This window comes from Micromonospora sp. NPDC006431 (assembly GCF_042870725.1).
GTDB lineage: Bacteria > Actinomycetota > Actinomycetes > Mycobacteriales > Micromonosporaceae > Micromonospora.
The window spans coordinates 1-55423 of the sequence record NZ_JBIAHQ010000006.1; the positions used below are offsets into that span (position 1 = coordinate 1).

The 55423-nt window shown below is 72.4% G+C and carries 52 protein-coding genes, 3 tRNA genes and 1 other RNA gene (1 of these 56 cut by a window edge); 29 read left to right on the top strand and 27 right to left on the bottom strand.

What is annotated here, in order from left to right:
• Window positions 1–225: 225 nt before the first annotated feature.
• Entirely contained in the window at window positions 226–852 is a 627-nt protein-coding gene (locus tag ACFYM6_RS13215; RefSeq protein WP_387275099.1) for an NADPH-dependent F420 reductase, read from the top strand.
• A 72-nt stretch (window positions 853–924) separates the two neighbouring features.
• On the opposite strand, the gene ACFYM6_RS13220 is transcribed toward ACFYM6_RS13215, so the two are convergent.
• A complete protein-coding gene (locus tag ACFYM6_RS13220; RefSeq protein WP_387275556.1) occupies window positions 925–2745 on the bottom strand; it encodes a VanW family protein in 1821 nt (606 codons plus the stop codon).
• A 176-nt stretch (window positions 2746–2921) separates the two neighbouring features.
• Between ACFYM6_RS13220 and nudC the strand changes: the two genes are divergently transcribed.
• The 3 genes from nudC to ACFYM6_RS13235 all read left to right on the top strand — a co-directional run bounded on the left by nudC (window position 2922) and on the right by ACFYM6_RS13235 (window position 6556).
• Window positions 2922–3845 carry an NAD(+) diphosphatase gene (gene nudC, locus ACFYM6_RS13225; RefSeq protein ID WP_387275101.1) on the top strand — a complete coding sequence of 308 codons (924 nt, stop codon included), beginning with the start codon at window positions 2922–2924 and terminating at the stop codon, window positions 3843–3845.
• 394 nt (window positions 3846–4239) lie between these two features.
• The gene (locus ACFYM6_RS13230; RefSeq protein WP_387275103.1) at window positions 4240–4860 is read left to right on the top strand and encodes a DUF6230 family protein; all 621 of its coding nucleotides are present in this window, start codon (window positions 4240–4242) and stop codon (window positions 4858–4860) included.
• 94 nt (window positions 4861–4954) lie between these two features.
• Window positions 4955–6556, top strand: coding sequence for a DUF6114 domain-containing protein (locus ACFYM6_RS13235; protein ID WP_387275105.1), 1602 nt, complete (start codon window positions 4955–4957; stop codon window positions 6554–6556).
• Window positions 6557–6621: 65 nt separating this feature from the next.
• Here the strand turns inward: ACFYM6_RS13235 and ACFYM6_RS13240 are convergent, their stop codons facing one another.
• Window positions 6622–8292: a DUF885 domain-containing protein gene (locus tag ACFYM6_RS13240; protein ID WP_387275107.1), complete on the bottom strand. Its 1671-nt coding sequence runs from the start codon at window positions 8290–8292 to the stop codon at window positions 6622–6624.
• 156 nt (window positions 8293–8448) lie between these two features.
• Here ACFYM6_RS13240 and ACFYM6_RS13245 point away from each other — a divergent pair, with 156 nt between their 5' ends.
• Window positions 8449–9426 (top strand): DMT family transporter, encoded by a 978-nt coding sequence (locus ACFYM6_RS13245; protein WP_387275109.1) that lies wholly within the window; start codon window positions 8449–8451, stop codon window positions 9424–9426.
• 122 nt (window positions 9427–9548) lie between these two features.
• Here ACFYM6_RS13245 and ACFYM6_RS13250 read toward each other — a convergent pair whose 3' ends face one another.
• Window positions 9549–10619 (bottom strand): PHP domain-containing protein, encoded by a 1071-nt coding sequence (locus ACFYM6_RS13250; RefSeq protein WP_387275110.1) that lies wholly within the window; start codon window positions 10617–10619, stop codon window positions 9549–9551.
• A gap of 69 nt (window positions 10620–10688) precedes the next feature.
• Window positions 10689–11456, bottom strand: coding sequence for a M23 family metallopeptidase (locus ACFYM6_RS13255; RefSeq protein WP_387275112.1), 768 nt, complete (start codon window positions 11454–11456; stop codon window positions 10689–10691).
• Window positions 11457–11584: 128 nt separating this feature from the next.
• On the opposite strand from ACFYM6_RS13255, the gene ACFYM6_RS13260 reads away from it, so the two are divergent.
• The 4 genes from ACFYM6_RS13260 to ACFYM6_RS13275 all read left to right on the top strand — a co-directional run bounded on the left by ACFYM6_RS13260 (window position 11585) and on the right by ACFYM6_RS13275 (window position 13497).
• Window positions 11585–11977 (top strand): hypothetical protein, encoded by a 393-nt coding sequence (locus ACFYM6_RS13260; RefSeq protein ID WP_387275114.1) that lies wholly within the window; start codon window positions 11585–11587, stop codon window positions 11975–11977.
• A gap of 72 nt (window positions 11978–12049) precedes the next feature.
• Complete coding sequence (locus tag ACFYM6_RS13265) at window positions 12050–12220, top strand: hypothetical protein (RefSeq protein WP_357439310.1); 171 nt, start codon at window positions 12050–12052, stop codon at window positions 12218–12220.
• Between the two features lie 118 nt (window positions 12221–12338).
• Window positions 12339–12866, top strand: a complete 528-nt coding sequence (locus ACFYM6_RS13270; protein ID WP_357439312.1) for a tRNA adenosine deaminase-associated protein — start codon at window positions 12339–12341, stop codon at window positions 12864–12866.
• A 178-nt stretch (window positions 12867–13044) separates the two neighbouring features.
• Window positions 13045–13497 (top strand): nucleoside deaminase, encoded by a 453-nt coding sequence (locus ACFYM6_RS13275; RefSeq protein ID WP_387275558.1) that lies wholly within the window; start codon window positions 13045–13047, stop codon window positions 13495–13497.
• Window positions 13498–13544: 47 nt separating this feature from the next.
• Here ACFYM6_RS13275 and ACFYM6_RS13280 read toward each other — a convergent pair whose 3' ends face one another.
• The 3 genes from ACFYM6_RS13280 to deoD all read right to left on the bottom strand — a co-directional run bounded on the left by ACFYM6_RS13280 (window position 13545) and on the right by deoD (window position 15454).
• Entirely contained in the window at window positions 13545–14000 is a 456-nt protein-coding gene (locus ACFYM6_RS13280) for an acyl-CoA thioesterase (RefSeq protein WP_387275117.1), read from the bottom strand.
• The gene (locus ACFYM6_RS13285) at window positions 14000–14635 is read right to left on the bottom strand and encodes a TetR/AcrR family transcriptional regulator (RefSeq protein ID WP_387275119.1); all 636 of its coding nucleotides are present in this window, start codon (window positions 14633–14635) and stop codon (window positions 14000–14002) included. The genes ACFYM6_RS13280 and ACFYM6_RS13285 overlap by 1 nt, the downstream gene beginning before the upstream one ends.
• A gap of 111 nt (window positions 14636–14746) precedes the next feature.
• Complete coding sequence (gene deoD, locus ACFYM6_RS13290; RefSeq protein ID WP_357439319.1) at window positions 14747–15454, bottom strand: purine-nucleoside phosphorylase; 708 nt, start codon at window positions 15452–15454, stop codon at window positions 14747–14749.
• A gap of 75 nt (window positions 15455–15529) precedes the next feature.
• On the opposite strand from deoD, the gene ACFYM6_RS13295 reads away from it, so the two are divergent.
• Window positions 15530–15619, top strand: a tRNA-Ser gene (locus ACFYM6_RS13295).
• Window positions 15620–15675: 56 nt separating this feature from the next.
• Here the strand turns inward: ACFYM6_RS13295 and ACFYM6_RS13300 are convergent.
• From ACFYM6_RS13300 to ACFYM6_RS13310, 3 genes are read right to left on the bottom strand one after another with little or no spacing between them, the layout of a single operon-like run.
• On the bottom strand, window positions 15676–15867 hold the full coding sequence (locus tag ACFYM6_RS13300) for a hypothetical protein (protein ID WP_387275122.1): 192 nt from the start codon (window positions 15865–15867) through the stop codon (window positions 15676–15678).
• Entirely contained in the window at window positions 15864–16478 is a 615-nt protein-coding gene (locus tag ACFYM6_RS13305; protein WP_387275124.1) for a hypothetical protein, read from the bottom strand. Before ACFYM6_RS13305 ends, ACFYM6_RS13300 begins: the two co-directional genes overlap by 4 nt.
• Window positions 16479–16531: 53 nt before the next feature.
• Window positions 16532–17053: a helix-turn-helix domain-containing protein gene (locus tag ACFYM6_RS13310; RefSeq protein ID WP_387275125.1), complete on the bottom strand. Its 522-nt coding sequence runs from the start codon at window positions 17051–17053 to the stop codon at window positions 16532–16534.
• 176 nt (window positions 17054–17229) lie between these two features.
• Between ACFYM6_RS13310 and ACFYM6_RS13315 the strand changes: the two genes are divergently transcribed.
• A complete protein-coding gene (locus ACFYM6_RS13315) occupies window positions 17230–18468 on the top strand; it encodes an MFS transporter (protein WP_387275127.1) in 1239 nt (412 codons plus the stop codon).
• An 80-nt stretch (window positions 18469–18548) separates the two neighbouring features.
• On the opposite strand, the gene ACFYM6_RS13320 is transcribed toward ACFYM6_RS13315, so the two are convergent.
• A tRNA-Ser gene (locus ACFYM6_RS13320) sits at window positions 18549–18633 on the bottom strand.
• An 82-nt stretch (window positions 18634–18715) separates the two neighbouring features.
• Here ACFYM6_RS13320 and ffs point away from each other — a divergent pair.
• From ffs to ACFYM6_RS13365, 9 genes are all read left to right on the top strand, one after another.
• Window positions 18716–18805: signal recognition particle sRNA small type (gene ffs / locus ACFYM6_RS13325), an RNA gene on the top strand.
• Window positions 18806–18912: 107 nt separating this feature from the next.
• Window positions 18913–21576 (top strand): DNA polymerase III subunit gamma and tau, encoded by a 2664-nt coding sequence (locus ACFYM6_RS13330; protein WP_387275128.1) that lies wholly within the window; start codon window positions 18913–18915, stop codon window positions 21574–21576.
• Between the two features lie 108 nt (window positions 21577–21684).
• Window positions 21685–21993, top strand: coding sequence for a YbaB/EbfC family nucleoid-associated protein (locus ACFYM6_RS13335; RefSeq protein WP_387275560.1), 309 nt, complete (start codon window positions 21685–21687; stop codon window positions 21991–21993).
• 8 nt (window positions 21994–22001) lie between these two features.
• Window positions 22002–22595: a recombination mediator RecR gene (gene recR / locus ACFYM6_RS13340; RefSeq protein ID WP_089004880.1), complete on the top strand. Its 594-nt coding sequence runs from the start codon at window positions 22002–22004 to the stop codon at window positions 22593–22595.
• Window positions 22596–22968: 373 nt separating this feature from the next.
• Entirely contained in the window at window positions 22969–24639 is a 1671-nt protein-coding gene (locus ACFYM6_RS13345; RefSeq protein ID WP_387275130.1) for an ABC transporter substrate-binding protein, read from the top strand.
• A 90-nt stretch (window positions 24640–24729) separates the two neighbouring features.
• Entirely contained in the window at window positions 24730–25737 is a 1008-nt protein-coding gene (locus ACFYM6_RS13350) for an ABC transporter permease (RefSeq protein ID WP_387275132.1), read from the top strand.
• A 112-nt stretch (window positions 25738–25849) separates the two neighbouring features.
• Window positions 25850–26887 carry an ABC transporter permease gene (locus tag ACFYM6_RS13355; RefSeq protein WP_387275134.1) on the top strand — a complete coding sequence of 346 codons (1038 nt, stop codon included), beginning with the start codon at window positions 25850–25852 and terminating at the stop codon, window positions 26885–26887.
• Between the two features lie 55 nt (window positions 26888–26942).
• On the top strand, window positions 26943–27929 hold the full coding sequence (locus ACFYM6_RS13360) for an ABC transporter ATP-binding protein (RefSeq protein WP_387275136.1): 987 nt from the start codon (window positions 26943–26945) through the stop codon (window positions 27927–27929).
• A complete protein-coding gene (locus ACFYM6_RS13365) occupies window positions 27926–29023 on the top strand; it encodes an ABC transporter ATP-binding protein (RefSeq protein WP_387275138.1) in 1098 nt (365 codons plus the stop codon). The genes ACFYM6_RS13360 and ACFYM6_RS13365 overlap by 4 nt, the downstream gene beginning before the upstream one ends.
• 110 nt (window positions 29024–29133) lie before the next feature.
• On the opposite strand, the gene ACFYM6_RS13370 is transcribed toward ACFYM6_RS13365, so the two are convergent.
• The 3 genes from ACFYM6_RS13370 to ACFYM6_RS13380 are packed head-to-tail and all read right to left on the bottom strand — an operon-like array spanning window position 29134 to window position 30433.
• Window positions 29134–29481, bottom strand: coding sequence for an RNHCP domain-containing protein (locus tag ACFYM6_RS13370; RefSeq protein ID WP_387275140.1), 348 nt, complete (start codon window positions 29479–29481; stop codon window positions 29134–29136).
• Complete coding sequence (locus tag ACFYM6_RS13375) at window positions 29379–29792, bottom strand: hypothetical protein (protein ID WP_387275142.1); 414 nt, start codon at window positions 29790–29792, stop codon at window positions 29379–29381. Before ACFYM6_RS13375 ends, ACFYM6_RS13370 begins: the two co-directional genes overlap by 103 nt.
• On the bottom strand, window positions 29789–30433 hold the full coding sequence (locus ACFYM6_RS13380) for an HNH endonuclease family protein (RefSeq protein WP_387275144.1): 645 nt from the start codon (window positions 30431–30433) through the stop codon (window positions 29789–29791). Before ACFYM6_RS13380 ends, ACFYM6_RS13375 begins: the two co-directional genes overlap by 4 nt.
• Window positions 30434–30542: 109 nt before the next feature.
• On the opposite strand from ACFYM6_RS13380, the gene ACFYM6_RS13385 reads away from it, so the two are divergent.
• Window positions 30543–32024 carry an MFS transporter gene (locus ACFYM6_RS13385; RefSeq protein WP_387275146.1) on the top strand — a complete coding sequence of 494 codons (1482 nt, stop codon included), beginning with the start codon at window positions 30543–30545 and terminating at the stop codon, window positions 32022–32024.
• Between the two features lie 124 nt (window positions 32025–32148).
• Here ACFYM6_RS13385 and leuA read toward each other — a convergent pair whose 3' ends face one another.
• Both leuA and ACFYM6_RS13395 read right to left on the bottom strand, forming a co-directional pair.
• Entirely contained in the window at window positions 32149–33900 is a 1752-nt protein-coding gene (gene leuA / locus ACFYM6_RS13390; protein ID WP_387275148.1) for a 2-isopropylmalate synthase, read from the bottom strand.
• A gap of 351 nt (window positions 33901–34251) precedes the next feature.
• Window positions 34252–35562, bottom strand: coding sequence for an MFS transporter (locus tag ACFYM6_RS13395; RefSeq protein WP_387275150.1), 1311 nt, complete (start codon window positions 35560–35562; stop codon window positions 34252–34254).
• 76 nt (window positions 35563–35638) lie between these two features.
• Here ACFYM6_RS13395 and ACFYM6_RS13400 point away from each other — a divergent pair, with 76 nt between their 5' ends.
• A complete protein-coding gene (locus ACFYM6_RS13400; protein ID WP_387275152.1) occupies window positions 35639–36628 on the top strand; it encodes a helix-turn-helix domain-containing protein in 990 nt (329 codons plus the stop codon).
• A 118-nt stretch (window positions 36629–36746) separates the two neighbouring features.
• On the opposite strand, the gene ACFYM6_RS13405 is transcribed toward ACFYM6_RS13400, so the two are convergent.
• On the bottom strand, window positions 36747–37277 hold the full coding sequence (locus ACFYM6_RS13405; RefSeq protein ID WP_387275154.1) for a nitroreductase family protein: 531 nt from the start codon (window positions 37275–37277) through the stop codon (window positions 36747–36749).
• 85 nt (window positions 37278–37362) lie between these two features.
• Window positions 37363–38139, bottom strand: coding sequence for a hypothetical protein (locus ACFYM6_RS13410; RefSeq protein ID WP_387275156.1), 777 nt, complete (start codon window positions 38137–38139; stop codon window positions 37363–37365).
• A 248-nt stretch (window positions 38140–38387) separates the two neighbouring features.
• Here ACFYM6_RS13410 and ACFYM6_RS13415 point away from each other — a divergent pair, with 248 nt between their 5' ends.
• Together ACFYM6_RS13415 and ACFYM6_RS13420 are read left to right on the top strand one after the other, a co-directional pair.
• A complete protein-coding gene (locus tag ACFYM6_RS13415; protein ID WP_387275158.1) occupies window positions 38388–39653 on the top strand; it encodes an aspartate kinase in 1266 nt (421 codons plus the stop codon).
• A 6-nt stretch (window positions 39654–39659) separates the two neighbouring features.
• Entirely contained in the window at window positions 39660–40721 is a 1062-nt protein-coding gene (locus tag ACFYM6_RS13420) for an aspartate-semialdehyde dehydrogenase (protein ID WP_387275160.1), read from the top strand.
• 149 nt (window positions 40722–40870) lie between these two features.
• Here the strand turns inward: ACFYM6_RS13420 and ACFYM6_RS13425 are convergent, their stop codons facing one another.
• Entirely contained in the window at window positions 40871–42247 is a 1377-nt protein-coding gene (locus ACFYM6_RS13425; RefSeq protein ID WP_387275162.1) for a diguanylate cyclase, read from the bottom strand.
• 216 nt (window positions 42248–42463) lie between these two features.
• Between ACFYM6_RS13425 and ACFYM6_RS13430 the strand changes: the two genes are divergently transcribed.
• On the top strand, window positions 42464–43243 hold the full coding sequence (locus ACFYM6_RS13430; protein ID WP_387275164.1) for a metallophosphoesterase: 780 nt from the start codon (window positions 42464–42466) through the stop codon (window positions 43241–43243).
• A 43-nt stretch (window positions 43244–43286) separates the two neighbouring features.
• On the opposite strand, the gene ACFYM6_RS13435 is transcribed toward ACFYM6_RS13430, so the two are convergent.
• Window positions 43287–44090: an alpha/beta fold hydrolase gene (locus tag ACFYM6_RS13435; RefSeq protein WP_387275165.1), complete on the bottom strand. Its 804-nt coding sequence runs from the start codon at window positions 44088–44090 to the stop codon at window positions 43287–43289.
• 290 nt (window positions 44091–44380) lie between these two features.
• Between ACFYM6_RS13435 and ACFYM6_RS13440 the strand changes: the two genes are divergently transcribed.
• Window positions 44381–46120 (top strand): bifunctional metallophosphatase/5'-nucleotidase, encoded by a 1740-nt coding sequence (locus tag ACFYM6_RS13440; protein ID WP_387275167.1) that lies wholly within the window; start codon window positions 44381–44383, stop codon window positions 46118–46120.
• A gap of 151 nt (window positions 46121–46271) precedes the next feature.
• Here ACFYM6_RS13440 and ACFYM6_RS13445 read toward each other — a convergent pair whose 3' ends face one another.
• Complete coding sequence (locus ACFYM6_RS13445; protein ID WP_387275169.1) at window positions 46272–47552, bottom strand: MFS transporter; 1281 nt, start codon at window positions 47550–47552, stop codon at window positions 46272–46274.
• A 110-nt stretch (window positions 47553–47662) separates the two neighbouring features.
• Here ACFYM6_RS13445 and ACFYM6_RS13450 point away from each other — a divergent pair, with 110 nt between their 5' ends.
• Window positions 47663–48136, top strand: a complete 474-nt coding sequence (locus tag ACFYM6_RS13450; RefSeq protein WP_387275171.1) for a hypothetical protein — start codon at window positions 47663–47665, stop codon at window positions 48134–48136.
• A 19-nt stretch (window positions 48137–48155) separates the two neighbouring features.
• Here the strand turns inward: ACFYM6_RS13450 and ACFYM6_RS13455 are convergent, their stop codons facing one another.
• The 3 genes from ACFYM6_RS13455 to ACFYM6_RS13465 form a co-directional block, all read right to left on the bottom strand.
• Window positions 48156–49268, bottom strand: a complete 1113-nt coding sequence (locus ACFYM6_RS13455; RefSeq protein WP_387275173.1) for a calcium:proton antiporter — start codon at window positions 49266–49268, stop codon at window positions 48156–48158.
• Between the two features lie 123 nt (window positions 49269–49391).
• A tRNA-Pro gene (locus ACFYM6_RS13460) sits at window positions 49392–49468 on the bottom strand.
• 71 nt (window positions 49469–49539) lie between these two features.
• On the bottom strand, window positions 49540–50433 hold the full coding sequence (locus ACFYM6_RS13465; protein WP_387275175.1) for a metallophosphoesterase: 894 nt from the start codon (window positions 50431–50433) through the stop codon (window positions 49540–49542).
• A 25-nt stretch (window positions 50434–50458) separates the two neighbouring features.
• Here ACFYM6_RS13465 and ACFYM6_RS13470 point away from each other — a divergent pair, with 25 nt between their 5' ends.
• Complete coding sequence (locus ACFYM6_RS13470; RefSeq protein WP_387275177.1) at window positions 50459–50914, top strand: GatB/YqeY domain-containing protein; 456 nt, start codon at window positions 50459–50461, stop codon at window positions 50912–50914.
• 60 nt (window positions 50915–50974) lie between these two features.
• On the opposite strand, the gene ACFYM6_RS13475 is transcribed toward ACFYM6_RS13470, so the two are convergent.
• On the bottom strand, window positions 50975–53416 hold the full coding sequence (locus ACFYM6_RS13475) for a transglycosylase domain-containing protein (RefSeq protein ID WP_387275179.1): 2442 nt from the start codon (window positions 53414–53416) through the stop codon (window positions 50975–50977).
• A 400-nt stretch (window positions 53417–53816) separates the two neighbouring features.
• On the opposite strand from ACFYM6_RS13475, the gene ACFYM6_RS13480 reads away from it, so the two are divergent.
• On the top strand, window positions 53817–54137 hold the full coding sequence (locus ACFYM6_RS13480) for a WhiB family transcriptional regulator (protein ID WP_046564004.1): 321 nt from the start codon (window positions 53817–53819) through the stop codon (window positions 54135–54137).
• A 34-nt stretch (window positions 54138–54171) separates the two neighbouring features.
• Here ACFYM6_RS13480 and ACFYM6_RS13485 read toward each other — a convergent pair whose 3' ends face one another.
• Complete coding sequence (locus ACFYM6_RS13485; RefSeq protein ID WP_387275181.1) at window positions 54172–55323, bottom strand: ArsA family ATPase; 1152 nt, start codon at window positions 55321–55323, stop codon at window positions 54172–54174.
• 54 nt (window positions 55324–55377) lie between these two features.
• Window positions 55378–55423, bottom strand: partial view of an ArsA-related P-loop ATPase gene (locus ACFYM6_RS13490; protein WP_387275183.1) — the 3' portion only. It continues 932 nt past the right edge of the window; only the last 46 of its 978 coding nucleotides appear in the window; its start codon lies off the right edge, out of view; it ends in the stop codon at window positions 55378–55380.

Here is a 55423-nt window from a genome sequence, read left to right on the forward strand (position 1 = left end):
CAGCGCCGATGGTACTGCACTCGGGAGGGTGTGGGAGAGTAGGACACCGCCGGACAATCTTTCCAGTCAGGGTCACCCGAATTCGGGTGACCCTGGCTGCGTTTCCGGCCCTGCTCGCCACGTCTGAGCTTCGGTGAATCCACGCGTACCAGCGGTCGGGTCTCGTACCGTCGGAACGGGACCGGAAACTGACCGCCGGACGCCGGCGAAGGGGCAGGAGTGGTCATGCGGATCGGAATCGTCGGCTCGGGCCACATCGGTGGCACCCTCACCCGTCGCCTGCGCGCACTGGGGCACGACGTGGTCGTGACCAACTCGCGCGGGCCGCAGAGCCTGACCGACCTGGCGACGGAGACCGGTGCCATGGCGGGCACGCTGGAGGAGACCGTGCAAGGGGCGGACCTCGTCGTCATCGCCGTGCCGGTCAAGGTCGTACCGGACCTGCCGGCGGAACTCTTCGACGGCGCCCTGGTCGCCGACGCGAACAACTACTACCCCCAGCGGGACGGTGACATCGCGGAGCTGCTCGACCGGAGCCTCAGCTCCAGCCGATGGACCGCCGAGCACCTCAAGGGCGCCCGGGTAGTGAAGGTCTTCAACAACATCCAGGCCGCGCACCTGATGGACAACGGCCGGCCGGCCGGCTCGCCGGACCGGATCGGCCTGCCGGTGGCCGGGGACGACCCGGACGCCAAGCGGCTGGTCATGCAACTGGTGGACGAGTTGGGCTTCGAGCCGGTCGATGCCGGCTCGCTCGACGAGAGCTGGCGGCAGCAGCCCGGCTCCCCCGTCTACGGGACCGACCGGGACGCGGACGGCGTCCGGCAGGGGTTGGCCGAGGCACGGCCCTGACGCGTACTCAACAGAAATGCCCCGCCGGCGACCGAGCCGGCGGGGCATCTTCGTGCCTGACCTCGACGGGCGTCAGTCGGCCGGCTTCGGGGCGCAGATGAAGCGCGGCTCGGGGTCGTAGCGCCAGCTGAACTTCTCCCGCTTGATGACCTTGCCGTCCTTCTTGATGACCCGGTACGCGTCCTGGGCGAAGCCCACGCTGCCCGCGGCGGCGATGCACTTGGGGCCGGGGTCCAGGTAGACCGTCTTCGGCTGGGTGATGTCGCGGCGGGGGCCGTACTCGGTGGTGACGCTGTCGTAGATCTTGGTGCTCCAGATCGACACGGTGATCGTGCTCGCGGTGTAGGACGTGTCGATGAGGACGCCGTACTGGGTGTTGTTGCGGAACTTGAAGTCCAGCTGCGGCCAAAAGATGGTCGACTCGATCACCGCCGGGTACCGGCTGAAGTAGAACGAGTGCGGCTTGTGCTCGACGTCCTCCAGGCCGGCGTAGTAGGTCGCGTTGAACAGCGTCGTGGTGAACTGCGATACGCCGCCGCCGACGCCCGGCACCAGCTTGCCGTTCACGATGGTCGGCGCGTCCTGGTAGCCCTGGTCGTAGCCGCGCTCGCCGGTGTGGCCGTTGAGCGAGAACGTCTCGCCCGGCTTCACGATCGTGCCGTCGACGTCCTTGGCCGCCTGGACGATGTTCTGGCTGCGCGGCGAGGAGAGGCCGCCGGGGAACCGGGTGGTGAAGGTGGAGACCCGCTCCTTGATGCCCAGCTCGGCGAGCTTCGCCTCGGTCAGCTCCGGCTCGGCCGGCTTCAGCTCGGCGGTCACCGTCCGGCCGTCCGCCTTCGGTAGGACGGCGAGCAGCTCCCGGCCGAGCGTGGCCGAGTCGACCTGCTGCCCGGACCGGCCGGGGATCACCTTCGGCTTGCCGCCGCTGATGGTCAGGCCGGCGTCCTTCGGCTCGACCTCGATCTTCGCCAGCCGGTCGCCGAGGGCGGCACGCAGCCGCTTGACGTCCACCCGCGGGGTCAGCTTGCCCGCGTCGTCGGCCGAGAAGCGCAGGCCGCTGGCGATGGCAGCGGGCGGGATGGTGACCGAACCCCGGCCGGTGGTGAGCATGACGGGGGCCGCCACCGCGGGCTTGGCCAGCTCGGCGACGAGCCGGTCGACCTCCTCGCGGGTGGTCGCCGGCCACTTCTCGACCAGCGGCACGGTCACCGGCTTGCCGGCGAGCCAGCCCGCCTTCACCACGTCGACCGCGCCGGCCGAATCCACCGTGAGCGCCGGCTTCGGGTAGACGGGCTTCGGGGTGGTGCCGGTGAAGATGATGGCCGGCATGATCATCTCCCGGCCCTGGTCCCCCTTCGCCTTCTGCAGCGCGGCGTCCAGTCGAGCGGCGTCGACGGTGACCACCGGGTCGACCGTACGGGAGCCGACGAGGCGGCTCACCGGGTGCGCCTCGGCGGCGGCCGCCGCCGCCACGGTGGCGTCCACGTCGATCGCGAGCCCGACGTCGGCTGGCTTCACCTCGACGCTCTTCTCGCCGACCGTGACGGTGAGCGGGGCGTTCAGTGTCGCCGACCGGCGGTCCAGCTCGGCCCGCAGCGCCCGGACCGCCTCGGCGCGGCTCCGGCCACCCAACTCGGCGCCGAGGACCGTGGTGCCCCGGGGCACGTCCCCGGCGTACGCGTAGGCGCCGAGACCGGTGCCGGCGGCGAGCACGGCCGCGACGATCCCGCCGGCCAGCAGCAGCCGTCCCCGGCGGGACCGCCGGCGGCCCTCGGGCGGCTCGGGTGTCGACGCGACAGTGGGTTCCGACCCGTCGTCCGGCCAGTTCACCGCGGTGACCCGCACGGTGGGCCGGTCGTCGGCGGGCGGCAGTTTTTCGCCGTACAGCGTCACAGGAACCTCGATCACGAAAACCACGTGGGGGCCGCTTCCCCCACCCGGAAGACACCTACGGTAACCAACGCCGAGCCGGTCGGGGAGTCCGCCGTCGCGGGGCGCGGGAAAGCGTGTCGCGGTGGTCACGACCACCCGGCGTGCCATGCCGGAGCGGGCCGTGGGACGGTGGGCGGGTGCGGACCGATGAGCAGGCTCTGGCGTACGGCGGCGGGTGGCTGGACCGGGCGGGGGCGCTGCGGGCCGACCCGGAGTGGATCGACGCGCGGCTGGCCGACCGGGAGAGCGTGCTGTTGCCGTTCTGGCGGGACCGCTGCCTGGTCTCGGCGGATCGGGCGCCGGTGCGGCGCGCCGCCGTCGACGCCGCAAGGCTGTGCGCCGCCGCCGACGAGACGGTCTTTCTCGGGCTGGACGCGGGGCGGGCGGTCTTCGCCGTGGACCTCTCCGGCCGGACCGAGCCGGAGGCGCTGGAGCTGGCCGGGGCGGCCGAGACGGTGGACGTCCGGGCCCTGGTGGGCGGCCTGACGCCGGCCGAGGCGGCCGTGCAGGCGTACGCCAAGGGGCTGCTGCACTGGCACCGGGGCCAGCGGTACTGCGGGGGCTGCGGGGCGACGGCTGCGGCCCGGGACGGCGGGCACGTCCGCTCCTGCACCGGCCCCGACTGTGGTCGGCTGCTCTTTCCGCGGATCGAACCGGCGGTCATCGTGCTGGTGGAGGCGCCCGGGGACCCCGATCGGTGCCTGCTGGCCCGGCACCGCGGCGCGGCGGAGGACTCCTGGTCGACGCTGGCCGGCTTCGTGGAGATCGGCGAGAGCCTGGAGGACGCGGTCCGCCGGGAACTGGCCGAGGAGGCCGGGGTGAGCGTCGTCGACGTGGCCTACCACGGGTCGCAGGCCTGGCCGTTCCCCGCGGGGCTGATGGTCGGGTTCCGGGCCACGGCGGCCTCGACCGACCTCCGGGTCGACGGCGAGGAGTTGGTGGCGGCCCGCTGGTTCAGCCGGGGGGAACTGCGGGCGCGAGTGGCGCAGGGGCGTCCGCTGGGCCGAATCGACTCAATCGACCACCATCTGTTGGAATCGTGGCTGAACGGGCGGAGCTGACCGTGCGCCGGACGGTCCGTCGGTGCCCGCCGGACGGGTGATGGACTCGTCATCCTCAGCGGTTTGCCAGCCGTCCGTTACCGAACTGTGACGAAGACCGGTGGTCGCTACCGCAGGTGAGACCCCTCTGCCGTGGTGTCGTAATCGCGATGGTTTGCCCGCGGCTCATCGCCATCCGGATGTTAACCGCCGGTAACCACAGGCGATCTTGATATTCCCGGCCTGTTACCAGTCAGTAGCTAGGTACTTGTGAGCTCTGTCGCTTCGCGAGAGCATCCATCCGCGTAACCGCGCGGTCCGTCGGCACAACGGCATCCGCAAGCGCCCCACGCTTTCCCCTTGTCCCGAGTCGCGTCCCGCGATCGGTGACGTCATCCCCTTCGAGGAGGGCCCCGTGAAGGATTCGGAAGACCGCCAGCTGCGTGGCGGCACCCGCTGGCGTCGCTTCGCCGTGCTGGCGGTCCCGGCCGCGGCCGTCGCCGGCGGCATCGTCTTCGGCATGGCCAACGGCGCCATCGCCGCCAACATCACCGTGTCCGGCAAGGCGTTCAAGGTTGGCGCGACCCGGCTCGAGGGCGACGGCTTCAAGCAGTACGGCGGCGTCGTGTACGAGAAGGGCAACCCCGTGCCGCGGCCGGTCGCGATCTCCGAGATTGGCCACGCGGATCTGTACAACCTCTGCCAGTCGGTCAACGCGAGCGTGCCCGGTCTGCCCGTCGTGCTCCGGATCGAGGCCGGCGGTGGCAGGCAGCCCGCGACTGCGGACGGCATGCTGATCGCGATGGACTCGCTCGCGGGCGATGCGACGTTCACCAAGATCAAGATCGGCCAGGACGCCACCGACCTGAGCGCGGCCGCCCAGGAGGGTTCGTTCGGCCAGAGTTCGGAGCACGTGACCATCACCGGGCTGGAGCAGGTCGCCCGCTACACCACGGCCGGCACCTTCAAGCTGACGGGCCTGAAGCTGAAGGTGCACGCGTTCGGCGACGCCGCTGGCAAGGAGTGCTTCTCCTGATCGGACCGGGAGGTCCGCGGAGGGCGTCCTCCGCGGACCTCCCGTCGTGTTCGGCAATCCCCTCGTATCACCGCACCGTTCGTAGGAGGAGTACGTGACGACCGCGGACGCGCAGCACGCCCGACCCGGCCGGGTCACCCGGGCCTGGCGCAGCTTCCGGCGCTGGCGGCGGAGCCGGCCCTTCTGGGGCGGCCTGTTCACCGTGCTCGCCGGAGCGGAGATCTTCGGCACCACCCAGGCGAACCTGGCCGGCCTCACGCTGAAGATGGGGCCGACCGGCTTCCTCGCCTGGCTGATCCCCACCATCCTGGTGGTCTGCGGTCTGCTCATGTGGTTCACCCCGCAGCAGCGGATCTTCTACTCGGTCGTCGCGGCGGTGACGGCGGTCTACTCGCTGATCGGGGTCAACCTCGGCGGCTTCTTCATCGGCATGCTGCTCGGCATCTCGGGTGCCGCGCTCGGCTTCGCCTGGGTGCCCGGCCGCCCGGCGGCCGGCATCGAGCAGCCCGGACCGGCCGTCGACGACAAGCCGCAGGACGCCGACGACGTCGAGGACGAGCGGGCCCTCCTTGACGAGCTGCTGCCCCGGCAGCGGGAGGAGGAGACCACCGGGCCGCTCACCGACACGCTTCCGCAGCCGTACAACCCCCTGCGCGAGTCGACCACGGCGGAGCGGGAGGCCGGGGCGGGCGCGGACAGCACCCGGATGCTGCCGGTGGTCGACCCGGCGGGGCCGCCGCCCGGCTCCGGCCACCGCGACCCGAAGCTGTACGGAATCCTGCTGGTGCTCGCCACCGTCTCCACGGTCGGCCTGCTCGCGCTCCGCGGCGAGCAGCCGGCGCTGGCCGCGCCGGCCGCCTGCCCGACCGCCAGCTCGCCGGTGCCGAGCCCGACGGCCTCCGCGTCCGCCTCGGCCAGCCCGAATCCCCTGGCGGCGAGGAAGAGGCCGGACGGCAACCTGCTGACCAACATCATCGACGGCATCACCGGCCTCCTCACCGGCGGGGACCCCGGTGGCGCCGGCACGGAACCCCCGCCCGCGCCGCAGCCGGCCAGCACGGCGGCCGCCGCCGCGGAGCCGCTGCCGACCGAGACCACGACCGGCCCCACCCCCATCGAGAGCACCACCAGCGCGGCGCCGACGCCGAGCAGCAGCCCCTCGGCCAAGCCCGGCGCGCCCACCAGGCCGGGCGCCGATCCGTGTGCCAGTCCGGCACCGACCAAGCCGAAGCCGGTCGAGACCCCGTTGCCCCGAATCGCCGCCGAGCCGGGGCAGCCCCGCGTCGCCGCCAAACCGTCCAAGCTCACCGGCTCCCAGGTGACCATGACCGGGCTGCGCTTCGAGGGGATCGTCGACCTGCCCACACACGACGGCACGCTCAAGGCGCTGAAGTTCACCATGGACAAGGGCGTGACGGACGACTTCGTCCTCCAGGCCGACGGGCCGTCCGGCAAGACGTTGCGGTACGTCACCGACCGGCTCACCGTGGAGGGCGACGTCGCCTTCTACGCCACCCGGTTCTCCGGGCGGCTCCTCGGCATCCGGGTCACCCTCACGCCGGACCTGCCGCTCCCGGACGGCCTCCCGATCACCTCGCCGGTGCCGATCACCTTCACCGACCCGGTGATCGACCTGGCGTTCGTCGACAGCAACGTGCTCACCGCCAAGCCGACCCTCAAGCTCCACCTGGCCTGAGCCCGCCGAGTACGCGAAGCGGCCGGGCGCCGGAGGAACCCTCCGACACCCGGCCGCCGGTCCGCTCAGAGCCGGGCCAGCGCCCGGCGCAGCGGGTCGAGCCCCAGCGCGCCCAGGTCGAGCGCCTGCCGGTGGAACTCCTTGAGATCGAAGTCGGCACCGTTGCGGGCCTTCGCCTCCTCCCGGGCCTGGAGCCAGATCCGCTCGCCCACCTTGTACGAGGGGGCCTGCCCCGGCCAGCCCAGGTAGCGGTTGAGCTCGAAGCGCAGGTTCTCGTCCGGCACCCGGCAGTGCGCCCGCATGAACTCCCAGCCCAGCTCCGGGGTCCAGCGCTCGCCCGGGTGGAAGCCGAACGGATTGTCCCGCGGGATCTCCAGTTCCAGGTGCATGCCGATGTCGACGATCACCCGGGCCGCGCGGAACGCCTGCCCGTCGAGCATGCCGAGCTTGTCGCCCGGGTCCTCCAGGTAGCCCAGCTCGTCCATCAGCCGCTCCGAGTAGAGCGCCCAGCCCTCACCGTGCCCGGAGACCCAGCAGAGCAGCCGCTGCCAGCGGTTGAGCAGGTCGGCGCGGACGGCGGTCTGGGCGACCTGCAGGTGGTGGCCCGGCACGCCCTCGTGGTAGACGGTGGTCACCTCGCGCCAGGTGGAGAAGTCGGTGATGCCCTGCGGCACCGCCCACCACATTCGGCCCGGCCGGGAGAAGTCCTCGCTCGGGCCGGTGTAGTAGATGGCGCCGTCGCTGGTCGGGGCGAGGCAGCACTCGATCCGGCGGACCTGCTCGGGGATGTCGAAATGGGTGCCGTGCAGCTCGCTGATCGCCTTGTCGGCGAGCGCCTGCATCCAGTCCCGGAAGGCCTCCTTGCCCTTGATGGTCCGCGCCGGGTCTGAGTCCAGCGCCTGCACCGCGTCGTCGATGGTCGCCCCCGGGCCGACGATCCGGGCGGCCACCGCCCGCATCTCGGACTCCAGGCGGGCCAGCTCCGCGAAGCCCCAGGCGTACGTCTCGTCGAGGTCGACCTTGGCACCGAGGAAGTACTGCGAGGCCAGCTCGTACCGTTCCCGCCCGGCGGCCTGCTTCTGCCGGCCCTGCGGGGCCAGCTCGTTCCGGAGGAACTGCCCGAACTCGGCGGTGGCGGCGGTCGCCGCGGCGGCACCCTTGCGCAGCTCGGCGCCGAGCGTGCCGTCGGCCCCGAGCCGCTCGGCCAGGCCGTGGAAGAAGTTGTCGCCGTTCGGGTCGGTCCACACGTCGCACTGCTTGGCGACCTCGACCAGCTGCACCTGCGAGCTGACGTGGCCGGCCGCGGCCGCCTCGCGCAGCGTGCGCTTGTAACCCTCCAGCGCGCCGGCGAAGCGGTTGAGCCGGGCGGCGATGTTGGCCTTCGCGTCGTCGCCCTCGGTCGGCATGAGGTCGAAGACCATCCGGATCTCGTGCAGCCCGCTGGCGATCACGTTGATCTCGCTGCTGCTCTCGCCCGCCTCGTAGCGGGCGAGTTCCAGCCCGAGCCGCTCCTGCATGGCCTCCCTGGCGGTCCGCTCGGCCTCCGAGTCCGGCTCGGTCACGTCGAGATCTGCCAGGGTGCGCCGGACCAGGTCGGCGCGGGCCGCGTACCCCTCCGGGGTGAGGTCGTCGAGCTGGTCGTCGTAGCCGGCGATGCCGACGTAGGTGGCGCCGGTCGGGGTCAGCGGGGCCCAGTCGGCCACGTACCGGTTGGCGAGGTCATCGATTCGTCCCACGCTGCGACCCTACGTGACGGTGGCACCCGGTTGTCGACGGTGTTTGCCGTGTTCACGATGGTTCGGCGGGGCTGTTGCCGGAGGGCTGCCGTGACGGTCGACACGGGGTCCGATTTTCGCGGGACTTCGTCGTACCCCTCCGGCAGAGTGTCAGGGGTGACAGTGCATTTGACTCCTGACCGGGCGGCACTCCGTAGCTGGCTGCCCGGTTTCCTCGCGCTCGGCGTGATCTGGGGTTCCAGCTTCCTCTTCATCAAGGTGGGGGTCAGCGAGCTGCACCCGCTGCACCTCACCCTCTACCGGGTCGCGACCGGCGCGGCGACGCTGCTGGTCGTGCTGGCCGTGCTGCGCGACCGGCTGCCCCGGGAGCCTCGGGTCTGGGCGCATCTGTTCGTGGTCGCCGCCTTCGGCGTCGCCCTGCCGTTCACCCTGTTCGGCTTCGGCGAGCAGCGGGTGGAGTCGATGCTCGCCGGCATCTGGAACGCCACCACGCCGCTGATCGTGCTGCCGCTGGCGGTGCTGGTGTTCCGTACCGAGCGGCTGACCGTGCGGCGGGCCGTCGGGCTGGGGCTGGGCTTCGCCGGCGTGCTGGTGGTGCTCGGCGTCTGGGAGGGCGTGGGCGGGTCGCACTTCACCGGCCAGCTCATGTGCCTCGGGGCGGCGGCCTGCTACGGCGTGGCCATCCCGTACCAGAAGAAGTTCATCGCGGGGAGCGCGTACTCCGGTGTGTCGCTGTCGGCGGCGCAGCTGCTGGTCGCGACGGCGCAGCTCGCGGTGGTCGCGCCCCTGGTGGCCGGGGTGCCGCCGGTGCCGACCGGCCTGTCCGCCCGGGTGGTCGCCAGCGTGCTGGCGCTCGGCGCGCTCGGCACCGGGCTGGCCTTCGTGATCAACCTGCGCAACATCCGGCTCGCCGGGGCGAGCACCGCGTCCACCGTCACGTACCTGATCCCGGTCTTCGCGGTGCTGGTCGGCGCGCTGGTGCTCGGCGAGCGGATGAACTGGCACCAGCCGGTGGGTGCGCTGGTCGTGCTGCTCGGCGTGGCGGTCGCGCAGGGGATGCTGGGCCGACCCCGGTCGCGCTCGCTGGTCGGCGCCGCGGCCGCGCCGGCCGCCGAGGCCGCCGCGCACCGCTGAGCCGGCGCCCGGGGCCGCCGCTGAGCCGCCTCGGGAGCCGGCAGATCGGCGAGGTGGTGGTGTGCGGGCACCGAGGATGCCGCTGGGTCGCCGATGCGGGTGGCGTCCGGAAGCGGGCTGCGTCAGCGGCGGGTGTGGGCCCACTTGACCAGGCGGTCCGCCTTCCAGGTGTTGACCACCCGGTTCGGCGGGACGCCGCAGAGGGCCGCGCGCTCGCAGCCGAACCGCTGCCAGTCGAGCTGGCCGGGGGCGTGCGCGTCGGTGTTGACGGCGAACCAGCAGCCGGCCTCCAGGGCGCGGCGGATCAGCCGCTTGGGCGGGTCCTGCCGCTCCGGCCGGGAGTTGATCTCGACGGCGACGCCGTGCTCCGCGCAGGCCGCGAAGACGGCGTCCGCGTCGAAGTCGCTCTCCTTGCGGGTACGCGCCCGGTGTCCCCGGTCGCCCGGCCCGGTCACCCCGGCCGGCCGGGACGACACCATCCGCCCGGTGCAGTGACCGAGGATGTCCAGGTGCGGGTTGGCGATCGCGGTGAGCATCCGCCGGGTCATCTTCGCCCGGTCGTCGTTGAGGCCGCTGTGCACCGAGCCGACCACCACGTCGAGGCGGGCCAGCAGCTCCTCGTCCTGGTCCAGCGACCCGTCCGCGAGGATGTCCACCTCGATGCCGGTGAGGATGCGGAAGCCCTTCGGCAGCGCCTCGTTGACCGCGGCCACGTGGTCGAGCTGCCGGCGCAGCCGCTCGGCGGTGAGTCCCCGGGCCACCGTCAGCCGGGGCGAGTGGTCGGTCAGCACCAGATATTCGTGCCCCAGCTCGACCGCGGCGAGGGCCATCTCCTCGATCGGTGAACCGCCGTCGGACCAGTCGGAGTGGGTGTGGCAGTCGCCGCGCAGCGCGTCCCGCAGCGCGGCGGCCGCCTCGTCCAGGTCGGTCCCCTCGGTGGCGACCAGCCGCCGCAGGTAGACCGGTTCCTCGCCGGCCAGCGACTCGACCACGCAGCGGGCGGTGACGTCGCCGACCCCGCTCAGCTCGGTGAGCTTGCCGCTGCGCGCGCGTTCGGCCACCTCCCCGGCGGGCAGGGCGCCGAGCGCCTTGGCCGCCGACCGGAACGCCCGGACCCGGTAGGTGGCCTCGTTCGCCTTCTCCAGCAGGAACGCGATCCGGCGCAGGTCGGCGATGGGATCCCGGGCAGTCATGCCCTGCAACCTACGCGCCCGCGCCGCCGGTCGCCGGGTGGGTCGCGGAGTGCCGGGAGTGGACGTCGGTCACCCGGCACCGCCGGTCGTGGTGGGCTCCTTCGGGCAGCCGTGCTTGCGCTGCCAGGCGACCACCTCGGCGGCCGGCCCGCGGTTGCCCCCCTTCCGCCACGAGTTCAGATACGGGGCCGGCCAGATCACGCCCCGCCGGATCCACCAGTCGTCGTGGCCCTGGCACTTGGGCGAGAGGCCGAAGTGCAGGTGGCACACGTTGTTGGCGTTGCCGGTGCGCCCGACCTTGCCGAGGGCCTGGCCGGCGCGGACGCGTACGCCCGGGTCGACGCCGGTGGCGATGGCGCTCAGGTGTGAGCCGTAGTAGCGGACGCCGTCGTCGCCGAGCAGCGCGACCGAGAGGCCACCGTTGTACGGCCCGCGCGGGCCCCGCTTGTCGAACCGGTCCACCCGGCTCACCTCGAGGATCACGCCGTCGGTGACCGCGACGACCGGCTCGCCGCAGTCGGCGAAGATGTCCGTCCCCGGGTACGCCGAGTGGGTCGGGTGGTAGGCGACGTTGTCCGCGCGGACCGGGAAGACGTGCCGCGGGTCGGACCGGGTCGGCGTGGCCGACGGGGCGGAAGGCGTGGGAGTGGCCGGCGCGGGGGTGGTCAGCGCCGGGGACGGCAGCGCCGAGGCGGTGACGCTCGGGCTCTGCCACGCGGTCCCCCCGGCCGGCGTCGGGCGGTCGGCGGGACCGCACCCGGCGACCAGGGCCGGTACGAGCAGCAGCAGGATCGGATACGCCGACCCCGGTCGGCGTCCGATCGATCGCGAGCGCATCCGGCCATCCTGACAGAGCACTACGGTAGGAACGAACGGCGAGACCCCGGTGCGCGTCCGTGCGGGGGCGAGCGGAGTCCCGCCGCCGTACCTATGTAGGTCTACGGACCGTGAAGGGAGCAGGGGCGATGAACGGGTGGCCCGCCGTATCCGGTCAGCCCGGTCCGGGCCAGGTCCATCCGCCGGCGCGTACCCCGTCGGGGCTCTTCCCCGCCGGGGCGCCGATGCGGCCCACCTGGCGCGAGCCGTACCCGATCACCGGCGGCGGCGTCTCGGCCGGCGCGGTGACCGCCTTCGCCTGGCTGCTCCTGTTCGGCCTGCTCGGCCACGACGTGCCCAGCTACGCGTGGTGGACGCTGGTCGCCGGCGGGCTGGCCTGGCTGGCCGCCGCCGTGCTGGTCCGCTACGGCGACCGCGGGGTGGCGGCCGGGGTGGCGATCGTCACGGCGGGCGGGTGGAGCATCGCGGCGGCCGTCGTCGCGGTCCGCTGGGCGCAGAGCGGGGACTGGCCGCTCTGGTGACCAGCGGTGAACGGTTCGCTGCGCAGCGAAGACCGGCTTGACGTACGCGTGGTGACGGTTCACCCTCGCGGTATGGCCTGGACCACCCCGCCGCGGCTCGACCCCGACCGGAGCCGCCGTCGCCTGCAACTCCTCGCCGAGTTGGCCGGTGCCCGCACGGCACGTCAGCGCGAGCGGCCGCAGCGGGTCCGCACCGAGCACCTGCGTCAGCTCATCGCCACCCGCCGGCGCATCGCCGGCTGACCGACTTTCTCCAGGAACGGCCGGCCCTTCGGGGCGTTGACCGGTCGCCTGCCGACCCGACCGGTTAACGTGCACGCGTGACGAGTCGGCGTGCTGCCGAGGCCAATTTGGGGGGACCGTGTCGTACTTCGCTGCTGCCGTGGCACGAGTCGACGGCGGATGGACCGCCGACGAGGTGAACCTGCGGGGTGTCACCGACATCGACGACGTCGCCGAGCGGCTGCGCGACGTCGAGCCGGACGCCGACCTGTCGCTGCTCTTCGTCGAGGCCGACGACACCTACCTGGTCATCCTGCGCCTCGACGAGGGTGAGGACCTGCGCGTCTTCGGCTCCGACTCGGCGTACGCGGAGGAGTCCCGGCTCGGCGCCCTGCTGGTCGGCGACCTGAAGACCTCGGTCACCGGCCTGGAGGACACCGAAGAACCGCGGGCGGCCACCGGCGGCGACGACGAGAACGAGCAGCCGGCGGTGGACCCGGAGGCGGACCCGGTGGGCGACGCGGACCTCCTGGCCGACCTGGGCATCTCGGCACAGAAGTTGCTCTCGCTCTGCGCCCACGAGGGAATGATGCCGGCCGACATCACCGCCGAGATCTGCCAGGTGCTGGGCTGCGCGGACGAGGTCGAGGAGCTGCGTGAGGTCTGAGCCGCCCGAGCCGGTGGTGCCCGGTGCCGCGGAGCCGGCCGACGCCACCGACCCGGCGCTGGAGACCGTACGCCCCGGGCAGCCGACCCCCGGCCGGCTGGGCCGGGTCGGCCCGGGCGCGGACGAGGGCCTGGCCGATCCCGGCGGCGGGGGCCGCCGGCAGCGGCACGAGCTGTGGATGCGCCGGGCGCTGGAGGTCGCGGTGACCGGCCCCGACAGCGGCCCGGCGGAGGGCGCCGACGCCGTGGTCGAGGACGTCCCGGTCGGTGCGGTCGTCTACGGCCCGGACGGCGCCGAACTGGCCGTCGGGCGTAACGAGCGGGAGCTGAGCGGGGATCCGACCGCGCACGCCGAGGTGCTGGCGCTGCGGCGGGCCGCCGAGCGGCTGGGCCGCTGGCGGCTGGAGGACTGCACCCTGGTGGTGACGCTGGAGCCGTGCACGATGTGCGCCGGCGCGATCTCACTGGCCCGGATCTCGACGGTGGTCTTCGGCGCGTGGGAGCCGAAGACGGGGGCGGTCGGCTCGCTCTGGGACGTGCTGCGCGACCGCCGCCTCACCCACCGCCCGGAGGTGTACGGCGGGGTGCTCGAGGCGGAGAGCGCCGCGCTGCTGCGCGCCTTCTTCCGCTGACCGCCCCGCGCTGTCCCCTGCCCTGCACTGTCCCCCCTGCCCCGGCGTCAGGCGGGCACCGGGGCCGGACGGAGGAGGGTCGCGGCGATCGTCCGCGCGGCCTCGGTCCACGCGGTGGGGCGCATGGTCGCCGGGTCGAGCCGGACGATGGCGCGGGTGCCCTCGGCGTACAGGGTGTGGCCGTCGACCGAGCGGAACTGGAAGGCGTACCGCGCGCTGGTGGTGCCGAAGTGTTCGAGCCAGAAGTGCACCGCCACCGGTCCGGTCCCGCTGATCGGGGCCCGGTAGGTGATGGTGAACTCGCGTACCGCGTGGAACACGTCGGGGGAGCTGTGCCGCCCGCCCTGGAAGGACACGCCGCGCTCGGCCCAGTACGGGGTGAGGGCGCGTTCCAGCAGCACCGCGTACCGGGCGTTGTGCAGGATGCCGAGGGCGTCGAGGTCGTCGAAGTGGACCGGGACGTGCTCGACGTGGCCGTACGGCGCGGCGGTGGGGTCGCTCATCAGGGGCCTTCCGGTAGCAGGGTGGGTTCGGGGCACAGGGCCCGCAGGCGGCTCAGCAGGCCCTGGCGGGCGTGCCGGTAGGCGGCGTCCGGGTCCAGCAGCCGGGACCGCATCACGGCGCTGATGCCGAGCGCGTCGATCTCGTAGGCCAGCTGCGGGACGTCGACGTCGGCGGGCAGCTCGCCGAGGTCGACCGCCTCCTGGACGAGGCGTTCGAGGAAGGCGGTCCAGCGGCGGAACGCCTCGGCGATCCGGTCCCGTACCGGGCCGGGGCGGGCGTTGTACTCGAACTCCGTAGTGGCGAAGAAGCAACCGCCGGGGAGCACCCGGGCGGCGTAGAAGTCGATCCGGGCGTCGTGCAGCGCCGAGATCCGGCGGACGCCCCGGGGGGCACGCAGGGCCGGGGCGATGATCCGCTCCTGCCACTGCACCACCGCCCGGTCGACGGTGGCGAGCTGCAGGGCCTCCTTGGAGCGCCAGTGCGCGAACAGGCCGGACTTGCTCACCCCGAGCGTGCCGGCGAGCTGGCCGAGGGAGAGGCCGTCGAGGCCGGCCTCGGTGGCCAGGGACACGGCGGCGTCCAGCACGGCGGTCCGGGTGCGGTCGCCGCGGGCGACCCGGCCGTCGGAGGTCATGCGGGCAGCGTACCGAAAAAAGCACGACCGGTCGTATTTATTTTTGTGACCTGGAACGCCGCCGCCCCGCCGCCGGAGTCGGCGAGCGGGGCGGCGCAGGATTCCGGACCGTCAGGCGATGGCGGTGTCGAGGGCGATCTCGACCATCTGGCTGAAGGTCTGCTCGCGCTCGGCGGAGGTGGTCTTCTCGCCGGTCTTGATGTGGTCGCTGACGGTGAGGATGGTCAGCGCGCGTGCGTTGAACCGGGCCGCGATCGTGTAGAGCGCCGCGGACTCCATCTCCACCGCCAGCACGCCGTAGTCGGCCAGCGTGTCGTAGAGGTCCGGGCGGTCGGTGTAGAAGGCGTCCGCCGCCAGGATCGGGCCGACGTGCATGGTGATGCCGCGCCGCTCGGCCACCTCGACCGAGGTACGCAGCAGCCCGAAGTCGGCGACCGGGGCGTAGTCGATCAGCCCGTCGAAGCGCATCCGGTTCATGTTCGAGTCGGTGGACGAGCCGATGGCGGCGACCACGTCCCGCAGCTGGAGGTCCTCGCGGAGGGCACCGCAGGAGCCGACCCGGATCAGCGTCTTCACGCCGTACTCGTTGATCAGTTCATGGGCGTAGATGGAGGCCGAGGGCATGCCCATGCCGGAGCCCTGGACGGAGACCTCGACGCCGTTCCAGCGGCCGGTGAAGCCCAGCATGCCGCGGACCGTCGTGTAGCAGCGGGCCTCCTCGAGGTAGGTCTCCGCGATCCACTTGGCCCGCAGCGGGTCGCCCGGCATCAGGACCCGCTCGGCGATCTCTCCCGGCTCAGCGCCGATGTGCGTACTCATGGCAAAGATCCTGCCAGGCCGGGCCCGGGGATACCGGTTCGGCGTCCGGACCCGGGGTCCTGTACCCTACTCGGCGGTGGTGTGTCCGAGTGGCCTAAGGAGCACGCCTCGAAAGCGTGTGAGGGTTTACGCCCTCCGCGGGTTCAAATCCCGCCGCCACCGCCAACGGAGGAAGCGCCCGGGACATCCCGGGCGCTTCGTCGTACTTACCGACAATTTGCTCAGCATGGGCCGTAGCCCTCGTCGAAGAGGTGGCGGGCCCAATCCGCATTGTGCAGCCCGTCGAGCCCGACCACCTCGGCGGCCCCGACGGGGCGGGCGGGCACATCCAGCCCCTGTGGACGGACGCCGCTGCCGGCGATCGAGGCGGCCGCCATCAACGCGGCGATGAATCCGAACTGTCGCAGTCTCATGCACTCCCCCAGTCCCCAACGGGACCGGGGCGCGGCGGTTGCTGGTGCTGCTCGGATTGCCGCAGTTCCCACTCCTCGGCCAGGTCGTCCCAGTAGTCGGCGGACAGGCCGCGCCGGCCGTGCGCCAGCCAGCCGGCCGTGTCGCGCTCCAGGTGCAGGCCCAGCTCGGCGAACGGGTCGATCCAGGGCCCCGGCTCGGCACCCAGCCGGGCGAGCGCCGCGTTGATCGGCCACCCCGCGCGGGGCCCGTCGAGGGTGCCGTCGAAGCACGGACCCCAGTTGATCGCGCCGCCCAGCCAGACCACCGCCGACTGGTGGCCCAGGCCGCCGGCGAACTCCGCCTCCAGGTACGCCACCGGTCCCTGCCGCGACCACCCCGCCAGCATCTCGGCGACGAGCGGCGAGAGGACGAGCTGGAACGGCTGCGACGCGGACGGCTCGTCGGTGCAGAAGTCGGGCAGCTCGCCGGTCAGCTCCGTCACGAGCTGCGGGGTGACCGGCAGCAGCGCGAAGTCCTGGCGGAGCGCGGCGAGGACCGCGTGGTCCAGGTCGGCGGTCTGCTCGCGGAGCAGCTCGACATCGGCGACGACCGCGCTGAGCTGGTAACTCATCCGATCCTCTCGGCGTCCACAGGCTGTGGATAGAACATGTGTACGACGCGTGGTCAGTCTGCCGTGGGCGGCGGGGTCTCGGTCATCGGGAAGGCCATCATCGTGGCGCCCACCCGGACCGTACCGGGGGCGTGTGGAGGTCGGGCCGCGTCGTGCAGTTCGGTCATGATCGCGTGCAGCCGGCGCCGGGCCGCCTCCCACTCCTCCGGGTCGACCCAGAGTTCGGCGTCGATGGTCACGCCGGCCGCGTCCGGGGCCCGGTGTGCCACCCGGTCCAGCAGGTTGCGGGCCAGCGACTCGGCGAGCAGCGCCTGCCCCTCCCGCTGGTCGGTGAGCCACGGGCCGCGTACCGCGCGGTAGCGGCGCTCCCGGCCGCCGCGCCGGCTGCGGACGTCGGCCAGTTCCACCAGGCCGGCGGCCTCCAGCCGACGCAGGTGCTGGCTGGCCAGGGCGTGCGAGATGGCCAGTTCCCGGGCGAGCGCCGCGGCGGAGAGCGGCGCGCTCCACATCAGCGACAGCATCCGCAGTCGTACCGGGTGGGCCAGCGCGCGCAGGCGAGGATCGGTGCTGCTCACGGCCGCCATTGAACCGCATCGGGTGGCCGCAGCGACCCCCAAGCATTGACTTGGGAGTGGTGGGCGGCCAGGATCGGGCTGCCCGGGGGAGGTGCCATGAGTGAGCGTCAGCGAGCGAATCGGCGGTGCGGGGCGGTGGTGCCGCAGGCCGGCGCCGAGCGCCGCGAGGTGGTGGCATGAGCTGGGGTACGGCAAGGGTGCTGCGCAACCGTCCGGCCGGCCTGTATCTGGGCGCCGTGCTGGTTTCCGGGTTCGGCACGGCGGCAATGCTGCTGGTGGCCGCGATCTGGGTGAAGGAGCTGACCGGATCGAGCAGCCTGGCCGGTCTGGTCACCCTCGGCCTCTGGGGGCCCACCCTGGTCGGCCCGCTGATCGGCGTGCTGGCCGATCGGTTCCGTCGCCGGCCCCTGCTGATCGCCCTGCACGTCGCGATGGCGGCGCTGCTGCCGGTGCTGCTGCTGGTGGACTCCGCCGCCCGGGTCTGGCTGATCTTCGTGGTGATGCTCGCGTACGGGGTCAGCTTCGTGCTGATCGACTCCGCCGAGGCGGCGCTGGTGCCCGCGGTGGTTCCCGGCGAGCTGCTGGGCGACTTCAACGGGCTGCGGATGACCGTCAACGAGGGGATGAAGCTGCTCGCCCCGCTGATCGGCGCGGCCCTGTTCGCCGCGTACGGGGGGCACCCGGTGGTGCTGCTCGACGTGGCCACCTTCGCCCTCGCCGCGCTCGCGCTCACCCTGATCCGGGTACGCGAGGCGCCCCCGCCCCCGCCCGAGCGCTGGGGCCGGCAGCTCGCCGACGGGCTGGGGCACCTACGCCGGCACGGCCCACTGCGGCACCTCGTCGCCTGCGCCGGCGCGACCATGCTGCTGATGGGCATCAACGGCGCCGTCGCGTACGCCGTGGTGGACGACGGCCTGCACCGACCGCCGGAGTTCAACGGCGTGCTCGCCATGGTGCAGGGCGTGGGGTCGCTGGTCGGCGGGCTGGCCGCCGGGGCGCTGCTACGCCGCCTCGGTGACCGGCGGCTGACCGCGACGGCGGTCGCGGTGTTCGCCGTCGGTCTGGCGCTGCGCGCCGTGCCCGCCCTCGTCCCGGTGGCCGTCGGCACCCTGGCCGTCGGGGTCGGGGTGCCACTGGTGCTGATCACCGTCTGGACCGCCGTGCAGCGGGAGACCCCGGGCGCGCTGGTCGGCCGGGTCGCCGCCACGGTCAACACGCTCACCTTCGGCCCCGGCACGGTCGCCGTCCTGGCCGCCGCCGGCCTGCTGGTGCTGGTCGACCACCGGGCGATCCTGCTGGGGGCGGCGGCCGGCGCGCTGCTGGTCGCCGGCTGGGCGCTGCGCGGCGGCCGTCCGGCGGCCCCGGCACCCGGCCCGCTGACCGCGGTGCCCGCCGCCGTGGCCGAGCGGAGCTGACGGCGGTCACGGAGCGGCCCGCTTGGCCGGGAGAAAGACCAAGGGCCGGCCCTGTGCGGGGCCGGCCCTTGCGTCGACGGCGGAGGATACGAGATTCGAACTCGTGAGGGTGTGAACCCAACACGCTTTCCAAGCGTGCGCCCTAGGCCTCTAGGCGAATCCTCCGCGAGCCAGGATACAGGTCTCCGCCGGGCGGGCCACCCCACCACCCCCTGAAGATCGACCCGGAGTCGGGTACGCTTGGTGGTACCTCCCGTGCGGCGGTACCTCGTGAACCTCCCCAGGGCCGGAAGGCAGCAAGGATAAGCGGGCTCTGCCGGGTGCACGGGAGGCCTTTCTGTCTCCGGGTGCCGGTAACGTCCCTGCGGGTCAGGTCACGGGGTGGTGGTTGGTCACCCGCGCCCGACCGGCGCAGAATGGCTCGGTCGAGAGGAGGCGGGACGGGTGGCATTGGCCCTTTACCGCAAATACCGGCCCCGTACGTTCGCCGAGGTCATCGGCCAGGAGCACGTCACCGAGCCGCTGTCGCAGGCGCTGCGCAGCGGGCGGCTGAACCACGCGTACCTCTTCTCCGGCCCCCGGGGCTGCGGCAAGACCTCAAGCGCCCGGATCCTGGCCCGCTCGCTCAACTGTGAGCAGGGCCCCACGCCCGAGCCCTGCGGCCAGTGTGAGTCCTGTCGCTCGCTGGCCACCGACGGCGCCGGCTCGATCGACGTCATCGAGATCGACGCGGCCAGCCACGGTGGCGTTGACGACGCCCGCGAGCTGCGGGAGAAGGCGTTCTTCGCCCCGGCCCGAAGCCGCTTCAAGATCTATGTCATCGACGAGGCGCACATGGTCTCGTCGGCGGGCTTCAACGCCCTGCTCAAGCTGGTCGAGGAGCCCCCGGAGTACGTCAAGTTCATCTTCGCCACGACCGAGCCGGAGAAGGTCCTCGGCACCATCAAGTCGCGGACCCACCACTACCCGTTCCGGCTGATGCCGCCGAAGGTGCTGCGGCCCTATCTGGAGCAGCTCTGCGAGGCCGAGGGGGTGAAGGTCGAGCCGGCGGTCTTCCCGCTGGTGGTGCGCGCCGGTGGCGGCAGCGCCCGGGACAGCCTTTCCGTGCTCGACCAGCTCATCGCGGGCGCCGGCTCGGAGGGGGTCAGCTACGCCCGGGCGGCCGCGCTGCTCGGCGTCACCGACTCCGCGTTGATCGACGAGATGTGCGACGCGCTCGCCGCCGGCGACGGCGCCGCCGCGTACGCCACCGTCGACCGGGTCGCCGAAGCCGGCCACGACCCGCGCCGGTTCGCCTCGGACCTGCTGGAACGGCTGCGCGACCTGATCGTCATGCAGCAGGTGCCGGACGCCGCCGCCAAGGGCCTGATCGACGGCCCCTCGGATCAGATCGAGCGGATGGCCGCCCAGGCCCAGCGGCTCGGCCCGGCGACCCTGTCCCGGTGCGCCGACATCGTGCACAACGGCCTGGTCGAGATGCGCGGCACCACCGCGCCCCGGCTGGTGCTGGAGCTGATCTGTGCCCGGATGCTGCTGCCCGGCGTGGACGACTCCACCGGTGGCCTGCTCCAGCGGCTGGAACGGATGGAGCGCCGGCTCACCCTGGGTGGCGCCGAGCTGCCGCCGGCCGCCGCCGGCCCCGCGCCAGTCGCCCCCGCCCCCGAGGTACGCCCCGAGCCTCCCGCCCCGGCCGCGGCTGCCGCCGCGCCCGACCCGGAGACCGCCGGCCCGCCGGCGGCTGCCGGCGCCTCGTCCGGGGTGGCCGCCGCGCGGGCCGCTGCCGCGGCCGCCGGTACCCGGTCCGCGACCGCTCCGGGCGCGACCGACCCGGCTGCCGGCACCCCGACGGCCCCCGCCGCCGGTGGCCCGTCATCCGGCGGCTCGGCCTCGGGTGCTCCGGCGTCCGGAGGCCCCGCCCGCCGTCCGGTGCCGACCGCGGCGGTGATGTCCGACCCGGCCACCCCCGAGCCGCCGCGGCCCGGCTCCGCCCCGGCCGGCGCGCTGGACGCCGTCGCCGTACGCCGGGTCTGGCCCGAGGTGGTCGGCAAGGTCAACCGGACCAACAAGCGGATCGCGGCCCTGATGCGCGATGCGGTGGTCCGCGAGCTGGACGGCGACACGCTGGTGCTGACGGTGAAGTCGACGGTGCTGGCCAGGATGATGGCCGACCACGCGGCGGTGCTCACCGACGCGCTCTACGAGGAGCTGGGTGGCCGCTGGCAGATCCGCTGCGAGGTGGCCGGTGAGCGGGGCGCCGCCTCGCTCGGTGGCCCGGCGCGCCCCGCCGCCACCCGACCGGCGCCCGATGGTCCGGCCGGTGCTCAGGCAAGCCGGTCCGGCGGCTCGGCGGGTCCGGGCGGTGGTCCGACGGCTCGGTCCGCCGGTCCGGCGGGTACGGGTGCCCCGACCGCTGCCGGTCCGTCCGGCGGCGTTCCGAGTGCCGGCGATGCCCCGGCGGGCGGTGCGCGGAACGGAGCCGGTGCCGCCCCGGCCGGAGCGGCCCGGGAGGCGGGCGCCCGGGCCGGCGGCGCGACCGAGGCCGGCGGCGACGACGAGGACTGGCCCGAGCCGGCCCGGCTGGGCGGCGCCGAGGAGGACTGGCCGGCGGCCGCCCGCCCCGGCGGTGCCACGACCGCCGCCGGTGGGGACGACTGGCCCGAGCCGGCCCGGCCGGGGGGCGCCACGAGCACGGTGCCGGCGGCTCCCGCCGTACCCAGGCCGGCCGGTCCGCCCACGGCGCCGCCGCAGCCCGCGGCGGGTGCGGCCGGCGGCGCTCCGGCGAGCAGCGCGATCGCGGCGGCCCGGGCGGCCGCGGCGGCCGCGGCGGGTGGTGGGCCGGGGAAGGGACCGCGTGCGGCGCAGGCGGCCCCGAAGACCGCGGACGCCGACTGGGCGGGGGAGCCGCCTTACGACCCGGACTACGACGGGCCGGCGGGTGTGCGCGCAACGACCGCCGCCCCCGTCTACGAGGGCTTCGATCCCGGCGACGAGCCGCTGGACGACGTGATCGACGAGCGGACCGCCCGGCAGTCCAGCGAGGAGCAGGCGGTGCAGTTGCTCCGGGAGGCGTTCGGCGCCGAGAAGATCGATGAGGTGGACGCGCGCTGAGCGCGGGTCGACCGCCGAGGAGCAGTGCCGCCGCCCGACTAGGCTGGGCGCGGCCGAACAGACGAGTGCGAGAAGGAGCCATCCGTGCGCCCAGGTGGACAGCCGAACATGCAGCAGATGCTGAAGCAGGCGCAGAAGATGCAGCAGCAGATCGCCAAGGCTCAGGCCGAGCTGGCCGAGGCGGAGCTGACCGGCACCGCGGGCGGTGGCCTGGTCACCGCCACCGTCGCCGGCAGCGGTGAGCTGAAGGCGATCAAGATCGACCCCAAGGCGGTCGACCCGGAGGACGTGGAGACGCTGGAGGACCTGGTCGTCGCCGCGGTGCACAACGCCGCCGAGGCGGCCCGGGAGCTGACCGAGCAGAAGATGGGCCCGGTCGCGGGCGGGATGGGCGGCCTCGGCCTGCCCGGGTTCTGAGCCGGCAGATGTACGAGGGTGCCATCCAGGACCTGATCGACGAGCTGGGCCGGCTGCCGGGCGTGGGCCCGAAGAGCGCCCAGCGGATCGCGTTCCACGTCCTGTCGGCGGATCCGGCGGACGTCAACCGGCTGGCCGGTGCACTGCGCAAGGTCAAGGAGCTGGTGCGGTTCTGCACCACCTGCTTCAACGTGGCCGAGTCGGAGCAGTGCCGGATCTGCCGGGATCCGCGGCGTACCGATGAGGTGCTCTGCGTGGTGGAGGAGCCGAAGGACGTGGTGGCGATCGAGCGGACCGGCGAGTTCCGCGGTCGCTACCACGTGCTGGGCGGGGCGATCAACCCGCTGGAGGGGATCGGCCCGGACAACCTGCGGATCCGTGAGCTGATGACCCGGCTGGGCGGGGGCGCGGTCCGCGAGCTGATCCTCGCCACCGACCCGAACACCGAGGGCGAGGCGACCGCGACGTACCTGGCGCTGATGGTCAAGCCGATGGGCATCGCGGTGACCCGGCTGGCGAGCGGCCTGCCGGTCGGCGGCGACCTGGAATACGCCGACGAGATCACCCTGGGCCGGGCGTTCGAGGGGCGTCGGGCGATCTGAGCGCCCGCTCCGGGCCCGGAGGTGGTGGCGGGTGCCTGCCCGGCCGGCGCCACGCCTCCGGCCCCGCCCCGCTCGGGCCGCTGACCCGCTTGACGGCACCGATGGTGCCGTAACCGGAATGTGGGATGAGTGCCGTTCGGCGCGTCGCTGGCCGGCCAGGGCGATTTGCAGCGATGCGCCCGATCCCACCATCTGCTCACGACTGTGACAGTCCTGTTTGTCGCGAGATAGGTCTCTGTCAGACCGGCGGCTTGGTGTCGGCTTGATAGAGATTGCCTAACGGGCGTTCCGCTTCGGTGTGTCGTGTCATAGCCTCCCGCACACGGACTGAGCCACAACTTCGGCGTGGACAGGCGCATGACAGAGGTGAGAGATGCAGGCGAGCAGGCGTAAAGCGGCTGTGGCCCTCGCGGCCGCAGCCGCTCTGGCGGTCGGGGCGTCCGGCTGCGCCAAGAGCGAGCGCGACGGTGAGAGCGGTGGGGCCAAGACCGGCGGCACCTTCGTCTTCGCGGGTGCCGGTGACCCGAAGAACTTCGACCCGATCTTCAACGACGACGGCGAGTCCTTCCGTCCCATCCGGCAGATGTTCGACACCCTGGTCACGCACAAGCCGGGCACGGCGGACCTGGTGGGCGGCCTGGCGGAGAGCTGGGAGCACGACGCCGAGGGCAAGGTCTGGACCTTCAACCTCCGCAAGGGCGTGAAGTTCCACGACGGCACCGCCTTCAACGCCGCCGCGGTCTGCTTCAACTTCGACCGCTGGTACAACATGAAGGGCGCTGCGGCCCAGGCGAACATGATCTACTACATGGACGTCTTCGGCGGTTTCGCCAACAACGAGGTTGAGGGCGCCGGCAAGGCGCTCTACAACAAGTGCGAGGCCAAGGACGACAACACCGCCGTCCTCACCCTCAACCAGTACAAGGGCGCCTTCCCCGGTGCCTTCGCGCTGACCTCGCTGTCGATCGCCAGCCCGGACGCGCTGAAGAAGTACGACGCCGACACGGTCAAGCAGAACGGCGACTCCTTCGAGTACGGCGCGTTCGCCAACGAGCACCCGGTCGGCACCGGCCCGTTCACCTTCGGCGGCTGGGACAAGGCCAAGGGCGAGATCACCCTGAACCGGAACCCCGACTACTTCGGCGACAAGGCCAAGGTCGACAAGCTGATCATCAAGGTCATCAAGGACGAGAACACCCGCAAGCAGGAGCTGCGGGCCGGCACCGTCCAGGGCATCGACTTCCCGGCCCCGGCCGACCGCAAGGCGCTGGAGGGTGAGGGCTTCAACGTCATCAACCGCCCGGCGTTCAACATCCTCTACCTGGGCATCAACCAGAAGAACCCGAAGCTGAAGGACCTGCGGGTGCGTCAGGCGATCGCCTACGCCCTCAACCGTCAGCAGCTCGTCCAGACCAAGGGCCCGGGTGGCACCAAGGTCGCCGACGAGTTCATGCCGGACACCGTGCTCGGCTACGCGCCGGACGTGCAGAAGTACGACTACAACCCGGACAAGGCCAAGCAGCTCCTCAAGGAGGCGGGCGCCGAGGGTCTGACGCTCAACTTCTTCTACCCGACCGACGTCTCCCGGCCGTACATGCCGAACCCGCAGGAGATCTTCACCGTCCTCGCCAACGACCTGCAGGCCGTCGGCATCAAGGTCAACGGTGTGCCGCGCCCGTGGAACGGTGGCTTCAAGGACGACGTGCAGACCTTCGGCAAGCAGGACCTGCACATCCTCGGCTGGACCGGTGACTACAACGACCCGGGCAACTTCGTCGGGACGTTCTTCGGCCGCGGCAAGGTCGAGTTCGGCGACCAGGCGATGACCGAGATGTTCGACGCCATCACCAAGGCCGACGGCACGGTCGACGAGGCCGGCAAGAAGGCCGCCTGGGAGCAGGTCAACCGTGACATCGCCGCCAAGTGGCTGCCGGCCGTGCCGGTCTGGCACGCCCCGCCGGCCATCGTGGTCACCAAGGACGTCAAGGGCATGGTGGCCAGCCCGCTGACCGACGAGCGGTTCAACAGCGTCAGCGTCGGCTGACACCGCCACTGACGCCGTACGCGGAATCGGCCCGGGCCGGGCTTCCCCGGCCCGGGCCGACCCGCTGTTATCGAGAATCTGGTGTGAGAGATGTTGCGAGTCATAGTCCGCCGCCTGCTCCAGCTGGTGGTGACCCTGATAGCGCTGTCGGCGCTCATCTTCATCTGGCTGCGGAACCTTCCCGGCGGTCCGGTCGACGCGCTGCTCGGCGAGCGGGCCACCCCCGAGACGCGCGCCCTGCTGACCAAGGCGCTCGGCTATGACCAGCCGATCCTGGTGCAGTACGCCAAGTTCATGCAGCGGGTGCTGACCGGCGACTTCGGCAACTCGATCCGGACCGGCGACGCGGTCACGGAGGTGATGGGGCGGGCCTTCCCGGCCACCATCGAGCTGGCCCTGGCCGCCATGATCATCGCGATCGGGTTGGGCGTACCGCTCGGTTACCTCGCCGCCCGCTTCCGTGGCCGGCTGCTGGACAACCTGAGCATCGCCGGCACCCTGCTCGGCATCTCGATCCCGATCTTCTTCCTGGGCTACCTGCTCAAGGACGTCTTCACCCAGAACATCCACTGGTTCCCGCCCTCCGGGCGGATCAGCACCGGCGTGGACAACACCAACATCACCGGGTTCTTCCTCCTTGACAGCTTGCTCACCCGGGAGTTCGACGCCACCGCCGACGCGCTGTGGCACCTGATCCTGCCCGCGTTCACCCTGGCCACCATCCCGCTGGCGGTGATCGTCCGAATGACTCGGGCCAGCGTGCTGGACGTGCTCAACGAGGACTACGTCCGCACCGCGGAGGCGAAGGGCCTGCGGCACAAGACCATCCGGGGCCGGCACATCCTGCGCAACGCCCTGCTGCCCGTGGTCACCACCATCGGCCTGCAGACCGGCGCGCTGCTCTCCGGCGCGGTGCTCACCGAGAAGGTCTACAACTGGGGCGGCCTGGGCACGTTGATCACCGACTCGATCAGCGGCGGCCGCGACTACCCCGTGCTGCAGGCGCTGATCCTGCTGGCCGCGCTGGTCTTCGTGGTGGTCAACCTCCTGGTCGACCTCTCCTACGCCGTCATCGACCCGAGGGTGCGTGTGCGATGAGCGAGCGTCAGAGGCTCAGCGCGAAGCGCCGGCTTGGGCTCGGTGGGTGGGGAATCATCAGGCACGGTGTGGCGGAGCGTCATGCTGCCGCCGAGCGAAGCGAGGTGGCCGCATGAGTGACCCGATCACCCGGCCCGGGGTGGCCGCCCCCCGCGACGGAGCCGACACCCCCGGCACCGGCGAGCCGGCGAGCCCGACCGAGCGCGGCATCGGCCGGCTCGGCGACCGGAAGAAGGCGCGGCTGGACGAGCTGGCTCGCGCCAGCGCCGACAAGGGCGGCGTGAGCCTGGTTCGGGACGCCTTCCGCCGGCTGCGGCGCAACCCGGTCGCCATGTTCGGCGCGGCCATCGTCGCGGTGTTCGTCCTGGTGGCGATCTTCGCGCCGCTGCTCGCGCCGCACGACCCGGCGCAGCGTTTCGACGAGCTCACCAAAAACCTCACCGTCGACAGCATTCCCGGGGCCAGCAGCGATTTCCCCCTCGGGTCGGATCCGCTCGGCCGGGACTTCCTGTCCCGCCTGATCTACGGCAGCCGGCAGACCCTCTTCGTCGGCGTGTTCGCCACGATGATCGGGCTGGCGCTCGGGGCGCTGATCGGCGCCGTCGCCGGCGCCTTCGGCGGCTGGGTCGACAACATCCTGATGCGGCTCACCGACGTGATGCTGGCCCTGCCGGCTCTGCTGCTGGCGATCAGCCTGGTCGCCATGGCCAGCCGGTCCAGCCAGTGGACGGTGATCCTCGCGGTGGCCATCGTCAACGTGCCGATCTTCGCCCGGCTGCTGCGCGGCTCGATGCTGGCCCAGCGGGAGAGCGACCACGTGCTGGCCGCCCGGGCGCTCGGCGTGAAGCAACGGTCCATCGTGCTCCGGCACATGCTGCCCAACGCGATGACCGCGGTGATCGTGCAGGCCACGCTGACCCTCTCCACCGCGATCCTGGAGGCCGCGTCGCTCTCCTTCCTCGGGCTCGGCGACCCGGACATCAACCGGGCCGAGTGGGGCCTGATGCTCGGTGTGGACGGCGTCCGCTACTTCGAGGTCCGGCCCGAGCTGGCCTACTACCCGGCGTTGGCGATCATCGTGGTCGCGCTCGGCTTCACCCTGCTGGGTGAGGGCATGCGCGATGCGATCGACCCGAAGAACCGGCGGTGACGGCGATGCGTGGGACCAGCACGACCGCCGCCGATCGGCGAGAGGAAGTGACCCGATGAGCCTGCTCGACGTACGCGATCTGAGCGTGGTGTTCCAGCGCCGCGGTGAGCAGTCGTTCACTGCGGTCGACAAGGTCAGTTTCAGCGTGGAGCCGGGGCAGACCGTGGGCCTGGTCGGCGAGTCCGGCTGCGGCAAGAGCGTGACCAGCCTGGCGATCATGGGCCTGCTGCCCCGGCGCGGCAACAAGGTGACCGGCCAGGTGCTCTTCGACGGTGCCGACCTGCTCCAGCTCCGCCCGAACGACATGCGGGACCGGCGCGGCCGGGACATCGGCATGATCTTCCAGGACCCGCTCTCCTCGCTGAACCCGGTCGTGCCGATCGGCGTCCAGGTCGCCGAGGTGCTGGAGCGGCACCGCGGCATGGACCGCAAGGTGGCGCTGAAGGAGGCCCGGGAGCTGCTCGACGCGGTCGGCATCCCCGACCCGAACCGGCGGCTCAAGGAATATCCGCACCAGATCTCCGGCGGCATGCGGCAGCGCGCCCTGATCGCCATCGCGCTGGCCTGCAAGCCGCGGCTGCTGATCGCCGACGAGCCGACCACCGCGCTGGACGTGACCATCCAGGCGCAGATCCTCACCCTGCTCAAGCAGCTCGTTGACGAGACCGGCACCGCGCTCATCATGATCACGCACGACCTGGGCGTGGTGGCCGGCCTCTGCGACACGGTCAACGTGCTCTACGGCGGCAAGGTGGTCGAGCGGGCCGCCCGGCACGAGCTGTTCGCCCGGCCGCGGCACCCGTACACGCACGGGCTGCTCAACTCGGTGCCGCGGCTGGACTCGCCCCGGGGTGAACCCCTGCACGCCATCCGCGGCTCCGTCGCCGACAACATCCCGTGGGCCGAGGGGTGCGCCTTCGCCCCCCGCTGCAACAACGTGGTGGACGCCTGCCTGGAGGGCACGCCTCCGCTCGAACCCACCGCCACCGGCGGCGACCTGCGCTGCTACAACCCCGTTTCCGAGGAGGTGACGGTGCCGTGACCGAGCGGACCGGACCACTGGTCGAACTGCGCGACCTCAAGGTCCACTTCCCGATCAAGAGCGGCGTGTTCATCGACCGCACCGTCGGCTACGTGTACGCCGTCGACGGCGTCTCGCTGTCGATCAACAAGGGTGAGACGTACGGCCTGGTGGGCGAGTCGGGATGTGGCAAGTCCACCCTCGGGCGGGGCCTGCTGCGGCTGGTCGAGCCCACCGCCGGCGAGATCGTCTTCGACGGCACCGACATCCGTTCGCTCAAGGGCGAGTCGATGCGCCGGGCCCGCCGTCGGATGCAGATGATCTTCCAGGATCCGCTGTCCAGCCTCGACCCCCGCCAGTCGGTGGAGTCGCTGCTGGTCGAGGGGCTCAAGGCGCACGGCCTGGCCGGCGACAAGGCGGCCACCGCCAAGAAGCTCCGGGATGCGCTGGCCGCGGTCGGCCTGCCCGCCTCCGCGCTGAGCAAGTACCCGCACGAGTTCTCCGGCGGCCAGCGGCAGCGGATCGGCATCGCCCGGGCGCTGGTGCTCGATCCCGACCTGATCGTCGCCGACGAGCCGGTGTCCGCGCTGGACGTGTCGATCCAGGCCCAGGTGCTCAACCTGCTGGAGGACCTGCAGAACGAGCGTGGCCTGACGTACCTGATCATCGCCCACGACCTGGCGGTGGTCCGGCACATCGCCGACACGGTGGGGGTGATGTACCTCGGTGGCCTGGTGGAGGAGGCGTCCAGCGACGACCTCTACCGCGAGCCGATGCACCCGTACACCAAGGCGCTGATGTCGGCGGTGCCGGTGCCGGACCCGGTGGTGGAGGACCGCCGGGAGCGGGTCCTGCTCGCCGGTGACCTGCCCTCGCCGACGAACCCGCCGGCCGGCTGCCGGTTCCACACCCGCTGCCCGTGGGCCCAGCCGACCCGCTGCGCCGACGAGCGGCCGGCGCTGCGCGAGGTGCTCAGCGGACACCGGGTGGCCTGCCACTACGCCGAGGACATCGCCGCCGGCCGGATCCGGCCGCACGAGGTGGAGCCGGAGCTGGTCCGGCCGGACGAGGGCGCGGCGCCGGGCGATCCCGGTGAGCTGATCCCAACACTCTGACGATTTGTCGTCCGGCCCGGACGGGGCACCCCCACCGGGTCGGCCACCGGCCACATCGCGAACCGGCGGGTGGGTCCGGACCAAGCGTCCGGGCCCACCCGCCGATCGCGTCATTCGGGGCGTACGGCCATCTGGATCCGTAACGGCGACCCGAGATGGCGGATCGCCGTGACGGCCAGCCTGGTCAGCGCCAGGGCGTTGTCGTCCCCAGCGGCCCGGTTCGAGCCAAGGTCGCCGCAGCCGACGCAGCGGTGGATGATCACCCACTCGCCGTCGCCGCGAACGGGAGATGCTACGCCGGCCGGCCGGCCGCACCCGCCCCGACCAGCCAGCTCCCGGCCACGACGAGTTCGGGTCAGCCCTCGGGCCGGTTGAGCAGGGCCACCGCGATGGTGTGCACGGCGTCCAGCCCGGCCGGGTCGGCCAGCGGTGCCCGACCGCCGGTCACCGCGTACCACTCGTCGGCGTCCTTGTACTGCACGGACAGGGTGACCTGGCCGCCGGCGAGTTCGGTACGCAGGGTCAGCTCGCCGGTCACCACACCGACCTCGTCCGTCATCACCCCGCCCGGGCCGGCCGTGATGTCGGTGACCCGCTGCTGCGGCCCGGCCGGCGCGCCCCCGGTGGGCGCTCCCGGAACGGCGTCCGCGGACATGCCCGCCCCGGACACGTCGGCGGGGGCGGGCGGAGTGCCGTCCACGGACATCCCGGCCGTGGCCGGCCCCGTCGGCGTCCCGTGCCCGCTCATGCCGGCACTCCGCTCGCTCATTTGCAGTCCTCCAACATGTCGGTGAGGGCGGCCTTCTCGGCAGTGGTCACCGTCAGCCGCCAGTAGTGCTTGACCGTCACCCAGTCCGCGGCGTATTGGCACCAGTACGACCGGTTCGCCGGCTTCCACTGGGACGGGTCCTGATCACCCTTTGCCCGGTTGGAGCGCGCGGAAACCGCCACGAGCTGCGGCCGGGTCAGGTCGTTGGCGAAGTCGCCGCGCTTCGAGTCGTCCCACTCGTCCGCGCCCGAGCGCCAGGCGTTGGCCAGCGGCACCACGTGGTCGATGTCCACGTCGGCCGGGTCGGTCAGGACCAGCCCGTCGTACCGGCTCTCCCAGTGGCCGCCGACCACGTTGCACCCGGAGAGCTTGATGCTCCCCCCGTCCCGTTGCAGCACGCTGTCCCGCACGTCGCAGTTCTTGCCCGTACCCCGCCAGTGCGGGAAACGGGTCCGGCTGTAGCCCTTCATCGAGCCGGCGGCGGCAACGGTCAGCTCGTCGAGCTGCTGGATGGCGTTGCCGGCGTCGCTCGGCGCCGCGTCCGGCTCGTCGACCACCGGCACGCAACCGGCCGAGACGAGGGCGAGCGCCGCGGCGAGGGCGGCCGCCAACCCGGTACGGACCAATGCTCTCGTACGCACAGACGACACCTCTCCAGCTTGCGGGCTCCCGGCGAGTCCGCACAGTACCCCGGCCTCGGTTTCTGTGATTCGTGGCGTCGCGTGGGGGTGCCGGGCAGAGTGGATACCCATGACGGCACCTGCTCCCGCGCTCCGGACGAGTAACGTCGCCGGGCGGGGCACCCTGTTCGCCACGATCCTGGCCTCCGGCATGGTCTTTCTGGACAGCACGGTGGTCAACGTGGCGCTGCCCCACCTCGGCTCCGCGCTGCACGCGACCGTCGCCGATCTGCAGTGGACCGTCAACGGCTATCTGCTGATGCTGGCCTCGTTCGTCCTGCTCGGCGGTGCGCTCGGCGATCGGTTCGGCCGCCGGCGGCTCTTCCTGCTCGGGGTGGCGTGGTTCGCCACGGCCTCCGTGCTCTGCGGCCTGGCCCAGGGGACCGGCTGGCTGATCGTGGCCCGGGTCCTCCAGGGCGCGGGCGGGGCGCTGCTGACCCCGGGCTCGCTCTCCGTGCTCCAGGCCAGCTTCCACGCGGACGACCGGGGCCGGGCGATCGGCATCTGGTCCGGGCTCTCCGGGGTCTCCACCACGCTCGGCCCGCTCCTCGGCGGCTGGCTGATCGACGCGCTCTCCTGGCGGTGGATCTTCTTCATCAACCTGCCGCTGGCGGTCGGTGTCGTGCTCGCCGCGCTGCGCTGGGTGCCGGAGAGCCGGGACGAGACCGCCTCGCGTACCGGCGGCGGGCGGCGGTTCGACATGACCGGCGCGTTGCTCGGCGCGCTCGCCCTGGGCGGGGTCACGTACGCCCTGATCGACGCCCCGGCGCGCGGCGTCGGCTCGCCGCCGGTGCTCGCGACGGCGCTGGTCGGGGTGGTCGCGGCGGTGCTCTTTGTGCTGGCCGAACGACGGCGCGGCGACAGTGCGATGCTGCCCACCGGCCTCTTCTCCAGCCGGCTCTTCTCGGTGCTGAACGTCTTCACCGTGGTGGTCTACGCGGCTCTCGGCGGTTTCACGTTCTTCCTCGCCGTGTATCTGCAGAACGTCGTCGGGTGGTCGGCGCTGCTCACCGGCCTGGCCACCGTGCCGATGACGCTGCTGCTGCTGGTGGGCTCGCCCCGGGCCGGCGCGCTCTCCGCCCGGATCGGTCCCCGGCTGCCGCTCACCGTCGGCCCGTTGGTGGCGGCGGTCGGCCTGCTGCTGTTGCGTCGGGTCGGCCCGGGCGCGTCGTACTGGACCGATGTGCTGCCCGGGGTCGGCCTGTTCGGGGCGGGGCTGACCCTGGTGGTGGCCCCGCTCACCGCCTCGGTGCTGGCCTCGGTGGCCGACCGGTTCGCCGGGGTGGCGAGCGGGCTCAGCAACGCCGCCTCCCGGGCGGGAAACCTGCTGGCGGTGGCCGCACTGCCCCTGCTGGTCGGACTCTCCGGCACCGGCTACGAGCAGAAGCCTGCGCTGACCGGGGCCTTCCGGGCGGCGATGTTCTGGTGTGCCGGCCTGCTGCTGGTCGGCGCCGCGATGGCCGGGCTGCTGATCCACCGGGCGCCCAGGAAGGCGCCCGGCGCCCAGCCGTGCCCGTCGCTGCCCGCTTCCACCCCGCCCGACAAGCGGTGAAGGACGGACCGTTTCTCGACGTCTTCAATGACGGAAGGGCTCGTCAACGGCCGGCCGGGCCCGGCGTACGGGAAGGGTCCCCGGCTGGTGCCCGAGGCGCCAACCGGGGACCCTTCCCTGCCAATCAGTTGCGGGCGCGGTTGACCGCGCTGGTGACCGCCTTCACCGAGGCGGTCACGATGTTCGGGTCCACCCCGACGCCCCAGACCGTGCGGCCGTCCACCTCGCACTCCACGTACGCGGCGGCCTGCGCGTCCCCACCCGAGGAGAGGGCGTGCTCGTGGTAGTCGAGCACGCGCACCGCCACGCCCAGGGACTGCAGCGCGTTGACGTACGCGTCGATCGGGCCGTTGCCGACCGCGGTGAGCGGGCGGACCTCGCCGCCGAAGCCGACCTGGGCCTCGATCTCGACCTTGCCGTCGGCGGTGCCGATGGCGTAGCTGGTCAGGGTGACCGCCGGGTCGACCTGGTGGTCGACCAGGTAGTTGCGGGCGAAGATGTCCCACATGGTGGCCGGCTCGACCTCGCCGCCGTCGTGGTCGGTGACCTGCTGGACCACGCCGGAGAACTCGATCTGGAGGCGGCGCGGCAGGTCCAGCTGGTGCTCGCTCTTCATGATGTACGCGACGCCGCCCTTGCCGGACTGCGAGTTGACCCGGATCACCGCCTCGTAGGTGCGGCCCAGGTCCTTCGGGTCGATCGGCAGGTAGGGCACGGCCCAGGTGAACTCGTCGACGGGCACGCCGGCCAGGGCGGCGTCGGCGTGCAGCGCGTCGAAGCCCTTCTTGATCGCGTCCTGGTGTGAACCGGAGAAGGCGGTGTAGACCAGGTCGCCGGCGTACGGGTGCCGCTCGTGCACGGGCAGCTGGTTGCAGTATTCAACCGCCCGCTTGACCTCGTCGATGTTCGAGAAGTCGATCATCGGGTCGATGCCCTGCGAGAACAGGTTCAACCCGAGCGTCACCAGGTCGACGTTGCCGGTGCGCTCGCCGTTGCCGAACAGGCAGCCCTCGATCCGGTCCGCGCCGGCCAGCAGGCCCAGCTCGGCGGCGGCCACGCCGGTGCCCCGGTCGTTGTGCGGGTGCAGGCTCAGCACCAGGCTGTCCCGCCGGGGCAGGTGCCGGTGCATCCACTCGATCGAGTCGGCGTACACGTTCGGCATGGCCATCTCGACGGTGGCCGGCAGGTTGACGATCAGCTTCCGGTCCGGGGTCGGGTCGACCACCTCGATGACCTTGGCGCAGACCTCCAGCGCGTACTCCAGCTCGGTGCCGGTGTACGACTCCGGCGAGTACTCGTAGTGGATGTCGGTGTCCGGGGTGTGGATCTCCGCGTACTTCTGGCAGAGCCGGGCGCCGGTGGTGGCGATGTCGGTGATGCCGTCCCGGTCCAGGCCGAAGACCACCCGCCGCTGCAGCGTCGAGGTGGAGTTGTAGAAGTGCACGATGGCCCGGCGGGCGCCGCGCAGCGACTCGAAGGTCCGGTCGATCAGGTGCTCCCGGCACTGGGTGAGCACCTGGATGGTGACGTCCTCCGGGATCAGGTCCTGCTCGATCAGCTGCCGGACGAAGTCGTAGTCGGTCTGGCTGGCCGAGGGGAAGCCGACCTCGATCTCCTTGTAACCCATCTGCACGAGCAGCTGGAACATCCGGCGCTTGCGCTCCGGCGACATCGGGTCGATCAGCGCCTGGTTGCCGTCGCGGAGGTCCACCGCGCACCAGCGCGGCGCGGCCTCGACCCGGCGGGTCGGCCAGGTGCGGTCCGGCAGGTCGAGGCGGAACTGCTGGTGGTACGGCAGGTAACGGTGGAACGGCATCCGGCTGGGGCGCTGCCGGGCGATCGGATTGGTCTCAGCTTCGGTGGCGGTTTCAGCCATCTCGGAGTGCTCCCTTGGGGGCATGTGGCGTCAGCAGATCGGAAGGTGTCGGCGAGATGCCGGGCGACGTTGCCGGGCGGTGCCGAGAAGAAGTTCGGATGTGCTGGACGGCGCGGTTCAACTCCGCGACGAGGTGCCGGCCGGTCAGGCCTCGTCGCGGCAGCCAAGGAGAAGGTGCGCCTGCCACATGACAAGGTGACCCTACGTGATCACGAGGCCCGGTGGTAGGTGGGTCCGTCATGTGAGACGTGGATCCCAGTCACCGCCGTGCCACAGGAGAGCGTCCGCGCCCGGGCTCGGGGACGGATCCAGGGTCGCTCGACGACCGCAGGCGCGCCGCCCGGCCCCTGATCAACCCGGCACGCGGGTGGGCGTGTCGGCCTCTGGTCCACTCACCGCACGGGCGCCCGGCCCGACCGGCGCGGTCTCGCCGAGGCGGGGGCGGCGGGCCGCCCAGCCGACCAGTGGCACCGCCGCGACCGCGGCGCCGGCGAAGAGCGCGGCCATCGGGAACCAGCCCCAGCCGCCGGTGGTGACCCCGAGCGCGGTCAGCCCGGCCGGGCCGGCCAGGTACTGGAGCTGCCCGCCGAGCCGGAACGCGCCGACGTAAGCGCCCCGGTGCGCGGCCGGCGGAAGAGTGCTGGTGATCCCCCAGGCACCGGCCGACTGGACCAGCTCGGCGAGGGTGAGCACCACCGCCGCCACCACCAGCACCACGATCGTCAGCACCCCACCGGTCACCGCCGAGATCGGCAGGACCAGGCAGAACAGGGCGATCAACAGGCCGCCGACGCGCAGCGCCCGACCGGCGCCGGCCACCGTGTCGGCACCCCGGCTGGCGCGTACCTGGAGCAGCACCGCGAGGATCGTGTTGAGCAGCACCAGCGCCGCGATCAGGATGCGCGGTGCGTCGGTGTGGCTGAGCACCCAGAGCGGCAGCACCACCAGGTAGAGCGTTCCGTGCGCGCCGAGCAGCCCGGCCAGCAGGGACACCGCCATGAACGGCCGGTCGTGCAGCACGGCGAAGCGACTGGGCCCGTCAGCCGGTGCGGCTGCGACCGGCACCCGCGGCAGCCGGTGCACGAAGATCGCGGTGACCAGCAGCATCGCCGCGTTGAACCAGACCATCCCCCGGTACGCGGCCAGCGTGTCCACGGCCAGCACCACGCCGCTGATCACCGCGCCCAGCCCGAAGCCGACATTGAGCGCCGAGCGCTGGTAGGCCAGCGCGGTCACCCGGTCCTCCGGGCGGAGCACGTTGATCGAGTAGACCTGCCGGGCCACCCCCGTGGTCGCGTCCACCACGGCCAGCGCGACCACCACGGCCAGGAACCCGGCGAAGCCGCCCACGAACGGGTACGCCCCGAAGAGCGCCGCCTCCGCCAGCATGCCGACCAGCCACACCCGCTGCGCGCCGTACCGGTCGGTGACCGCGCCGAGCGGGACCGTGCCGAGCAGGGATACCCCGGCGGCCAGCGAGAGGCCGAGTCCGACCTCGGTCGGGCTGAGCCCGAGCGCCCGGGTGAAGAAGACCGCGCTGCCGGCCTGGAAGAGGCCGTGGCCGACGGCGTACACCATGGCCTGCACGGCCAGGGCGCGGGTCAGGCCGGCCGGCGGTACGACGTGCCGGACGGCGATGCGGATGGTGTCCCTGGCCCCCATGAGGGTCGAGCAAACCGTGCCCCCCGCGGCCCGGTCGAGCCTTTTAGGCTGAGCCGAATCCTCGACGGGGGTGGTGATGTCACAGCTGCGGTTCGGTGCGGCCGACGTAGCGGGGGTACGCCTCGCCATCTCCCCGGTCGGGGAGACCGTCTCCAGCATGTGGGCGCTGGACGACCCGGTCCGGCACGCGGTGCACCTGCCCTGGATCGACCGGGCCCGGGCGACGCTGCGCCGCCCGGACGTCGCGGTCCGGGTCCGGCCACTGGTCGAGCTGACCCGGCCGCGTCGCTGGCTGCCCGACTTCCTCACCCCACCGGCCGCCCGCCCCGACGTCGAGCTGGCGGAGCAGCTCGAACAGATCGCCGCCACCCCGCCGGACGTGGTGGTCCGGGACCTGCTGGCCACCGCGCCGAGGCGCCCGCTGAGTCCGTTCGGGTGGGCTCTGCTCAACGACCCCCGGGGCCTGCTGCCGCAGCTCGTCACCGCCCTTCGGGTCTGGTACGACGAGGCGATCGCCCCGGACTGGCCGCGGATCCGCGCGCTGCTGGAGGCGGACATAGCCCACCGGGCCGCCCTGCTCGCCGACGCCGGCGCGGGCCAGTTCTTCGGCCAGCTCCACCCGACCCTGCGCTGGCTCGGCGACCGCGTAATCAGCGACGATCCGTGGCGGCTCGACTTCGACCTGGGTGGGCGAGGGCTGGTGCTCAACCCGGGGATCTTCACCGACCGCCGGGTGCTGTGGAACCTGTTGGAGGACTCGCCGCCCGCCGGGACGTACCCGGTCCGGGCGGTGGGGACGCTCTGGGAGGTGTCCGCCGTGCCACCCGGCGACCCGCTGGCCCGGGTGGTCGGGTCGGGCCGGGCCGCGTTGCTCAACCTCCTCGACACGGCGGCCACCACCACCGATCTGGCCCGCCGGGTGGGGATGTCCGGCGGGAATGTCTCCCAGCACCTCTCCGCGCTGCTCGCCGCCGGGCTGATCACCCGGACCCGGCAGGGCCGGCACGTTCTCTACCGGAACACCGAGGCCGGCATGGCCCTGCTCCGCGCCAGCCGCGGCGGCTGACCCGTCCTCCGCCCCGCCCCGGCTTGGCAAGATCGTGCTCGATCCTGGATCGAGTGGCATCCCGGTCACTCCGAGGCCGCTACTTCCTGGATCGAGCACGATTTCGGCGCGGCGCGGGTCACCGGAGGAGGAGCGCGGCGAGGGGGTGGCGGCGGCGCAGCGCGGTTTCCCGGGCGCGCAGCTCCGCGGGGAGCGCGTACGGGTCGCCGAGGCGGCCGACGGCCGCCACCACCAGCGGCCGGATCCCGGGCGCCAGATCCAGCTCGGTGGCGAGGCCGGCCCGGTCGAAGCGGGTGAGCTGGTGCACGTGCAGGCCGAGCGCGCTGGCCTGCACGGTCAGGTGGGCGACCGCCTGGCCCAGGTCGTACGCGGCCCGTTCCGGGTCGCCGCCGGTGTGCGCGCCGACCACCAGCGCGGCGGCGTGCCGGGCCCAGGTCTGGTCGTGCTCGGGGAGGTTGACGAGGATCCGCTTCCAGGTCTCGTCCTGCCGGTGCCCCAGGGCGAACCGCCACGGCTGCGCGTTCCCGGCCGACGGCGCCCAGCGGGCGGCTTCCAGCAGCGAGGCGGCATCGTCGCCGGCGAGTTCCACCTCCGGGTCGAAGGCGCGGGGACTCCAGCGGAAGGCGAGCAGCGGTGTGAGGTCGGCCATGGGGTAGAGCGTCCCGGATGGGCGTTGGCTGCCCTCGGCCGGGCCGGTCAGATGTGGCTAAGAGCACCCGTAACGGACAATAGGGTCAAGGCGTTTCCGGGCTCGGGCCGTCGGTGGGCGAGTCGGTGCCGATCGGCTCGCCCTCGGTGACCGGGCCGGCCAACCGCACGGTGGCCGGGGCCGGGCCGGGCTCGCCGGCCAGCTTCAGGGTGCCGAAGGCGGCGCGGACCGCGGTCGGGGTGCCGTCCGGCCGGTAGCAGTAGATGCCCACGTCCAGCGGAGCGTTCAGCGACGCGGAGGTCGACTCGACCGAGTAGCACTGGCCGCTGGCCCCGGCCGGCGGCGTGGCCGGTGACACCGCGAGCGGGGCCCGCCGGTCGGTGAGCACCTCCAGCGAGTCGGTGAACGGGTGCTGCACCCGGACGTCCTGCTTCCGGGGCACGGCGTCGTCCGGCTCGCCGAGGCGTACGCAGCTCGCCGGCTGCGGGCGGCCGGCCGAGGGCAGCGCGCACTGGAACAGCCCGTCGGCGGTGGCGGCGAGCGACACGTCGACCGTGCCGCCAAGCCCCCAACCGGGCACGTCCACCCGCCAGGTGCCGTCGTTCGCGCTGGTCACCGAGACCGTCCGGGCCGAGCCGTCCGTGCCGGTCAAGGTGTAGGTGGCGGTGAGGTGCCGGTCCTGGGCGGCGGCCGCCAGGGCGGCCAGCTCGTCGCGGGCCGCGTCCACCTCCGCGGGCGCCGGGTCGGTGGCGCCGGGTGGGACCGGCTCCGGCGGGGCGGCGGTGCAGGCGGCCAGCAGCGCCGGCAGGACGATCGCCAGGGCGCCGGTGAGCCGCCGGGCCGTGCGGAGGTGAGCGTGCACCGGGTCATTCTGCGGTGCCGGACGGGCCGGGGGAGCCCGCTGTACGGCTGTTCCGCCGGCGTGTCGCGGGGCCCGCCGGCGGGGTGTCCGGCCCTGGTGAGCCGCCCCACGCCGGGCCGGATGGTGGGATCACCCGGCCCGGTGACGCGCGCCGCCCGATACCCTGAGGAGGTCTGACAAACGCCGCCGGACCGGAATCCGGCGGCGTCGGCACGCTCAGGGTCGTCGCTGGGAGGGAGTGCACCGTCGTGGCACTCGTGGTGCAGAAGTACGGCGGATCCTCCGTCGCCAACGCCGAGCGGATCAAGCGCGTGGCCGAGCGCATCGTGGCCGCCCGCAAGGCCGGCGACGACGTGGTCGTGGTGGTCTCCGCGATGGGGGACACCACCGACGAGCTGCTCGACCTGGCCAACCAGGTCAGCCCGCTGCCGCCCGGCCGCGAGCTGGACATGCTGCTCACCGCCGGGGAGCGGATCTCCATGGCACTGCTCGCCATGGCCATCCACAACCTCGGGTACGAGGCCCGCTCGTTCACCGGCTCGCAGGCGGGCGTGATCACCACCTCGGTGCACGGCAGGGCGCGGATCATCGACGTCACCCCGGGCCGCCTCAAGGGCGCGCTGGACGAGGGCGCGGTGGTCATCGTGGCCGGCTTCCAGGGCGTCTCGCAGGACACCAAGGACGTCACCACGCTGGGCCGGGGCGGATCGGACACCACCGCCGTGGCGCTCGCCGCCGCGCTCGACGCGGACGTCTGCGAGATCTACACCGACGTGGACGGCGTCTTCAGCGCCGACCCGCGGATCGTGCCGAACGCCCGGCACATCAAGCACATCACCTACGAGGAGATGCTGGAGCTGGCCGCCTGCGGCGCCAAGGTGCTGCACCTGCGCAGCGTCGAGTACGCCCGGCGCGCGGGGTTGCCGATCCACGTCCGTTCGTCATACTCGACCAACACCGGCACGATGGTCACCGGATCGATGGAGGACCTTCCTGTGGAACAGGCACTGATCACCGGGGTCGCCCACGACCGCAGCGAAGCGAAGATCACCATTGTCGGGGTGCCCGACGAGCCGGGTGCCGCCGCGCGGATCTTCGACACCGTGGCCGGTGCCGAGATCAACATCGACATGATCGTGCAGAACGTGTCCACCGAGGGCACCGGGCGCACCGACATCTCGTTCACCCTGCCCAAGACCGACGGCCCGACCGCGATGGCCGCGCTCAGCAAGATCCAGGACGTGGTCAAGTTCAAGGGCCTGCTCTACGACGACCACGTCGGCAAGGTCTCCCTGATCGGCGCCGGCATGCGCTCGCACCCGGGCGTCGCGGCCGGCTTCTTCGCGGCCCTCGGCGCGGCCGGCGTGAACATCGAGATGATCTCCACCTCCGAGATCCGGGTGTCCGTGGTGTGCCGGGACACCGACCTCGACAAGGCGGTCCGGGCCATCCACGACGCCTTCGATCTGGGCGGCGAGTCCGAGGCCGTGGTCTACGCGGGCACCGGGCGGTAGCCGGCCATGCCGTCGCTGCCCACCCTCGCCGTGGTCGGGGCGACCGGTGCCGTCGGCACGGTGATGTGCCAACTGCTCTCCTCCCGGCGCAACGTCTGGGGCGAGATCCGGCTCCTCGCCTCCGAGCGTTCGGCCGGCCGGCAGGTGCAGTGCCGGGGTGAGCTGCTCACCGTCCAGGCGCTCAGCCCCGAGGCGTTCGACGGTGTGGACGTGGCGATGTTCGACGTCCCGGACGAGGTCTCGGCCGAGTGGGCGCCGATCGCGGTCAGCCGGGGTGCGGTCGCGGTGGACAACTCCGGCGCGTTCCGGATGGACCGGGACGTCCCGCTGGTGGTGCCGGAGATCAACCCCGAGCAGGTCCGCAACCGGCCCAAGGGGATCATCGCCAACGCCAACTGCACCACCCTGGCGATGATCGTGGCGGTCGCTCCGCTGCACCGCGAGTACGGGCTGCGGGAACTGGTGCTCGCGTCATACCAGGCGGTGTCCGGGGCGGGGCAGGCCGGCGTGGACGCGCTGCACGCCCAGCTCGGCAAGATCGCCGGGGACCGGGTGCTCGGCTCCCGTCCGGGCGACGTGCGGCAGGCGGTCGGCGACGAGCTGGGCCCGTTCCCGGCCCCGCTCGCGCTCAACGTGGTGCCGTGGGCCGGCTCGCTGGCCGACGGCGGCTGGTCGTCCGAGGAGCTGAAGATGCGCAACGAGTCGCGCAAGATCCTCGGACTGCCCGACCTCAAGGTCTCCGCCACCTGCGTACGGGTGCCGGTGGTGACCGGCCACTCGATCGCCGTGCACGCGGTCTTCGCCACCGAGGTGGATGCCGAGGGGGCCCGGGAGGCGCTGCGCAACGCGCCCGGCGTGATCCTGGTCGACGACCCGGCCGCCGGCGAGTTCCCGATGCCGATCGACGCCGTCGGCACCGACCCGTCCTGGGTCGGCCGGATCCGCCGCGCCGTGGACGACCCGCGGGCGCTCGACCTCTTCGTCACCGGCGACAACCTGCGCAAGGGCGCCGCCCTCAACACCGCCCAGATCGCCGAGCTCCTCGCCGCCGAACTCACCCGCTCCTGACGGCGCCGCCAGCATCGGCCCTGCGGGCGACGACCGGCCGGCAGCGGACACTGGCCATTTCGCCCAAGTGGGGTGGATCAGGGGGCGGGGGATACCGCTACTTCGCCGAGGTGGAGCGGATCGCGCCAGGGCGCGGCGGGCATGAGCGGTCAGGCGGCGGCGAGGCGGACGCCGTCGCGGCCGTGCCGCTTGACGGCGTAGAGGGCCTGGTCGGCGCGGCGGAGGGCCAGGTCGGGGGACTCGCCGGGCTGGGGCAGGGCGACGCCGACGCTGATCGTACGGCCGGTCCGCCGGGCCGCCTCGGTGAGCCGCTCGGCGATCCGGACCGCCTCCTCGGGGCGGCTCACCTCGATCACCGCGACGAACTCGTCGCCGCCGGTCCGGTACAGCTCGTCGCCCTGCCGCAGCGCCCCCTCCAGCGCCCGGGCCAGCCCGACCAGCAGCCGGTCCCCGGCCTGGTGGCCGTACGTGTCGTTGACGTCCTTGAAGCCGTCCACGTCGATCGCCAGCAGGGCGGTACGCCCGGGCGTGGCGCTCGCGATCCGCCGGCCGAACGGCCCGGTGTGGCGCAATCCGGTGAGCGGGTCGGAGTTGGCCTGCTCGCGCAGCCGGGCGAGCGTACGCAGCCGGTCGAGGCAGGTCCACGCCTGCCCGGCCAGCAGCTCCATCAGGTTGACCGTGGTCGGGTCGGGGCGCAGCAGCCGCTCGTCGGCGACCAGCAGCACCCCGCCGGTGTCCGGCGGCCCGACGGGCACCGTCACCAGGGTGCGCGCCCCGGCCCGGGCCAGCGGTAGGTGGTCCTCGGTCGGCGGGTGCCTCGCCTCGCCCAGCGTGTACGCCGAGCCCTGCCGGTGCGCCCCGGCGATCAGCCGGCCGAGCACGGCGGGGTCGGCCTCGGTCAGCTCGGCCCGGAGCCGGGACTCCAGCTCGCCGGGCGTGCCGGTCGGCGCGCTCAGCCGCGGCCCCGGCCGGTCGGCGAGGAGCAGCACGGCGGCGGAGAGGCCAGAGACGTCCCGGGCCGCGGCGATCGCGGCGGTCATCAGGTCCCACTCGGTGGGCGCTGCGGTCATCGCGGCAGCGTGCCGGAGCAGCTTCTCGCTGCGGCTCTCGGCCGGCGGGCCGTCCAGCGCCACGATCCGGGCGCCCAGCCGGGCGGCCAGCCGCTCGGCGGTCTCCCGCCACCGGTCCAGCTCGACCGGGCCGCTCCACTGCAGGTCGAGCACGCCGATCGGCCGGCCCGTCGGGCCGCGCAGCGGCACGCAGACCTCGGCGGTGACATCGGGGCGTACCGGGAGGTGATCGGGGTCGGCGGTGACGTCGGCGACGATGGCGGGCTCGCCGGTGGCGTACACCCGGCCGACGATTCCGGTCTTCGGCGGCACGGTGGAGAAGACCTGCCAGGCGCCGGTGGCCGCGACGCAGCGGAGCCGGTCGTGGACCTGGAGCAGGATCGAGATGGCCGCCGGGGTGTGCCGGGCCAGCGCGGTGACCGTCCACCGGCACGCCTCCAGGGCGGTCGACGCCATCGGGAGGCGGACCGTGACGTCTCGGAGGACTCGCTCGTGATCCACGTCGTTCCTGGTCAGGGGCCGGGGTGCGATCAAGGGTACTCAGCGGACGGTCCACCGACCTTCGTACACATGTGCTATCCACAGGGTGTGGACGCCGCCTGTGGGTAAGGCGGGGCCGCGCGGCGGGGCCTGCGACGATAGCGTGAGGGTCCCGGGCCCGAGGAGGCGTCGATGCTCATCGCCCAGCTCAGCGACCCGCACGTGACCACCGGTCCGCTCGCCGCCGAGCAGGCGTCCGGGCTGCACCGCGCCCTCGGCCGGGTCTTGGCCCTGCGACCCCGGCCGGACTGCGTGGTGATCACCGGTGACCTGGTCAGCAACGGCCGCCCCGACGAGTACGTCGCGCTGCGCGACATCATCGGGCGCTTCCCGTTGCCGGTGCACCTCGCCACCGGCAACCACGATGATCGGGAGTCCCTGCTCGACACCTTCGGCGGCACTCCCTGCCTGGGCGGTGGCTTCTCCGCGTACTACCACGTCGACCACCCGGACGCGACGCTGGTGGTGCTCGACTCGCTCGCCCCCGGCGGCAGCGGTGGGCGGCTCGGCGAGGAGCAACTCGGCTGGCTCGACGGGGTGCTCGCCGGCCGGCCGGACGCGCCCGCCGTCGTGTGTCTGCACCATCCGCCGGTCGCCGTCGGCGTCCCGGCCGCCGACGCCATCCGGCTCGCCGACGCCGACGCGCTCGCGGCGGTGATCGGGCGGCACCCCCATGTCGTCCGGGTCACCGCCGGTCACCTGCACCGGGCGGTGACCAGCGCGTTCGCCGGGACGGTGCTGACCACCGCGCCGAGCACCTGGGTGCAGGCCAGCCTGACCATGAGCGAGGACGAGGAGATCGGGCTGGTCGCCGAGCCGACCGCCTTCCTGCTGCACCGGGTGGCCGACGGCGGCTGTGTCACACACACCGTCCAGGTCAGCCACGCCGCCGGGCAGACCTGCTGGTTCTGAAGCCGTGGACCGGCTCTGGTCCGTCGGGTACGAGCCGGCCGGCTCAGTGCAGCAGGGCGGCGCGCAGCGCCGGGGCCAGCGTCTCCGGCGGCACCTCGTGGAAACCGCCCGCCAGGCTGAGGTGGGTGGCGCCGGGGATCGCCCTGGCCGTCGCGGCGGCCGCGTCCCGCAGCCACCCCGGGCTGCCCGTGCTGTCCACCACGACCGTCGGTACGGCGATCGTGGCGAGCCGGGCGGCCGGCAGTTCGCCGCCGCCGGTCACCGTGGTGTCGTAGGCCAGGGTGTGCGCCAGCCCTTCCATCCAGGCCCACTCCGGCGTGCCGCGCATGCCGGAGACCGCCTCGGCCGGCACCCCGACCGCCTCGATCAGGAACAGCCCGACCGCGTCGTCGCGTTGGCCCGCCGACACCAGTTCGGCCAGGCGTACGGCCAGCCCCGGCTTGGGGCCGCCGTGCGGCCCGGCCTGGAACGGAGGCTCGAAGAGCGCCAGCGCGATGACCGGCAGCCCCTCGGCGGCCGCGTACGCGGCGAGGATCGCCCCCGAGGAGAGGCCGTAGAGGTGGGACCGGCCACCCGTCCGGTCGATCAGGGCCGCCAGGTCCTCGATCTCCCGCTGCACCGCGTACGGCCCGGTGTCGCCGCTGGCGCCGCGTCCCCGCCGGTCGTAGCCGTACACGGTGAAGTCGGACGCCAGCGCGGCGGCCAGCGGACGGGTGGTGCCGCGGTCGTTGAAGGCCCCGCCGACCAGGATGATCGGCGGTCCCTCCCCGGCGGTCTCGTACGCGATCGTGGTGCCATCGGCGGACCGCACCGTATCCACCGTCCAGGTGGTCCCGTTCGACGTCATGGCTACTTTCTACTGCCGGCCCGGGACTGTGGGGGGCCGTGCAGGAATTCATCTGCCCGTCATGTCGGACTCTTCGGGCAGACCGGTGCACGTCGCCGCCCCCGTCCAGCATCCAGGTGTGCCGCCCTGGTCGACCGATCGCCCGGCGGATGAGAAGCTTGCCCCCGGCGGGGCGGCGTTTCCCCCGATTCACGCCGTTCGCCGACCGACCCCTGTCACGGCACACAGCAGGGTCGCCGGGCGAATGATCGTCCGGGCCCGCCACGCGCCGGTATCTCACGAGGAGTCCCATGTCCGTCCCCGGCATGCGCCGGGCCGCTGTCGGCCTGGCCGCACTCGCCGCGACCGCGTTCACCGCGGTCGCCGTCCACCCGAATCAGGCTGAGGCCGATCCGAAGCCGGTTGATGTCAAGCTGCTCGCCATCAACGACTTCCACGGCAACCTCGAGCCGCCGACCGGATCCAGCGGCACCATCGACGGCAAGACCGCGGGTGGCGCCGAATACCTGGCCACCCAGCTGAACAAGCTGCGCGGCACCACCGAGGAGGAGCGGGAGCACACCATCACGGTCGGCGCCGGTGACCTGATCGGCGCCTCGCCGCTGCTCTCCGCGGCCTTCCACGACGAGCCGACCATCGAGACGATGAACCTCGCCGGCCTCGACTTCACCAGCGTCGGCAACCACGAGTTCGACGAGGGCGCCACCGAGCTGCTGCGCATGCAGAACGGCGGCTGCCACCCGGTCGACGGCTGCGCCGACGGCACCCCGTTCAACGGCGCCAAGTTCCAGTACCTCTCGGCGAACGCCTTCAAGACCGCCACCGGCCAGCCGCTGCTGCCGCCGTACGGCATCAAGAAGGTCGACGGCATCAAGGTCGGCTTCATCGGGATGACCCTGGAGGGCACCCCGCAGATCGTCAGCCAGCAGGGTGTCGCCGGCCTGAGCTTCGCCGACGAGGCCGACACCGCCAACAAGTACGCCCGCATCCTGCAGGCCCAGGGTGTGCAGGCCATCGTCGTGCTGCTGCACGAGGGCGGCGTGCAGAACGGCGGCGGCATCAACGACTGCACCGGGTTCAGCGGCCCGATCGTCGACATCGCCAACCGGATGGACCCGGCCATCGACGTGATCGTCAGCGGGCACACCCACGCCGCGTACAACTGCAACGTCAACGGCAAGCTGGTCACCAGTGCCAGCTCGTTCGGTCGCCTGGTCACCGACATCGACCTGAAGATCGACCGGCGTACCAAGGACGTCATCAGCGCCAAGGCGAACAACGTCGTGGTCACCCGGGACGTCCCGAAGGACACCGCCACCGCCGACCTGATCACCCACTACAAGACCGCGCTCGGCCCGGTGGCCGACAAGGTGGTCGGCGAGACCACCGCCGTGATCACCAAGTCCCAGGAGAACCTGTACCAGACCGGGGTCGACGCCAACGGCAAGCCGACGTACCAGACCGGTGAGTCGCCGCTCGGCAACCTGATCGCCGACGCCCAGCTCGCCGCCACCGACAACGAGCAGAACGCGGTGGCCGCGTTCATGAACCCCGGTGGCGTCCGCGCCGACGTCGACGCCGGCCCGGTCACCTACGCCGAGGCGTTCACGGTCCAGCCGTTCGCCAACAACCTGGTGACGCTGGACCTGACCGGCGCGCAGCTCTACTGCATGCTGGAGCAGCAGTTCACTGTCGCCCGGGTGCTGTACGCGTCCTCGACGGTGCACTACGTCGTCGACGTCAACGGCACCACCGCGCCCGCCAGCTCGCCGTGCAGCGGCACCCGGGTGGTCCGGGGCAGCCTCACCATCAACGGCACCCCGGTCGTTGACACCGCGACCTACCGGGTCACGGTGAACAACTTCCTCTCCGGTGGCGGCGACGGCTTCAGCGTCCTGCCGGGTGGGAAGAACCAGGTCACCGGCATGATCGACCTGGACGCCTTCACCGCGTACCTGACCGCGAAGTCGCCGGTCTCGCCGCCGGCGCTGGACCGGATCCAGACCACCGCGGAGGTCCCCGCCGCCTGACGGCGACCCGAACCACGACGGGCCCCGGAGCAGCCGCTCCGGGGCCCGTTCGCGTCCGGTCCTCCGCTCGCCTCAAGCGGCCGCCGGCAGGCGGCAACTTCGGGGAAAGTGCCAACTCCAGCGGTCTCGAGGCCGCACTTTCCCGATGCGCTCAGGCGACGACGGGCTGCGGCTGGGCCGCCGGGGCCGGGGCGGTGCGACCGTCCTGGGCGGCGGTCAGCAGCGGGCGCAACGACAGCGCCAGCGCCGACGCGGCCAGGCAGCCGCCCACCACGACGGCCACCCAGAGCCGCCCGTGTGCCGCCCCGAGCAGCGGGCCGGCAGTGACCGGGCCGATGATCCCGCTGACTCCGAAGATCATCGAGCTCATCGCGTTGTACCGGCCGCGGAGCTCGTCAGTGGCGAGCGCGTTGGTCAGCGCCGGCATCACCGGCGAGAGCATGGTCTCGCCGAACCCGAAGATCGCCGCGCAGGCCACCACGCCGAGCGCCGCGACCAGCGCGTTGCCCGTGCCGACCAGGCCGGCCGCGCCGAGGACCAGCCAGGCCGCCGCGAAGACCGCGCCCACCGCGGCGAGCGCCCGGGTCCGGCTGCGCCCCTCCATCCGGCGGATCACCAGCAGCTGGGAGAGGACGATCATCACGGTGTTGCAGGCGAGGGCCCAGGCCACCACCCGCGGCGTCACCTCCACCACCCGGATCGAGTACGCGGTGAAGCCCACTTCGATCTGCGCATAGCCGCAGGTTGTGAGCACCAGACCGAAGATGACCAGGCGCCGGAACGGCCGGTCCCGCAGCACGGTGAGGTAGCCCCCGGCCGACCGTGCGGCCGCCGTCCGGGCCTGCACCAGCCGGTGCCCGACGTGCGGCAGGGTCAGCAGGATCAGGCCCGGCGTCAGGTAGCTCAGCGCGTCCAGCAGGTAGATGGCCTGGAAGGTGACCGGGCGGGCGATGTCGACGACCGCGCCGGAGATCACGCCACCCACCCCGATGCCGAGGTTGAGCAGGGCGAACTGGAGCCCGAACACCCGCTGCCGCTCACCGTCGCCGGTCAACGAGGCGAGGATGGTGGTCTGCCCGGCCCAGAGTGCCGAGCCGCCGATCGCGATCAGGGTGCTGACCGCGAAGGCCGTGCCGATCGAGTCGACCAGCGCGAGCGAGCCGGTGCCGACGGCTTCGATCGCCAGGCAGGGCAGCACCACCCGGCGGGCGCCGAACCGGTCGATCAGCGTCCCGCCCAGCGGCGACAGGGCGAGCGTCACCGCCCCGAACCAACCGATGACCAGGCCGGCCTGGTTGTCGGTCAGCCCGCGTACGTCGGTGAGGTAGATGAAGAGGAACGGCAGGGTCAGGCCGCGCCCGATGGCCGACAACAGGGTGCCGAGCAGGATCCGACGGGCTTCCGGGCGGGCGGGTAGGGCGCGGCGCAGCATGCCTGGATTCTGTTGCCCGGGTGTGACAGGCGGCGAGCGGATTTCGGGCGGTTCCGCGTTCGGCAGAGCCGGTCGGTGAGCAAGAACACCCTGTCTGACATGCTGACCGGGTGACCGTCACCTGGCGCCACCTGCCCGCACCGGCCCGCGAGATCGCCGCAGCCGCCACCGAGGCGGTGGCCACCGCCCGCGAGCGGGACGCCGAGGCGTACCGGCCGGCGGTGGAACGGCTGGCCGCCGCCGACCGGGCCGGCCTGGTGCTCGGCGGGGTGGTCCGGCTGCTGCTGGAGCAGACCCACCCGGACGGGCTGGACGGGGACGACGTGCGCCAGGTGCTGGAGCGCTGCGTCCGGTCCACCGCGCCGTGGTGGCCCGACGTCGACCCGCACGTGCTGCTGGTCCTGCTGGCGAGCGCCCTCGGCGTGTACGAACCCGGCGACGACGACGCGCCACCCGACCCGGCCGCGATCGCCCAGCACGCGCCGTTGCTCGTCGCCGACCTGCTGGCCGCCACCGACCGGCCGCTGGCGGACTACCTGGCCGCCGCGTTCGCCGAGGTCGCGCGCACCGAGCTGCACGACTGACGGTGGCGGGACGGACCGCTCAGGGGCTGGCCGCCAGGAAGACGAACGCGGCGAGCAGCACCAGGTGCACCCCGCCCTGGAGCACGGTCGCCCGGCCCGGCACCACGGTGAGTACGCCGGTCACGGCGGTGAGCGCGAGCAGCGTCAACTGCGTGCCGCCGAGGCCCAGCAGCAGCGGCCCCTGCAACCAGATGGAGGCCAGCGCTATGGCCGGGATGGTCAGTCCGATGCTGGCCATCGCCGAGCCGAGGGCCAGATTGAGGCTGATCTGGACCCGGTCCCGCCGGGCGGCCCGGGCCGCGGCGAGGGTCTCCGGCAGCAGCACCAGCAGGGCGATCACCACCCCGACGAACGCCTGCGGCAGGTTGGCCGCCGAGACACCCGCCTCGATCGCCGGAGAGATTATCTTCGCGTTGCCGACCACTGCTACCAGCGCCACCAGCAGCAGTACCAGGCTGGCCAGCGCGGTACGGGCCGACGGCGGGTCCGCGTGCCCGTCGCCGTCGGCGTCGACGGCCAGGATGCTGCCCTCGTGGGTGACCGGGAGGAAGTAGTCGCGGTGCCGGCCGGTCTGCACCAGCACGAAGAGGCCGTAGAGGGCGAGCGACGCCACCGCCGCGAAGGTGAGCTGCGCGGGGGAGAACTGCGGGCCCGGCCGGCTGGTGGTGAAGGTGGGCACCACCAGGCTGAGCGTGGCGAGCGTGGCCACGGTGGCGAGGGCCCCACCGGTGCCCTCCGGGTTGAAGACCGCGACCCGGTGACGTAGCGCGCCGATCAGCAGCGACAGGCCGAGGATCCCGTTGCAGGTGATCATCACCGCGGCGAAGACGGTGTCCCGGGCCAGCGCCTGCGTCTTTTCCCCGCCGCTGATCATGAGGGTGACGATCAGTCCGACTTCGATCACCGTGACCGCCACGGCGAGGAGCAGCGAGCCCAACGGCTCCCCCACCTTGTGCGCCACGACCTCCGCGTGATGCACGGCGGCCAGGACCGCACCGGCCAGCAGCGCGGCCACCACCGCGATCAACGGGCCGGGCAGCTGGCGCCCCCAGGCGGCCGCGAGCACCAGGACCGCGATCAGGGGTACGAGGGTGGTCCAGTCGGTCAGGCGGGAGCGGATGAGGCCGGGCATGCCACCAACCTTGCCAGGAAAATTGATCATCCGCCCGTGGGCAGGATCGCGTCCTCGGCCACCGGGCCGATGACAGATATGCATCAGGGCCCCTCCGTGGAGGGGCCCTGATGCAGTTACCTCTGGTCGGGGTGGCCGGATTTGAACCGACGACCTCTTCGTCCCGAACGAAGCGCGCTACCAAACTGCGCCACACCCCGAGGCGTGCCGACAAATAGTAGCCCACCCGCTCCGATGGTCAAACTCGGTACCCCCACCCCGGGCGGGCCGGTCAGCGGGAGATCAGCGTGAGCACGCTCGCCTCCGGCGGGCAGGCGAACCGCACCGGTGCGGTGGGGTGCGTACCGAGGCCCGCGGAGACGTGCAGCCAGGAGTCCGAGCCGGGCCAGCGGTGCAGCCCGCGGGCCATCGAGCGGGGCAGGCCGCAGTTGGTCACCAGCGCGCCGTAGCCGGGCACGCAGACCTGGCCGCCGTGGGTGTGGCCGGCCAGCAGCAGCCCGAAGCCGTCGGCGGCCATCCGGTCGAGCACGGCCGGCTCGGGGGAGTGGCTGAGGGCGATGGAGAGCGTCGTCCCGGAGCTGACCGGGCCGGCCACCGCGTCGTAGTCGTCCCGCTCGATGTGCGGGTCGTCCACGCCGGCCAGCTCGATCTCCCGGCCGCCCGCCTTCAGGGTGGTCCGCGCGTTGTTGAGGTCCACCCAGCCGGCGCCGGTGAACACGTCGCGCAGTTCCTCGTACGGCAGCGGCACGCCCTCGGTGTACTCGCGGTCGGGCAGCAAGTAGGTGAACGGGTTCTTCCAGACCGGCCCGGTGTAGTCGTTGGAGCCGAAGACGAAGGCGCCGGGCAGGTCGAGCAGCGGTTGCAGGGCCCGCAGCACGCCGGGGACGGCGTCGGGGTGCGCCATGTTGTCGCCGGTGACCACCACCAGGTCGGGGTCGAGGGCGGCCAGCGAGGCCACCCAGTCCTGCTTGCGCCGCTGGTTGGGCATCATGTGCAGGTCCGACAGGTGCAGCACGCGCAGCGGCTCGGCGTCGGTCGGAAGCACCGGTACGTCGTACCGCCGCAGGGTGAACAGGTTGCGCTCGACGAGGGACGCGTACGCCAGGGTGGCCGCGCCGGCGGCGACGGTCCCGGCGGCGAGCCGGAATAGTGTGCGCTTTCGCATGCCGTTCAGGGTAGTTTGACCGTCCATGAGCACGCTGAAGGATCGCCTCACCGCCGACATGCGCGCCGCCCTGAAGGCGCGCGACGAGCTGACCACCTCCACGCTGCGGATGGCCCTCGCGGCCGTGGGCAACGCCGAGGTCGCCGGCAAGGAAAAGCGCGAGCTCAGCGACGACGAGGTCCTCGCGGTGCTGACCAAGGAGGCGAAGAAGCGGCGCGAGGCGGCCACGGCCTTCGCCGACGCGGGCCGTGCCGAGCAGGCCGGCAAGGAGACCGCCGAGGGTGAGGTGCTGGAGCGTTACCTGCCGAAGCAGCTCTCCGACGCCGAGCTGACCGAGCTGGTCACGGGGGCGCTCGCCGCGGGCGGCTTCACCGGCAAGGCGCAGATGGGCCCGGCCATGAAGGCGGCCCAGGCGGCCGTGGCCGGCCGGGCCGAGGGCGGCCGGGTCGCCGCCGAGGTACGCCGACAGCTCGGTCTCTGACGAACGACGAAGCGGGCGGGCACCCCACCAGGGTGCCCGCCCGCTCTGTCGTTGGCCGGGTCAGCCGCGCGGTCGCGGCCCCCGGCCGTTGCCGTTGCCGTTGCCGGGCGGCGGGACCGCCGGGCCGCCGGGCCCCGTGCCGGTGCCGGGCTTCGGCTGGCCGGAGCTGACCTCGATCATCACCACGCCGCCCTTGATGGTGCGCCCGTCCGGGCTGGTGCCGGCGGCGGTGCCCGCCGGGCACTCCGACGGGCTCGGATTGCTGGAGACCACCGGGTCGAAGCCGGCGCCGCGCAGCCGCGACTTGGCGGCGTCGATCGACTGGCACTTCACGTTGGGGATGGAGCGCTGGTCGCCCTTGATGATCTTCCCGCTCGGCGGGGTGAACTCCTTCCGCTCCTTGCCCTTCATGGCGTCCCGCAGCGTCTCGGTCACCGCGGGGTTGATGCCGGTGAGCTCCTTGTGGCCCATCTTCTGGTTGGTCTGCGGCCAGTCCGGGTCGGCCATGATGCCGGCCACCGCGTACTGCTTGGTCATCGCGACCAGGGCCGAGGTCTTGTCCGAGTCGGTGGTGCCGGACTTGCCGGCCACCGGCGCGTTGACGATGCGGTGGACCTCGCCTGCGGTGGCCGTCTTGCACTCGGAGGTCGAGGAGCGGTCACCCACCGGGCAGCGGGCGGCGTCCACGGCGGCCCGGGCCACCTGGGTGTCGATCCGCTGCTCGCAGCGCGGGTTGGCGATGTCCAGCTTGTCGCCGTCCGGGCCGCGGATCTCCTGGACCGGGATCGGCTCGCAGTACTTGCCGTCGGCGGCCAGGGTGGCGTAGGCGTTGGCCAGCTCCAGCGGCGTGGTCTGCGAGACACCGAGGCTGAACGCACCCCACTGGTGCGCGTCCGCGGCGAGCTTGGCGTCGTCTGAGGAGCGGAAGGTGATGCCGAGCTTCTCCGCGGCCTTCACCACGTTCTCCGCGCCGACCTGCTGCTGGAGCGGGATGAAGTAGGTGTTGACCGAGAAGCCGAACGCGCTCCACATGTTGTGCACGCCGGCCATCGACTTCGAGGCGTTCTGCGGGCAGTAGAAGTGGGTGCCGGGGCAGGCAGCCTTCGAGCCCTGCTTGATGATGTAGTCGGACTTGAACTGCTGCTGCGCGTTGATGGTGTAGCTGAGCGGGATGCCCTTCTCCAGGGCCGCCACCAAGGTAAAGATCTTGAAGGTCGAGCCGGCCTGGTAGCCGTTGGCGCCACCGCCGCCGGTGACCAGCGGGTTGACTGTGTTCGGGTAGGTGCCCCGGATCTTCTTCTTGGCCTTCTTCGGGTCGCTGGAGAGCTTGTTCTGCGGATTCGTCGGATCGTCGAGCTTGAAGTTGCGGTTGACCGCGACGGCGCGGACCCGGCCGGTGCCGGGCTCGACCACCGCCACCATCCGGGCGGCCTTGCTGTTCACGCTCAGGTGGTTGCGGACCGCCTTGTCGGCGGCCCGCTGCGCCTGCACGTCCAGGCTGGTCGTGATGGAGTAGCCGCCGCTCTTCAGCCGGCGCTCGCGGTCGTACGTGGTGGCGCCGAAGGTCTCCTGCTGCATCCACCAGCGGTAGAAGTAGTCGCAGAAGAAGCCCCAGCTCTGCTCGTTGGCGGCGACGCAGCCGTTCGGAGCGCGCTTGTCCTTGACCACCAGCTTGATCTTCTTGGCCTCGTCGGCCTGCGCCTGGGTGATGGCGCCGATCTGCACCATGTTCTGGATGACGTAGTCGCGCCGCCCGACCGCCTCCGTGAAGCCGGACTTGGTGGTGGGGTCGAACGCGGTCGGCGCCTTCACCAGGCCGGCCAGCAGCGCCGACTCCTGGATGTCGAGCTTGCTCGGCAGCTTGCCGAAGTAGGTCTGACTCGCGGCGAAGATGCCGTACGCGCCGTTGCCGAAGGCGGCGATGTTCAGGTAGCGCTCCAGGATCTCGTCCTTGGAGAACTCCTTGTCGACCTGCATGGCCAGCGACATCTCACGCAGCTTGCGGGCGCTGGTGTCCTCGGTCGCGGCGACCACGTCGGCCGGGTGCGTGGCCGAGTACGAGATGGCCAGCCGGACGTACTGCATGGTCAGGGTGGACGCGCCCTGCCGGGAGTTGACCCCGGAGCTGTTGTTGACGAACGCGCGGGCGACGCCGTTGAAGTCGACGCCGTTGTGCTTGTAGAAGTTGTGGTCCTCGGCCGCGATGATGGCCTTCTGCATGTAGGGCGAGACGTCCTTGAGCTGGACCTCCTTGCGGTACTCGTCATACATCGCGGCCAACGCGGTCTTGCCGTCCGAGGCGTACAGGACGGTGGCCTGCGGGGACCGGGCCACGGTCAGTTCCTTGGGCAGCGCGCCAAAGGTCTCGGCCCCCGCCTTGGCGGCCAGTCCGGACATCGCCACTGCGGGGAAGGCCGCCGCCGCGACCACCACGCCGGCCAGCAGGCCACAGATGAGTAGCGATGCGGCGTTGGTCAGCACATTGTGGTCACGTTTCCGCATCCAGGTCACCTCGACAGGGTACGCGAGTAGGGAATGAGGGGCGCGCGGGGAACTTTCCCCATTTCCAGCACGCGCCGGCCTCGTTGTGCTAAACGCACGAACCCTGGCGGGTGGTTGCGTGGACCCGCAGAAGTCTCCCCCGAAAGGGGGAGCCGCGCAGCGTTTTCACGTACTCGGGTGGGGTAGACGGCGGGCGAGAGCCCGGGAAGCCGGGAGTGTCCGGAATGATGGATTTCGCCGACAACGTTGCGTAATCAGGCGACTACACAGCATGATGGTTGGCGGCGACAGAGCCGCATGTCGTCCGTGCCGCCCTGGGGAGGCAGGCCGGACGACCGGGGGGAGTTTCGACGGCTGGTCGCGTGACGTCGGTAGGTACTGCAAGGGGGGACGTTTACACATGGGCATGATCACTGACTGGCCGTCACTGGCGGCGTGTCAGAACGGTGACCCGGATGCGTTGTTCGTACAGGGCGCTGAACAGAACGTGGCGAAGCGGATCTGCCGGAGCTGCCCCGTGCGGTACGAGTGCCTGGCCGACGCGCTCGACAACCGGATCGAGTTCGGGGTGTGGGGTGGCATGACCGAACGCGAACGCCGGGCGTTGCTGCGCCGTCACCCGCAGGTGACCAGCTGGCGAAAGATGTTCGAGGCGGCCATGAAGAAGAACGCCAAGGAGAAGGCCGGCAAGGACAAGGTCCTGGTGACCACCGCGAACTGACCGCCGAGCCGTCCGGCCCGTCGGTCACCGCGGCTCACCGTTGGCTGATCGCCTCGCCGATCGTCCGCAGCCCGTCGACGTCGTGCACGTCGGCGGGCTGCGCCGTCACCGACACCGTCGGCACGGCCGGGAACGCCGCGGTGAACCGGGCCGCGACCCGCTGCTCGCGTACCGCCTGCTGGGCCAGCGCCGCGTGGGCCCGCAACACCTCGACGGTGCCCTCGTGCCCGCCGGCGTCCTCCAGCCGGGCCGCGGCAGCCCGGCTGTCGGCCGCGCTCAGCTCCGGCACCGCCGGCCGGTGCACCCGGTTGAGCACCAGGCCGGCCAGCGGCATGTGCTCCTCGCGCAGCCGGCCCGCGAAGTAGGCGGCCTCCCGCACCGCGTCCGGTTCCGGCACCGCGACCAGCAGGAACGCCGTCTCCCGTGCCTGCAGGATCCGGTACGTCTGCTCGGCCCGCTGCCGGAAACCGCCGAACATCGAGTCCAGCGCGGCGACGAAGCCGGAGAGGTCGGTGAGCAGCTGCGCCCCGAGCACCTTCTGCACGGCCTTGGAGAACATCCCGAAGCCGGCCGTCACGAAGCTGAACATGCTCCGCCCCCCGCTCCGGGCCGGGGCGAGCAGCAGCCGCAGCATCCGGCCGTCGAGGAACCGGGAGAGCCGGGCCGGCGCGTCCAGGAAGTCCAGCGCCGAACGGGACGGCGGGGTGTCCACCACGATCAGGTCCCACTCGCCCCGGGCGTGCAGCTGGCCCAGCTTCTCCATCGCCATGTACTCCTGCGTGCCGGCGAAGGTGGAGCTCATGGCCTGGTAGAAGGGGTTGGCGAAGATCTCCGCCGCCTTCGCCGGATCGGTGTGCTGGAGCACCACGTCGTCGAAGGTGCGCTTCATGTCGAGCATCATGGCGTGCAGCTCGCCGCCGCTGGCCTCGACGTCGATGCCCTTGACCTGGCGCGGGGTGTTGTCCAGTTCGGTCAGGCCGAGCGACTGGGCCAGCCGGCGGGCCGGGTCGATGGTGAGCACCACCGTCCGCCGGCCGTGCCGCTCGGCGGCCCGCAGCGCCAACGCGGCCGCCGTGGTGGTCTTGCCCACTCCGCCCGCCCCGCAGCACACCACGATCCGTACGCCGGGGTCGGCGAGGATCTGGTCGACGTCCAGCGGTGGCGCCGCGTCTTCGGAAGGCACCAATCGAGCGTATCGGTCTTCCGGGTGTCTCTGCTCCGTGCCGGCAGCAGGTGTGAGTCAATCCGCCCGGACGAGCGCCTCGGCCAGCGTCTCCAGCCCGGCC

Bases quoted from the DNA above. Each gene is read 5' to 3' on its own strand.
- ACFYM6_RS13360 (WP_387275136.1), top strand. From the start codon at position 26,943: ATGAGCCTGCTCGACGTACGCGATCTGAGCGTGGTGTTCCAGCGCCGC.
- ACFYM6_RS13275 (WP_387275558.1), top strand. From the start codon at position 13,045: ATGCGCCGGGCGCTGGAGGTCGCGGTGACCGGCCCCGACAGCGGCCCG.
- ACFYM6_RS13265 (WP_357439310.1), top strand. From the start codon at position 12,050: ATGGCCTGGACCACCCCGCCGCGGCTCGACCCCGACCGGAGCCGCCGT.
- ACFYM6_RS13255 (WP_387275112.1), bottom strand. From the start codon at position 11,456: ATGCGCTCGCGATCGATCGGACGCCGACCGGGGTCGGCGTATCCGATC.
- ACFYM6_RS13315 (WP_387275127.1), top strand. From the start codon at position 17,230: ATGAGCTGGGGTACGGCAAGGGTGCTGCGCAACCGTCCGGCCGGCCTG.
- ACFYM6_RS13285 (WP_387275119.1), bottom strand. From the start codon at position 14,635: ATGACCTCCGACGGCCGGGTCGCCCGCGGCGACCGCACCCGGACCGCC.
- ACFYM6_RS13405 (WP_387275154.1), bottom strand. From the start codon at position 37,277: ATGGCCGACCTCACACCGCTGCTCGCCTTCCGCTGGAGTCCCCGCGCC.
- ACFYM6_RS13260 (WP_387275114.1), top strand. From the start codon at position 11,585: ATGAACGGGTGGCCCGCCGTATCCGGTCAGCCCGGTCCGGGCCAGGTC.
- ACFYM6_RS13465 (WP_387275175.1), bottom strand. From the start codon at position 50,433: ATGCGAAAGCGCACACTATTCCGGCTCGCCGCCGGGACCGTCGCCGCC.
- ACFYM6_RS13475 (WP_387275179.1), bottom strand. From the start codon at position 53,416: ATGCGGAAACGTGACCACAATGTGCTGACCAACGCCGCATCGCTACTC.
- leuA (WP_387275148.1), bottom strand. From the start codon at position 33,900: ATGGCTGAAACCGCCACCGAAGCTGAGACCAATCCGATCGCCCGGCAG.
- ACFYM6_RS13335 (WP_387275560.1), top strand. From the start codon at position 21,685: ATGCAGCAGATGCTGAAGCAGGCGCAGAAGATGCAGCAGCAGATCGCC.
- ACFYM6_RS13250 (WP_387275110.1), bottom strand. From the start codon at position 10,619: ATGACTGCCCGGGATCCCATCGCCGACCTGCGCCGGATCGCGTTCCTG.
- ACFYM6_RS13420 (WP_387275160.1), top strand. From the start codon at position 39,660: ATGCCGTCGCTGCCCACCCTCGCCGTGGTCGGGGCGACCGGTGCCGTC.
- ACFYM6_RS13480 (WP_046564004.1), top strand. From the start codon at position 53,817: ATGGGCATGATCACTGACTGGCCGTCACTGGCGGCGTGTCAGAACGGT.
- ACFYM6_RS13215 (WP_387275099.1), top strand. From the start codon at position 226: ATGCGGATCGGAATCGTCGGCTCGGGCCACATCGGTGGCACCCTCACC.
- ACFYM6_RS13345 (WP_387275130.1), top strand. From the start codon at position 22,969: ATGCAGGCGAGCAGGCGTAAAGCGGCTGTGGCCCTCGCGGCCGCAGCC.
- ACFYM6_RS13305 (WP_387275124.1), bottom strand. From the start codon at position 16,478: ATGAGTTACCAGCTCAGCGCGGTCGTCGCCGATGTCGAGCTGCTCCGC.
- ACFYM6_RS13375 (WP_387275142.1), bottom strand. From the start codon at position 29,792: ATGAGCGAGCGGAGTGCCGGCATGAGCGGGCACGGGACGCCGACGGGG.
- deoD (WP_357439319.1), bottom strand. From the start codon at position 15,454: ATGAGTACGCACATCGGCGCTGAGCCGGGAGAGATCGCCGAGCGGGTC.
- ACFYM6_RS13435 (WP_387275165.1), bottom strand. From the start codon at position 44,090: ATGACGTCGAACGGGACCACCTGGACGGTGGATACGGTGCGGTCCGCC.
- ACFYM6_RS13385 (WP_387275146.1), top strand. From the start codon at position 30,543: ATGACGGCACCTGCTCCCGCGCTCCGGACGAGTAACGTCGCCGGGCGG.
- ACFYM6_RS13355 (WP_387275134.1), top strand. From the start codon at position 25,850: ATGAGTGACCCGATCACCCGGCCCGGGGTGGCCGCCCCCCGCGACGGA.
- ACFYM6_RS13300 (WP_387275122.1), bottom strand. From the start codon at position 15,867: ATGAGACTGCGACAGTTCGGATTCATCGCCGCGTTGATGGCGGCCGCC.
- ACFYM6_RS13425 (WP_387275162.1), bottom strand. From the start codon at position 42,247: ATGGCGTCGACCGCCCTGGAGGCGTGCCGGTGGACGGTCACCGCGCTG.
- recR (WP_089004880.1), top strand. From the start codon at position 22,002: ATGTACGAGGGTGCCATCCAGGACCTGATCGACGAGCTGGGCCGGCTG.
- ACFYM6_RS13395 (WP_387275150.1), bottom strand. From the start codon at position 35,562: ATGGGGGCCAGGGACACCATCCGCATCGCCGTCCGGCACGTCGTACCG.
- ACFYM6_RS13350 (WP_387275132.1), top strand. From the start codon at position 24,730: ATGTTGCGAGTCATAGTCCGCCGCCTGCTCCAGCTGGTGGTGACCCTG.
- ACFYM6_RS13470 (WP_387275177.1), top strand. From the start codon at position 50,459: ATGAGCACGCTGAAGGATCGCCTCACCGCCGACATGCGCGCCGCCCTG.
- ACFYM6_RS13280 (WP_387275117.1), bottom strand. From the start codon at position 14,000: ATGAGCGACCCCACCGCCGCGCCGTACGGCCACGTCGAGCACGTCCCG.
- ACFYM6_RS13455 (WP_387275173.1), bottom strand. From the start codon at position 49,268: ATGCCCGGCCTCATCCGCTCCCGCCTGACCGACTGGACCACCCTCGTA.
- ACFYM6_RS13400 (WP_387275152.1), top strand. From the start codon at position 35,639: ATGTCACAGCTGCGGTTCGGTGCGGCCGACGTAGCGGGGGTACGCCTC.
- ACFYM6_RS13445 (WP_387275169.1), bottom strand. From the start codon at position 47,552: ATGCTGCGCCGCGCCCTACCCGCCCGCCCGGAAGCCCGTCGGATCCTG.
- ACFYM6_RS13440 (WP_387275167.1), top strand. From the start codon at position 44,381: ATGTCCGTCCCCGGCATGCGCCGGGCCGCTGTCGGCCTGGCCGCACTC.
- ACFYM6_RS13430 (WP_387275164.1), top strand. From the start codon at position 42,464: ATGCTCATCGCCCAGCTCAGCGACCCGCACGTGACCACCGGTCCGCTC.